48 protein-coding genes and 1 tRNA gene are annotated in these 54,609 nt (G+C 59.6%); 4 read left to right on the forward strand and 45 right to left on the reverse strand.

Annotated elements, in window-relative coordinates; genetic code table 11:
- Positions 1-203 precede the first annotated feature (203 nt).
- From gabT to ACQRBV_RS08175, 10 genes are all read right to left on the reverse strand, one after another.
- Positions 204-1,481: a 4-aminobutyrate--2-oxoglutarate transaminase gene (gene gabT / locus ACQRBV_RS08130; RefSeq protein ID WP_411985702.1), complete on the reverse strand. Its 1,278-nt coding sequence runs from the start codon at positions 1,479-1,481 to the stop codon at positions 204-206.
- 179 nt (positions 1,482-1,660) lie between these two features.
- On the reverse strand, positions 1,661-3,103 hold the full coding sequence (gene gabD, locus ACQRBV_RS08135) for an NADP-dependent succinate-semialdehyde dehydrogenase (RefSeq protein WP_060755529.1): 1,443 nt from the start codon (positions 3,101-3,103) through the stop codon (positions 1,661-1,663).
- Between the two features lie 296 nt (positions 3,104-3,399).
- Positions 3,400-3,714, reverse strand: a complete 315-nt coding sequence (locus ACQRBV_RS08140) for a RebB family R body protein (RefSeq protein WP_060755528.1) — start codon at positions 3,712-3,714, stop codon at positions 3,400-3,402.
- A 50-nt stretch (positions 3,715-3,764) separates the two neighbouring features.
- Positions 3,765-4,079 (reverse strand): RebB family R body protein, encoded by a 315-nt coding sequence (locus tag ACQRBV_RS08145; RefSeq protein ID WP_060755527.1) that lies wholly within the window; start codon positions 4,077-4,079, stop codon positions 3,765-3,767.
- 82 nt (positions 4,080-4,161) lie between these two features.
- On the reverse strand, positions 4,162-4,494 hold the full coding sequence (locus ACQRBV_RS08150) for a hypothetical protein (RefSeq protein WP_104995181.1): 333 nt from the start codon (positions 4,492-4,494) through the stop codon (positions 4,162-4,164).
- A gap of 40 nt (positions 4,495-4,534) precedes the next feature.
- Positions 4,535-5,161 (reverse strand): hypothetical protein, encoded by a 627-nt coding sequence (locus tag ACQRBV_RS08155; protein WP_060755525.1) that lies wholly within the window; start codon positions 5,159-5,161, stop codon positions 4,535-4,537.
- A gap of 71 nt (positions 5,162-5,232) precedes the next feature.
- Positions 5,233-5,805 carry a hypothetical protein gene (locus tag ACQRBV_RS08160; protein WP_244701420.1) on the reverse strand — a complete coding sequence of 191 codons (573 nt, stop codon included), beginning with the start codon at positions 5,803-5,805 and terminating at the stop codon, positions 5,233-5,235.
- A gap of 18 nt (positions 5,806-5,823) precedes the next feature.
- Positions 5,824-6,051 carry a RebB family R body protein gene (locus tag ACQRBV_RS08165; protein WP_003187543.1) on the reverse strand — a complete coding sequence of 76 codons (228 nt, stop codon included), beginning with the start codon at positions 6,049-6,051 and terminating at the stop codon, positions 5,824-5,826.
- A 95-nt stretch (positions 6,052-6,146) separates the two neighbouring features.
- Positions 6,147-6,689, reverse strand: a complete 543-nt coding sequence (locus ACQRBV_RS08170) for an RNA polymerase sigma factor (RefSeq protein ID WP_060755523.1) — start codon at positions 6,687-6,689, stop codon at positions 6,147-6,149.
- Between the two features lie 87 nt (positions 6,690-6,776).
- Entirely contained in the window at positions 6,777-7,493 is a 717-nt protein-coding gene (locus tag ACQRBV_RS08175; RefSeq protein WP_060755522.1) for a Crp/Fnr family transcriptional regulator, read from the reverse strand.
- A 207-nt stretch (positions 7,494-7,700) separates the two neighbouring features.
- Here ACQRBV_RS08175 and ACQRBV_RS08180 point away from each other — a divergent pair.
- From ACQRBV_RS08180 to ACQRBV_RS08190, 3 genes are all read left to right on the forward strand, one after another.
- Positions 7,701-7,777: transfer RNA gene (locus ACQRBV_RS08180), tRNA-Arg, on the forward strand.
- Positions 7,778-8,236: 459 nt separating this feature from the next.
- The gene (locus ACQRBV_RS08185; protein ID WP_411985703.1) at positions 8,237-8,488 is read left to right on the forward strand and encodes a hypothetical protein; all 252 of its coding nucleotides are present in this window, start codon (positions 8,237-8,239) and stop codon (positions 8,486-8,488) included.
- Positions 8,489-8,523: 35 nt separating this feature from the next.
- Positions 8,524-8,877 (forward strand): hypothetical protein, encoded by a 354-nt coding sequence (locus ACQRBV_RS08190; RefSeq protein WP_411985704.1) that lies wholly within the window; start codon positions 8,524-8,526, stop codon positions 8,875-8,877.
- 402 nt (positions 8,878-9,279) lie between these two features.
- Here the strand turns inward: ACQRBV_RS08190 and ACQRBV_RS08195 are convergent, their stop codons facing one another.
- From ACQRBV_RS08195 to ACQRBV_RS08250, 12 genes are all read right to left on the reverse strand, one after another.
- A complete protein-coding gene (locus tag ACQRBV_RS08195) occupies positions 9,280-9,903 on the reverse strand; it encodes a LysE family translocator (protein WP_411985705.1) in 624 nt (207 codons plus the stop codon).
- 51 nt (positions 9,904-9,954) lie between these two features.
- Complete coding sequence (locus tag ACQRBV_RS08200; protein ID WP_411985706.1) at positions 9,955-11,259, reverse strand: SidA/IucD/PvdA family monooxygenase; 1,305 nt, start codon at positions 11,257-11,259, stop codon at positions 9,955-9,957.
- A gap of 9 nt (positions 11,260-11,268) precedes the next feature.
- Positions 11,269-11,736, reverse strand: a complete 468-nt coding sequence (locus ACQRBV_RS08205) for a GNAT family N-acetyltransferase (RefSeq protein ID WP_104995163.1) — start codon at positions 11,734-11,736, stop codon at positions 11,269-11,271.
- On the reverse strand, positions 11,733-12,986 hold the full coding sequence (ectB, locus tag ACQRBV_RS08210) for a diaminobutyrate--2-oxoglutarate transaminase (protein ID WP_411985735.1): 1,254 nt from the start codon (positions 12,984-12,986) through the stop codon (positions 11,733-11,735). The genes ACQRBV_RS08205 and ectB overlap by 4 nt, the downstream gene beginning before the upstream one ends.
- Positions 12,987-13,330: 344 nt before the next feature.
- Entirely contained in the window at positions 13,331-13,897 is a 567-nt protein-coding gene (locus ACQRBV_RS08215) for a hypothetical protein (protein ID WP_411985707.1), read from the reverse strand.
- Positions 13,894-14,466 carry an RNA polymerase sigma factor gene (locus ACQRBV_RS08220; protein WP_411985708.1) on the reverse strand — a complete coding sequence of 191 codons (573 nt, stop codon included), beginning with the start codon at positions 14,464-14,466 and terminating at the stop codon, positions 13,894-13,896. The genes ACQRBV_RS08215 and ACQRBV_RS08220 overlap by 4 nt, the downstream gene beginning before the upstream one ends.
- Positions 14,467-14,689: 223 nt before the next feature.
- On the reverse strand, positions 14,690-16,330 hold the full coding sequence (locus ACQRBV_RS08225) for a vWA domain-containing protein (RefSeq protein WP_411985709.1): 1,641 nt from the start codon (positions 16,328-16,330) through the stop codon (positions 14,690-14,692).
- A gap of 131 nt (positions 16,331-16,461) precedes the next feature.
- Positions 16,462-17,112 (reverse strand): DUF799 domain-containing protein, encoded by a 651-nt coding sequence (locus ACQRBV_RS08230; RefSeq protein WP_411985710.1) that lies wholly within the window; start codon positions 17,110-17,112, stop codon positions 16,462-16,464.
- Positions 17,109-17,471, reverse strand: a complete 363-nt coding sequence (locus ACQRBV_RS08235; RefSeq protein ID WP_198762843.1) for a DUF4810 domain-containing protein — start codon at positions 17,469-17,471, stop codon at positions 17,109-17,111. The genes ACQRBV_RS08230 and ACQRBV_RS08235 overlap by 4 nt, the downstream gene beginning before the upstream one ends.
- A gap of 29 nt (positions 17,472-17,500) precedes the next feature.
- Entirely contained in the window at positions 17,501-18,181 is a 681-nt protein-coding gene (locus ACQRBV_RS08240; RefSeq protein ID WP_198762844.1) for a CsgG/HfaB family protein, read from the reverse strand.
- Between the two features lie 211 nt (positions 18,182-18,392).
- On the reverse strand, positions 18,393-19,085 hold the full coding sequence (locus ACQRBV_RS08245) for a hypothetical protein (RefSeq protein ID WP_411985711.1): 693 nt from the start codon (positions 19,083-19,085) through the stop codon (positions 18,393-18,395).
- Positions 19,086-19,128: 43 nt separating this feature from the next.
- Positions 19,129-19,680, reverse strand: a complete 552-nt coding sequence (locus ACQRBV_RS08250) for a hypothetical protein (RefSeq protein ID WP_090367617.1) — start codon at positions 19,678-19,680, stop codon at positions 19,129-19,131.
- Between the two features lie 498 nt (positions 19,681-20,178).
- Here ACQRBV_RS08250 and ACQRBV_RS08255 point away from each other — a divergent pair, with 498 nt between their 5' ends.
- A complete protein-coding gene (locus ACQRBV_RS08255; protein ID WP_411985712.1) occupies positions 20,179-20,436 on the forward strand; it encodes a hypothetical protein in 258 nt (85 codons plus the stop codon).
- A 127-nt stretch (positions 20,437-20,563) separates the two neighbouring features.
- Here ACQRBV_RS08255 and ACQRBV_RS08260 read toward each other — a convergent pair whose 3' ends face one another.
- From ACQRBV_RS08260 to ACQRBV_RS08370, 23 genes are all read right to left on the reverse strand, one after another.
- Positions 20,564-20,977: a hypothetical protein gene (locus ACQRBV_RS08260; RefSeq protein ID WP_411985713.1), complete on the reverse strand. Its 414-nt coding sequence runs from the start codon at positions 20,975-20,977 to the stop codon at positions 20,564-20,566.
- A 337-nt stretch (positions 20,978-21,314) separates the two neighbouring features.
- On the reverse strand, positions 21,315-21,659 hold the full coding sequence (locus ACQRBV_RS08265; RefSeq protein WP_411985714.1) for a hypothetical protein: 345 nt from the start codon (positions 21,657-21,659) through the stop codon (positions 21,315-21,317).
- A gap of 745 nt (positions 21,660-22,404) precedes the next feature.
- Entirely contained in the window at positions 22,405-22,887 is a 483-nt protein-coding gene (locus tag ACQRBV_RS08270; RefSeq protein WP_411985715.1) for an SMI1/KNR4 family protein, read from the reverse strand.
- A complete protein-coding gene (locus ACQRBV_RS08275) occupies positions 22,888-23,034 on the reverse strand; it encodes an HNH endonuclease (RefSeq protein ID WP_411985736.1) in 147 nt (48 codons plus the stop codon). It lies immediately after the preceding gene.
- Positions 23,035-23,158: 124 nt separating this feature from the next.
- On the reverse strand, positions 23,159-23,782 hold the full coding sequence (locus ACQRBV_RS08280) for a hypothetical protein (protein ID WP_411985716.1): 624 nt from the start codon (positions 23,780-23,782) through the stop codon (positions 23,159-23,161).
- Between the two features lie 281 nt (positions 23,783-24,063).
- Positions 24,064-24,489: a hypothetical protein gene (locus ACQRBV_RS08285; protein WP_411985717.1), complete on the reverse strand. Its 426-nt coding sequence runs from the start codon at positions 24,487-24,489 to the stop codon at positions 24,064-24,066.
- Positions 24,476-33,718, reverse strand: a complete 9,243-nt coding sequence (locus tag ACQRBV_RS08290) for a DUF637 domain-containing protein (protein ID WP_411985718.1) — start codon at positions 33,716-33,718, stop codon at positions 24,476-24,478. The genes ACQRBV_RS08285 and ACQRBV_RS08290 overlap by 14 nt, the downstream gene beginning before the upstream one ends.
- A gap of 30 nt (positions 33,719-33,748) precedes the next feature.
- Positions 33,749-35,467, reverse strand: coding sequence for a ShlB/FhaC/HecB family hemolysin secretion/activation protein (locus tag ACQRBV_RS08295; RefSeq protein ID WP_411985719.1), 1,719 nt, complete (start codon positions 35,465-35,467; stop codon positions 33,749-33,751).
- Between the two features lie 440 nt (positions 35,468-35,907).
- Positions 35,908-36,396, reverse strand: coding sequence for a poly-beta-1,6-N-acetyl-D-glucosamine biosynthesis protein PgaD (pgaD, locus tag ACQRBV_RS08300; RefSeq protein ID WP_060755505.1), 489 nt, complete (start codon positions 36,394-36,396; stop codon positions 35,908-35,910).
- A gap of 2 nt (positions 36,397-36,398) precedes the next feature.
- Positions 36,399-37,739 (reverse strand): poly-beta-1,6-N-acetyl-D-glucosamine synthase, encoded by a 1,341-nt coding sequence (gene pgaC / locus ACQRBV_RS08305; RefSeq protein WP_411985720.1) that lies wholly within the window; start codon positions 37,737-37,739, stop codon positions 36,399-36,401.
- A 2-nt stretch (positions 37,740-37,741) separates the two neighbouring features.
- The gene (gene pgaB / locus ACQRBV_RS08310) at positions 37,742-39,739 is read right to left on the reverse strand and encodes a poly-beta-1,6-N-acetyl-D-glucosamine N-deacetylase PgaB (protein ID WP_411985721.1); all 1,998 of its coding nucleotides are present in this window, start codon (positions 39,737-39,739) and stop codon (positions 37,742-37,744) included.
- 12 nt (positions 39,740-39,751) lie between these two features.
- Positions 39,752-42,232, reverse strand: coding sequence for a poly-beta-1,6 N-acetyl-D-glucosamine export porin PgaA (gene pgaA / locus ACQRBV_RS08315; RefSeq protein WP_411985722.1), 2,481 nt, complete (start codon positions 42,230-42,232; stop codon positions 39,752-39,754).
- A 286-nt stretch (positions 42,233-42,518) separates the two neighbouring features.
- On the reverse strand, positions 42,519-44,015 hold the full coding sequence (locus ACQRBV_RS08320) for a YdgA family protein (RefSeq protein WP_161547590.1): 1,497 nt from the start codon (positions 44,013-44,015) through the stop codon (positions 42,519-42,521).
- 148 nt (positions 44,016-44,163) lie between these two features.
- Positions 44,164-44,796, reverse strand: a complete 633-nt coding sequence (locus tag ACQRBV_RS08325) for a hypothetical protein (RefSeq protein ID WP_060755500.1) — start codon at positions 44,794-44,796, stop codon at positions 44,164-44,166.
- A 95-nt stretch (positions 44,797-44,891) separates the two neighbouring features.
- Positions 44,892-46,334 (reverse strand): efflux transporter outer membrane subunit, encoded by a 1,443-nt coding sequence (locus tag ACQRBV_RS08330; protein WP_198762854.1) that lies wholly within the window; start codon positions 46,332-46,334, stop codon positions 44,892-44,894.
- Positions 46,331-47,221, reverse strand: a complete 891-nt coding sequence (locus ACQRBV_RS08335; RefSeq protein WP_060755498.1) for an efflux RND transporter periplasmic adaptor subunit — start codon at positions 47,219-47,221, stop codon at positions 46,331-46,333. The genes ACQRBV_RS08330 and ACQRBV_RS08335 overlap by 4 nt, the downstream gene beginning before the upstream one ends.
- On the reverse strand, positions 47,218-47,427 hold the full coding sequence (locus ACQRBV_RS08340; protein ID WP_060755497.1) for a DUF1656 domain-containing protein: 210 nt from the start codon (positions 47,425-47,427) through the stop codon (positions 47,218-47,220). Before ACQRBV_RS08340 ends, ACQRBV_RS08335 begins: the two co-directional genes overlap by 4 nt.
- Positions 47,424-49,502 carry an FUSC family protein gene (locus ACQRBV_RS08345; protein ID WP_411985723.1) on the reverse strand — a complete coding sequence of 693 codons (2,079 nt, stop codon included), beginning with the start codon at positions 49,500-49,502 and terminating at the stop codon, positions 47,424-47,426. Before ACQRBV_RS08345 ends, ACQRBV_RS08340 begins: the two co-directional genes overlap by 4 nt.
- Entirely contained in the window at positions 49,499-49,909 is a 411-nt protein-coding gene (locus tag ACQRBV_RS08350; RefSeq protein WP_060755495.1) for a MarR family winged helix-turn-helix transcriptional regulator, read from the reverse strand. The genes ACQRBV_RS08345 and ACQRBV_RS08350 overlap by 4 nt, the downstream gene beginning before the upstream one ends.
- 256 nt (positions 49,910-50,165) lie before the next feature.
- Entirely contained in the window at positions 50,166-50,420 is a 255-nt protein-coding gene (locus ACQRBV_RS08355; protein WP_161547582.1) for a DUF2789 domain-containing protein, read from the reverse strand.
- A gap of 9 nt (positions 50,421-50,429) precedes the next feature.
- A complete protein-coding gene (cysC, locus tag ACQRBV_RS08360) occupies positions 50,430-51,041 on the reverse strand; it encodes an adenylyl-sulfate kinase (RefSeq protein WP_161547579.1) in 612 nt (203 codons plus the stop codon).
- Complete coding sequence (locus ACQRBV_RS08365) at positions 51,025-52,539, reverse strand: TolC family protein (protein ID WP_090367642.1); 1,515 nt, start codon at positions 52,537-52,539, stop codon at positions 51,025-51,027. Before ACQRBV_RS08365 ends, cysC begins: the two co-directional genes overlap by 17 nt.
- 41 nt (positions 52,540-52,580) lie before the next feature.
- Positions 52,581-54,609, reverse strand: a 2,029-nt coding sequence (locus ACQRBV_RS08370; RefSeq protein WP_427877916.1) for an Ig-like domain-containing protein, incomplete at its 5' end; no start/stop codon positions are given.

Raw genomic sequence — 54,609 nt, forward strand, 5'->3', positions numbered from 1 at the left:
ATGGCGGTGTGTCAGGTTCAGAAACCGTGGCTGACACACCGCCATCGGGAGCAAGCCCCCTCCCACAGTGACCGCGTTAATCCTTAACTGACTGATATTAGGGCAAGCCCCCCTCCCACATTTCAACTCGGGCGTCTGTTAGGTAACCGGCATAAAAAAACCCGCCGAAGCGGGTTTTTTCCGTCAAACAGTTCAGCGTCCGCTTACAGCTCGGAGAAGCACTCTTCGATGATTGCCAAGCCTTTGTCCAACTGCTCGTCTGGCGAGGTCAGCGGCACCAGTACGCGCAACACGTTGCCGTAGGTACCGCAGGACAGCAGGATCAAGCCCTTGTCACGCGCCTTGGCCACTACGGAAGCCACAGCGGCGGCGTTCGGCTTGTGGCTGTCGCCATCTTCGAACAGCTCGACCGCAATCATCGCGCCCAGGGCACGCACGTCGCCAATCACCGGGTACTTGGCTTGAATCACCTTCAGGCCAGTCACCAGGCGCTCGCCCACGGCCTTGCAGCGGTCCAGCAGGTGCTCTTCTTCGAACACATCCATCACGGCCAGGGCCGCGGCGCAAGCGATCGGGCTACCGGCATAGGTGCCGCCCAGGCCACCCGGAGCGATGGCGTCCATGTATTCGGCCTTGCCGCACACACCGGCCAACGGGAAGCCGCCGGCGATGGATTTGGCGAAGGTGGTCAGGTCGGCAGCGACGCCCATCTGCTCCATGGCGAAGAAAGTGCCCGTACGCCCGGCACCGGTTTGCACTTCATCGGCGATCAGCAGGATGCCGTGCTTGTCGCACAGTTCGCGCAGGCGTTTCATGAAGGCTTTCGGCGCGACATAGAAGCCGCCCTCGCCCTGCACCGGCTCAATGATGATGGCCGCGATATCACGGGGCTCAGCGTCGTTCTTGAAGATGCGTTCGATGCTGGCGATCGAATCATCGATGCTCACACCGTGCAGCTCATTGGGGTACAGCGCACGGAAGATGCCGCCTGGCATCAGGCCCATGCCGGCCGAGTAAGGCACCACTTTGCCGGTCAGGCCCAGGGTCATCATGGTGCGGCCGTGGTAAGCGCCGGTGAACGCGATCACGCCGGCACGGCCGGTGGCGGCACGGGCGATTTTCACGGCGTTCTCGACGGCTTCGGAACCGGTGGTGACCAGCAGGGTTTTCTTGGCGAAATCACCTGGCACCTTGGCGTTCACTTTCTCGCACAGTTCCACGTAAGGCTCGTAGGCCAGAACCTGGAAGCAGGTGTGGGTCAGCTTGTTCAGTTGCTCGGTCACGGCCGCGATGATTTTCGGGTGCACGTGGCCGGTGTTCAGCACGGCGATACCGCCGGCGAAGTCGATGAACTCGCGACCTTCAACGTCGGTGACGCTGGCGTTTTTCGCGGATTCGGCGAAGATCGGGTGAATCTGGCCGACACCGCGGGGTACAGCGGCTTCGCGGCGTTTCATCAGGGATGCGTTGGTCTTGCTCATAAAGTCCTCATTCGCCACTCATCGGGTGGCGTGGTCCAAGGCATACGTGGCGGGAGGCAACTACGGCAGCATGCGATGATCGACTGCCACAGCTTTCCCGGCCACTACGAATAACGGGGTGAAACACGCAAAGGGTCAGCGCTCTCGTGCCCTCTGCGTTTACCGCATGCTCCTGCCGGTCAGATGCCCAGGCAGAGGTATTTGATTTCCAGGTAATCCTCGATCCCGTACTTGGAACCTTCACGGCCCAGGCCCGAAGCCTTGATGCCGCCGAACGGTGCCACTTCGTTGGAGATCAACCCGGTGTTGACGCCCACCATGCCGTATTCCAGGGCCTCGGCCACACGGAACACACGGCCCAGGTCGCGGGCATAGAAGTAGGAGGCCAGGCCGAACTCGGTGTCGTTGGACATGGCGATCACTTCGGCTTCGTCCTTGAAGCGGAACAGCGGCGCCAGCGGGCCGAAGGTCTCTTCCTTGGCGACGGCGGCGTCTTTCGGCACATCGACCAGGATGGTCGGCTCGAAGAAGTTGCCTTCCATCACCTTGCCACCGGCCAGCAGCTTGGCGCCTTTGCCGAGGGCATCGGCAATGTGCTCTTGGACCTTGGCCACGGCTTTTTCGTCAATCAGCGGACCGGTGGTGGTGCCCTCTTCGAGACCGTTGCCGATCTTGAGCTTGGTCACCGCTACTTTTAGTTTTTCCGCGAACGCGTCGTACACCGAATCCTGGATGTACAGGCGGTTGGCACAGACGCAGGTCTGGCCGTTGTTGCGGTACTTGGAGATGATCGCGCCTTCGACGGCCTTATCCAGGTCGGCGTCGTCGAACACGATGAACGGTGCGTTGCCGCCCAACTCCAGGGAGACTTTCTTGATGTCTTTGGCGCATTCGGCCATCAACTGGCGACCGATTTCGGTGGAGCCGGTGAAGGACAATTTACGCACGATCGGGTTGCTGGTCAGCTCGCCGCCGATATCGCCGGCGCTGCCGGTCACCACGCTCAGCACGCCTTTGGGGATACCGGCACGGTGCGCCAGCTCAACCAGGGCCAGGGCCGAGAACGGGGTTTGCGAAGCGGGCTTGATCACCATGGTGCAGCCGGCGGCCAGGGCCGGACCGGCTTTACGGGTGATCATGGCGGCTGGGAAGTTCCAAGGGGTGATGGCAGCGGTCACGCCGATCGGCTGCTTGATCACGATCAGGCGCTTGTCGGGCTGGTGGCCAGGAATCACGTCACCGTAGATGCGCTTGGCTTCTTCGGCGAACCACTCGATAAAGGACGCGGCGTAGGCGATTTCGCCCTTGGCTTCGGCCAGCGGCTTGCCTTGTTCGAGGGTCATCAGGCGGCCGAGGTCGTCCTGGTTTTCGATCAGCAGCTCGAACCAACGGCGCAGCTTGTTGGCGCGCTCCTTGGCCGTCAGCGCACGCCAGGCCGGCAGGGCCTTGTCGGCGGCTTCGATGGCGCGGCGGGTTTCCGCAGCGCCCATCTTCGGCACGGTGCCGAGGATCTCGCCCGTGGCCGGGTTGTTGACCTTGATGGTTTGACCGTTGTCCGCATCGACCCAAGCGCCATCGATAAAGGCTTGCTGGCGGAACAACTGGGTATCTTTGAGCTGCATGTCGGCTTTCCTTAACAGCACCGCGCGCACGCGGAGCGAATTAGAGTTGTTGAAAGGCGCCTTGTGGGCTGCCGTCAGGGAAATCAGCCCCAGCGCGCACGATGATCAGAAAGCGCACGGGAGACAGAGCGTTTGAAATCTCAAACGAATCCTAGGATCAATGGGGGGGCAGGGCAATAGTCTGTTCGAAAAAAAGAACGAAAACCGCGCATTTGCCGCACCTTTCGGATCAAGCGTGCAAACGACAACACCCCCGGCGCCTGTTGGGCGACGAGGGTGCCTGGAGCGGTTGCGGATTAAGGCTGGAACGATTTGAGGATGGTCAACAGGCTGGTCAGGTTGTCGGCCACGCCGCCCTGGGCGACTTTCTCGGTGGCGGCAGCGCCTGCGGTGGTGTCGACGCTGTAGATCTGCATCACGCCCTGGTTGGTGGCGGCCTGGGCCAGGGTGTTTTGCTGCTGCTGGGCCGAGACCGAGTTCTGGAACAGGATTGCCGTGGCCTGACCCATCGATTGGTAGATCGTGCTCATAGACATCGCCGGTGCCTCGGCAACGACCTTGACGTTGGTCTGGGTAACGGCATCGGTGATTTGCGGGCTGACAGTACTCATGGGTGAAACTCCTTTGTTAAGAAAGAACAACATCCGTTATCGCTCAGTGCTTAAGACTGGAAAGACTTGAGCACGGTCAACAGGCTGGTGAGGTTATCCGACACGCCGCCCTGGGCGACTTTCTCGGTAGCCGCCGCACCCGCCGTGGTGTCGACGCTGTAGATCTGCATCACGCCCTGGTTGGTGGCGGCCTGAGCCAGGGTGTTTTGCTGCTGCTGCGCGGACACGGCGTTCTGGAACAGAATCGCCGTGGCCTGCGCCATCGATTGATAAATGGTGCTCATCGCCATCGCCGGCGACTCGGCCACTACCTTGACGTTGGTCTGGGTGACCGCGTCGGTAATTTGTTCGTTAACAAATGCCATGATTAACTTCCTTATTGAGTACACGGTGCATTCCGTGTTCATGAATGAACGTTGCGAAACAGGCGCTGTGAAGTGTGCGGTTTCAGGAACCGGCAGCCTTGGCCAGGGCGGCCTCGATCTGCGCAATCAACTTCTGGATCTCGGCGTTCACTTCACGCTTGAGCTGCGCCCGACCGGCGCTGTCCTCAGGCGTGCTGTTCAACGCTTGGCGTACCGCCTCTTCACTCTGCTCGGCGGCCTTGCGGATCGCCTGTTCGTTGACTCTCGATTGCTCAAGCACCTGGGTGGCGCGCTTGAGGGTTTCATCGACGATGGCCTGGGGTGTTCCGGAGAACATCTGCGGGTTGCGCAGCATCGCTTCCAGCCGTTGACGGTCATCGCTCGATAGCACTGAAGGGATGGATGGGTGGGCCATATCGGTCTCCTTGGGCAATGTAGGGCTGGCGGCAGGCCCGCTAAAGCCGCACCTCCTGACCGTCTTCCCAGAAGCCCGCAAAGTAGAACCGCGGCGACGAATCACAGAACGTCGCGAGTTCCGCGGGCGTAATCGCCGAAGGCCGCCGATTGAAAATGGCAGGCGGTGGCGGCACCAGGTTAGCCGCGTTGTAGAGGTTGCCCACCTCATAAGCGTTGGCCGCGAATTGTGAGCAAAAGGAACTGCTGCCAATGGCTACCGACTCATTAATTCGATCCTGCAGCGAAGTGTCGGACTCCCAAGCTTTGAACGCCGAAAGCATCGCGTTCCACATGCTGTAGCGACCGTCAATTTCGCCACCGAGCTTGTCGAAATAGAACTGTTTGGCCGCTACCGCCGCCGCAAACCCCAACTCAGTGTCACGGCAGGAAAACACCATGGCGGTGCGAGGTGGTTTTTCCAGGCTCACGTCAGTCAAGGCCAAGCCACTGCCAACGCTTTCGATCACCATCGTCTTGCTCACCGCAATCGCCGGGTGGACCACATTCAGATACGTCGTGTCCTGGGAGAACACTTTGGCTTTGACCAGCTGACCGGCCTTGATAAAGGCCCGTGTCGTACTGTCGTCTTCTTGCTTCACCGAAAAGATAAGATCTCCAACGTCCATGATGTCGCTCCTCACTCAAGAAAAGTTGCTGTTGCACCGTTCCTGCAGAACGCTGGAACGCTGTGCTCGGTTCAGGCCGCTGGCGCTGCCCGGTTGGCCAAGGTGTCGGCGTACTTGGCGATGCTCTGGTCGATCTTGTCGATGGCCACGCTGGCAGCCTCGGCCTCCATCGCACCGGCTGCGGCAGCCACGGCGGCGGCCGCGCCCACCAGCAGGTCGGTGGCCAATGCGCCCAAGGCATCCTCGGCGGCGGCCGGCAGGTTGTCCTTGACGATGTTCTCGGTCATTTGCTGCAACAGCACAGCCTGGGCCGCCAAGGCGATCTTGCTGACCCCATCGAAATAGCCCGCCGCCGATTGCGCGACCAACCCCGCCGCCTGGCTGATCATCATGTCGGCCGGCACGGCGATCTGCGCCGGGGCGTAGGCGAAATTCTGCGCATTGGTGAACTGCACCGCCTGGACGATCTGGCTGTTGAGCGCGGCGGTGCTGTCAGATGAGGGCGTGCTCGCCTGGTTGAGCAAATGCTCGTTCATGCGCGCCATGATCGAGCGCGTGGGTGACGCTGCCGGGGCGGCCGCCGGGGGTTGCGCGGCGGATGTTTCAGGCGCGGGGCTGGGCTTTTTTCTGCTGAACCATGACATGGCAAGTCTCCCCAGGGTTTAACCCTTCTCGCCAATCTGCATGATCAACGCAACGGCCTTGGAGATCACCGCGTTGGAAATCTGGTTCATCGCCTGCTGGCTGTTGACGGCGTTCTGCAACGACAAGCCCGCCGCACTGCTAGCCACCTGATACAACGACGCAATGGCCTGCGCCGGCGCCTCCGCGACCACCTTGACGTTGGTTTGGGTCACCGCGTCGGTGATCTGGCTGTTGACCTCTGTCATACATCTCTCCTTGATGGAATTCACCCGATCGGGGTGGGGGTGGCGTGACGCGCTCCTAAACTAGAACGCCTCACGCCGATGTCTGTGAACGGTATTCAGCGCAAAGCGCTGCGCAGCAATTGCACCCGCTTGCGCACCAACGGCAGCTTGACCTGCAGTTCAGCGGCGATCTGGGGATAAGGCAGGTCATCGACAAAGCGCATCTCGAACAACCGCTGCTGTGCGACAGGCAAGCGCGCCACATGCGCCGTCACTTGCTCCAGGCGCTCATAACGCTCCACCCACTCCAGCACTGAGGCGCAGGGGGCGGCGAGCGCGGCCAGGTGATCGTGCTCAAGATCGACCGAGTCATCGAACAGTTGCCCCTCACGCTTGCCACGCCGCAGGCTGTCGAGAAACACATGGTCGAGCACGAGAAACAGAAACCCCTGAGGGTCGCGAATACGCTCGGGCGAGCGCCGAAAAAAAAGCAGGGCCTTGATCGCCGTTGCCGACAACCACTCCTGGCCCTGATCCCGGTTACCCTTGGCACGCCGCAGCGCACGCCGCTTCAACTCGCCCTGGACGGCGCGCCAACTCGCTTCAAACAAGCGGTCATCCGCCACCCATTGATCCTTGAACGGAACAGTCATCCCCATCGCAAGCACTCCTGTGCATCCTTGATGAAGGGCCAGTGTGCGAGGCACAACCAAGCGTGCGCTGTTACCTGGGGAACACCGCGAAGGCTAATTCAAGGCAGATGCCTTGCGCCGCAAATGCTCCAGGTCGTTGATCACCATCCGCTCCAGGCTGCCGCTGATCAGGCCACTGCGGCGCCACAACTGCAGTTGCACATTGAGCTTGGGGCGACTGGTATTGAGCATGGCCGCCAACACCCCTTGGTTGGCGGGCAATGACACGCTGGGCATGGCGAGGGCCAGGTCGATCTCGTCCATATTGGCCAAAAGAAACCGCGCCAGCCGCGACTCCAGCCGATGCAGGCAGACCAATTCGAGCAGTTCGATGGCATGCAGCAGGCGCACCATCATCAGCATCAACAGGCGCCGCAGAAACACCGGTTCCTCAAACAGCGGAGCAAAATGTCGACGCCCCAGTTGCAGCAAGCGCGTCGGGCCGCCGGCAAAGGTCGAAGACTCACGACCATGGTCATTGATCAACGCCGTCTCGCCCACGACCTGCCCGGCGCCCATGCTGCCGATGATCTGCTCGCGGCCATCCGGCCCGTGTACCACCGAATAGATCCGGCCCTCCACCACCAACGCAATAAATTCGAGAGCGTCATCCTTGAAATAAAGCAGCTCACGATCAACCAGCGTGCGCTCCACCATATGGGTGGCGACGTAGCACAAGAGCGGCTCCGGCAGCCCTCGGAATAAATCGGAGCGGGCGAGCAAGGTCAGTCTCAGCGGGAGATCGAGCATCACGGTTCCTTTGGAATGCATGCGTTCACCTGGCCAGGGGGAGGGAATTGCGGCGCCACAGCGGTGCTGGAGCCACAAGAGCAAAGCAAACAAAGGGACGTACGGTAGGAGGAGTTGTGAAAGATAATGGCAAATAGCCGCTTTTGGCCCTGACACTGCCTACGATCGCCAGTGAAAACACCGGCATGGACGCATCTGGCCGACATGGGTATGATGTCGCCCGCACAAGCATCCGTAGCTCAGCTGGATAGAGTACTGCCCTCCGAAGGCAGGGGTCGTGGGTTCGAATCCCGCCGGGTGCACCATATAGCAGTCTCGGACTGTCTCAGACAGTCTACGAAACATCCCAATAAGCCCGCCCCGTGCGGGCTTTTTTGTTTCTGGCTATACGTCCCTGTCTATCACTGTAACTTCCCGCCTGTGTGCCCACGTGTTTGCTTTCAAATTCCTATAACTGGAGGCATACAGGAAGTGAGGCGCACTGAAATCAAACGCCGCCCCTATCAGACACCACGCTTGCAGACCTGACACTCATCACCATGGTTGACGCCATGCAGGTATTCACTATCAGCAACAGATACAGCCACCTTTACCGAAGCTGTAACGATGGTCCTTTTTCTTCAAGATCTTTTCAATTTCAACTATTGAAATTTCAGTAACTTTCAATGCCTCCCACTAACTCGATCCCGTGGGTTTCATGCCCCGTGTCCTCAAGATATCCTCAGGGTCCCCAGGACTTTTTTACAACCTGCCCGAGACCACACATGAGTAACCTTCAGACGCTGATAGAAAATGCCAAGTCGGGCTTATCTGTTCAGGAAAAAATCTCTGATGAAGATTGGCAAGCAATCGCTAAGCAATGCGGAGCCTCTGAAATTGCAGACATCGAACAGCGTATTGCTAGGTTACGAGCCGAGTTGGAAACGGTTGAGGAGTGGGACGGAGATACCCAAGATGACATACATCTTGCGATTTCCAGGTTCACACAATTACTAAGGTCCGCGAAAGCACGGTAGCGATGCTCGTGGCGATAGAACCACAAGGATTCAACATGAATAAGTTCCTCATAGGCTTCACTTACCACGAGCCCGAACGCTGGGAGTTGTTTCAAAAAGGCATCATTGAAGACTGCGAGTCGTCCACCGGCGTTTACGTCACGGCCCCCACGTTGGGGGAGGCAATAGCGTGGTCAGAATACATTGCTGAGGAACTCCTGCGGGCATCCAACTCGGACCCGTCCCTTGACTGGAAGTCATTGGGTTATGACTGCTGGGTAGTGGAGGAGCCCAGCAACTCTGATTGGAGTCATTGCCTCGCCTTTTTCCAATCTGTCGAGACAGGCGTTTTTCCAGATCTTGAGAAGATGGGGGCGAGCGCTTACGGGAAGTGGGTCGAGGGTCGTTGAGGTTCGCACACTTAAGCCTGCGAGCGCCGGTGAAGCGATCTTCACAGCCCATTTCTTTTGGGACGAACAGCGTTGGATACGTAGTGCGGGGAATTACCAGGGTGCGCCCGCGGTCCTTCATCATCGTGGCTAAATCGAATGCCCTCAACGAAAATGAAAGGAAACAGTACGCTGCACCGTGTATGCCCACGTGTATGCCTAACCGAAACACTACCGGCCAGCCCCTTATAAACCGGCACCAAAAGCCTCCAGTTCAAACGACGCCGGGGCACCAGATATGCATGAAAAAGCCCCAGGTCGAAAGACCTGGGGCTTTTTTGTGGGTGCTCAGCACGCCCATCGAAAATCCTGGAAGTGCGCCCCCACGTCCCTGAGTACTTCGTTCCACTGCATGACAAAGCCTCATCGACTGGCAATCAGTACAGGGATGGCGTTGTTCAGTGAGAACGCGACAAGGAAGACCGCCAGCCCGACGTCGATCTGCCGCGTGTACTTGAGGAACAGTGCCTTGATCGGGCCTTGGCCGAACAGCAGCGCCACCAGTGAGTACCAGATGATTTCCAGGCTCGAACACAGCATGACGACCAGGACTTTATCCAGGTCCGAACGCGGTGAAGAGAGAAAGCCTGCATAGATACTGATCATGAAGGCGATGGTTTTCATATTGCTGATGTTGGTGATGACGCCCACCCGATAAGCCTTGGCAAAACGGGTCACCCCCGGCGCCGGGCTGTCGGCGGTGCCGGTGTTTTTCGCCAGCACACTTTTGATGATGCTGTAGGCGATGTACAGCAGGTACGCCGAACCGCACAGCGTGGCCACTTTGGAAAACGCCGGATACTGATGCAGCAACGCCGCCAGGCCAAGCAGGGAAACGGTCGAGAAGAACACGCCTACGGTACAGATGCCCAAGGTTGCGCCGATGCCGGTGGAGACGGACCCCAGCGACGAAAACCGGCTGACGATGATGAAGTTGGGGCCGGGGCTGATCACCGCCAGGATGTAGATCAATGCCGCTGTAAACATGAGAACTCCTTGTAAGAAGCAGCAGCCGGCAACGGCTGCTGCCGGGTTGGATCAAGCCAGCGCTTGTGCCGGTGCCTCGGTCAACGCCAGCTTCTCCTCCAGGGCCGCCAGGATGTGCTCGACCCGCAGGGAGATCAGGCTGAACGAGCCGGCATCCCCCAGGCCGTGGGAGCTTTCGCACAGCCCGTTGAGATACACGGCGGGCAAGTCGTCCAGTGCGGTCAGGCTGTAATCGCGGTTGACCACCAGCGCACCCTGGGTGTCGGTGCGAAACCGTCGGTGATAAGGCGCCAGCAGCGGTGGGTAGAGCTCGCCGTTTTCCTTGGCGGCGATGTCCTTGAAGCCGGTGGCGAGCACCACGGCGTCCAGTGCCAGGGTCGAGTGCGTGAGCTGGTTGACCTCCTTGAGCGCCAGTTCTACCTGCCCGGAGGCGCTTATGGACGCCTGCTCGATGGCAACATTGTTGAGAATGTGGATGCGCTGTTTGCCCTGCAGTTTTTCTTCATGGATGCGCACATACAGCGCATTGATCACATCCTCATCGGCCGAGCTGTAGTTCGTCCCGCGCAGCTGCTTGTCCACCCGTGCCTTGGCCTCGGGTGGCAGGTTGAAGTAGTAATCGATGAACTCCGGAAAATACACCTTGTCGCTGAACGGGCTGGTGTCCTTGAGGCGGAAACTGAAGCTGCGGTGCAACGAATAGATATCCTTGTCCGGAAACCTGGCGGTCAGGTCGAGCACAATTTCCACCGCGCTCTGGCTGGAGCCCACCACGCCGATGCGTTGCGCAGTCGGCGGCAAAGCATGAATACGCTCCAGGTAATGGTTAAGGTGGAACACCTGCGGGCCAGGCAGGCCATCGAACACCGCCGGAATGTTCGCCGTGCGCCCAGTGCCCAGCACCAGGCTGCGCCCGTAGATGACCCGCTGATCATTGTAGGTGACCTTCCATACGGGCTCGCCTTTGACGTTCAGCGGCTCGACGCGCCGGGCGAACGCCGATGATTCGACACTACCCAGAAAATGCCCGGCCACCCACTTGATGTATTCGGCGTACTCGCGCCGCAGCGGATAGGTCAGCGGCAAGTTGAGGTAGTCGAACAGGCGGCCGGTTTCTTTCAGGTAATTGACGAAGCCATAGCGGCTGCGTGGGTTGCGGGGTGTCACCAGATCCCGCAGAGGGTTGTTCTGGATATCCGAGCCGCTGAGCAACATCTCATCCTGCCAGTCCGGAGCCTGTTTGGCGTCCAGGAAGCGGTAGGTCAAGGGTGAGGTGGCTTCTTCGAGCGCGATGGCCAGCGCCAGGTTGGAGGGGCCGAAGCCGATCCCGACGATATCGTAAATAGTCTCTGACATGGAAAGCTCCTATCCTTGGGCGCGGGCGAGTGGAAGATGGTAATAGTGGTAGGCCGTGTTCTCGATAAAACCAAAGCGCGTATATAAGTTTCTGGCCCGTGGATTATCTTCGGCGCCTTCAATAAACAACTGTTTGGCATGAGTGCTCAGCGCAAAGTTGCGCGCCGCCGTCAACAAGGCCAACCCAACTCCCGCACTGCGCTTGGAAGCTTCTACATATAAGTCATTCAATATCCAGAGACGCTCCAGCGTGACACTGGAAAAACTCGGGAAGAGTTGGGTAAAACCGATCACTTCGTTATTTATCTCGGCCACGATAATGATCGACTCGCCCAAAAAGAACCGTTGCTGGATAAAGGCCAGTGACCGCGACAAGTCGGGGGCCTCACCATAGAACTCACGGTATTTGTCCAGCAGCGGCGCGATGGCCTGCGCGTCATCCAGGGACGCATGTCGGGTAACAATCGCTTGGCTCATGGCGCGGTTACCTCGGCGAAAGCTTGCTCCAGTATCTGCAGGCCCTGGGTAATCTGCGCCGGGGTGATGGTCAGCGCCGGGAGGAATTTGAGCACCTGATCGTCAATGCCCGACGTTTCAATGATCAAACCTCGCAGGTAGGCCTTGGCCGCGATTCGTTGCGCCAGGCTCTTGTCTTCAAACTCGAGCCCCCTGAAGAAACCACGCCCCTTGAGACGGTTGGGCGCCTTGGCGGCGAAGTGTTGGGAAAGCGCCGCCAGCGACGCTTGCAGGAAGTCGGCCTTGGCTTTCAACGCTTGGGTAAAACCGGTGTCACGCCAGTAGTGCTCGATCACCGCCTTGCCCGTGACGAAGGCCAGGTTGTTGCCCCGGAACGTACCGTTGTGCTCGCCCGGCTCCCAAACGTCCAGATGCGGCGCGAGCAACACCAGGGCCATGGGCAAGCCGTAGCCACTGATGGATTTCGACAAGGTCACGATATCCGGCGTGACCCCCAGGGCTTCAAAGCTGAAAAAGTCACCGGTACGGCCGCAACCGGCCTGGATGTCATCGATGATCAGCAGGATGTCGTGGGCCTGTGCGATGCGCTGTACAGCCTGCACCCATGCGGCCGAGGCACTGTTCACTCCGCCCTCGCCCTGCACGGTTTCCAGCACGATCGCCGCCGGCTTGTCGATGCCACTGCCGCTGCGCAACATGTTGGCCAGGTAGTGCGAAGTGTCCACGCTGTCGCCGAAATACTGGTCGTACGGCATGAACGTCACGTTGCTCAGGGTGACCCCGGCCCCGGCACGCTTGCGTGGGTTACTGGTCAAGGCGAGGCTGCCCAGGGACATGCCATGGAACGCGTTGGTGAACGCCACGACGTTCTGGCGCCCGGTGTACTTGCGCGCCAGCTTGATGGCCGCCTCCACCGCGTTGGTGCCGGTTGGCCCAGGAAACTGCACCTTGTAACGCACGTTGCGCGGCGCCAGGATGTGCTCCTCGAACGCGGTCAGGAAGGCCTTTTTGGCCGTGGTCTTGAAGTCCAGGCCATGGGTGATGCCATTGTCGGCGATGTACTCCAGCAGCGCAGCCTTTAACACCTTGTTGTTATGCCCGTAGTTCAGGGCACCGGCTCCACTGAAAAAATCGATGAATACCTGACCCTGTTCACTGGTCAGGGTCGAGCCTTCAGCGGTATGGAAAGTGTCGGTAAAGTCCCGGCAATAAGAGCGTACGTTGGATTCTTTACGCTCGAAAATATCCAGGGGTTGTTGAATCTCAGAGACCACCGTGTTTGCCAGCGAGTCATTTAGCGTAGCCGTCATGTAAGGCACCGTTTATCAATCCAATTGAATGGACTTTCAACAGGTAGAGCGATTTCCCAGTGGCCATGTAGCGAATGCTGAGAAGACTTTAATCCCTTGAAGTCCGCATGCAACTTTTCATCCTATGAAACATGACCCGCTCTGTTGGCCAGCAGGAACAATGACGTCTTTCGCTGATTAAACTAGCAGCAATTGTAAGCGCCGCGACTAATTATAAATTCATATGCTTATGACCCGTTGCCCAGAGGCTGGCGATGGCAGCGGAAGATGCCATCGCCACGGTCTCATCGAGACTGCAATGCCTTTAGCTGCTCCTCGATATCTTGCGAGGGAAAGCGTTGCTTCAACTCGGCCAGTTTTGCCGTCGCAGCCGCTTCGTCCCCTGCCGCACGCAAGCGCAATACTTCCAGCAGCCCCTGCTCCAGCGACTGCGGCGCGGTTCGTTTGACCAGTTTGCCTTGGGGTAACGCCTCATTGCGCTGCGGGGCGCTGTAAGACTCGGCCTGGGGCGGCGCACTCATGGGCGCAGGCGCAGACAGCGCCGCCGGCGCCGCCAGGCGTCCCTGCGGGCCCTGTGGCCCCTGTGTATCGAGGTCGAGCTCGGTGGTACGCATCACCACGCCGAGCATCAATGCCACGCCGGCAACCGTGGCGAACGCCATTTGCCAACGCGGCTGACGGCAGGCACGGCTCCAGCGCTGCCACAGGCTGAGCTTGGGTGCAGGCACCTCGCGGCGCGCGGTAGCAAGGATGAAGGCATCCAGCGACGCAGGCGGCTCGCCAATGCTGTGTTGACGCACATGCTGGATCAGCAGGTCGTCGGAATCCGGGGTCTGTCGGGAGTCGGTCATACAGGTATCTCCTCGGCCAGCAGGCGGCGCAGTTTCTGCTGGGCGTAACGCAGGCGGCTTTTTACGGTTTCCAGCGGGGCGCCGGTGAGGGCGGCAATTTGCGGCACTTCAAGGTCGCCGTGCAGGCGCAGCAGGAAGACTTCGCGCTGGTCTTCGGGCAGGTCTTGCAACGCGGCGTCGAGGCGCGCCTGGTCGCGGCTCAGGCTCAGTTGCTGCTCGGGGCCGGCGCTGTCGTCGGCCTGGGCGTGCAGCTGTTCATCGTAACTGTCGTGTAAAGGGTTGTGGATGCCATGCTTGCGCCAATGGTCGATCAGGCGATTACGGGCGATCTGAAACAACCACGTACGAAAACTTGCCCGGCCCTGGGGTTGGGTGGTGCTGCGGATCAGGCTGAGCCAGGTGTCCTGATAGATTTCTTCGGCCAGTTCAGCCTTGTTGCTCAGGGACACGAGGAACCGGTACAGGCCCTGACGGTGCCGCGCATAGAGCCCTTCAAAGGCGGCGGCATCACCGGAGCGGTAACGGGCCAGCAGCGATTCGTCGCTGGGTGAGTCGTGTGGAACGGCCATGGGGTGGGCGAACTCCTTTCTGTCAATCGAAGCTGATCTAACGGTGGGAGGGGGGTAGTGAGCGGGCTTGCCCCGCGCTGGGTGGCGCAGCCGCCCCAAACCCAGGCACCTCGGTTTTTCTGAAACACCACGGCGTTCCGTTGGGGCGGCTTCGCCACCCAGCGCGGGCAAGCCCGCTCACTACAGGTTAGGGCATGCCTCTCAGATTTGGGCGGGGTCGAGATCAGGGTTTGAGGTTCTGGGCCAACTCCACCAGTTGCACGAACTCATTGCGCAGGCCGAACGGGTCATCGCCGCGAGCCGAGCGGGCCAGTTTGGCGGTGTCCTGCAAACTCATGCTGCCAGTGTAGCGGCCATCGCCCTTGAGCTGTTGGGCGAAGGCAGCCACGGCAGCCGAGAAGCGCAGGTCGTCGCTGGCCGGGGTGGGCTGGTTGGCGATAGGACGTTCGATCAACTGGCTGTTGCCGCCCGCAGCGGGCTTGTAGCGCACCCGTAACATCGCCAGCTCGGCGGACTGACCGTCGGCCGCAGGCGCAGCGGCGTATCGCAACGGCTCCAGCCAGCCCTTCTCGCCCTTGGGGACAATTTCGTACAGCGCGGTCACCGTGTGCCCTGCGCCAATTTCACCGGCATCGACCTTGTCGTTGTTGAAATCCTCACGGTTGAGGGTGCGGTTTTCATAGCCCAGCAGGCGGTATTCACTGACCTGGGCGGGGTTGAATTCCACCTGCAATTTCACATCCCGTGCTACCACGGCCAGGGTCGAACTGAGTTGTTCGACCAACACTTTGCGCGCCTCGCGCAGGTTGTCGATGTAGGCGTAGTTACCGTCGCCCGCGTCGGCCAGTTGCTCCATCAGGTGTTCGTTGTAGTTGTCTACACCGAAGCCGAGGGTGGTGAGGGATACGCCGCTTTTGCGCTGCTCGACCGCCATCTGCTTGAGGCTGTCGAAGTCGCTGACGCCCACGTTGAAGTCGCCGTCGGTGGCCAGCAGGATGCGGTTGATGCCCTTGTGGATAAAACCTTCGCGAGCCATCTGGTAGGCCATTTCAATACCGGAAGCACCGGCCGTGGAGCCGCCGGCGGTGAGCTGATCGATGGCGTTGCGGATCTTCACCTTGTCACGGCCCGACGTCGGCTGGAGCACCACGCGGGATTCACCGGCGTAGACCACCAGCGATACGCGGTCTTGCTCGCGCAACTGATCCACCAGCAATTTCAGCGTGCTTTTCACCAGTGGCAAGCCTTCGCGGCGGTCCATGGAGCCGGACACATCCACCAGGAACACCAGGTTGGCGGGCGCCAGTTCCGCCACGGCTTTATCGGAAGCCTTGATGCCAATGCGCAGCAGCTGGGTATGCGGGTTCCACGGCGTGGCGGCGACTTCGGTGGTCACACCAAAGGGCGAGCCGTCGGTGGGCAGTGCGTAGCTGTAAGGGAAGTAATTGAGCATTTCCTCCAATCGCACGGCGCCTTCGGGCGGCAGGCGGCCTTGGTTGAGGAAGCGTCGTACGTTGGCGTAGCTGCCGGTATCGACATCCACACTGAAGGTGGAGACCGGGGTTTCGGCGACGCGATGCACCGGGTTCTGCGGCAGGTTTTCGTAGTGCTCGCGGGGTTCGCTGCGATAATCCACCGCCGCTGATTCCGGCATCTGCAAGCGCGCAGTCATCGGTGCGGGCGTTATCGCGGCTTTCGCCAAAGCCCCTTGGGGCGCCACGCTTTGCAACTCGGAAATGGGCGCCGATTCATCCGGCGTGGCCACTTGCGTGGACGACGGCCCCCCACACCCGGCCAGCGCCACCAGCACGGTAACGGCAAAGCCTTGGGCGGTAGGACGCAACAAGAGCAGAGGATGGGACATGGGCTGAACCTCGTGAGTGAATGATCCGTTCACAAGGTCAGACGCAAGGTGCGTAAGGTTCGGGTTAAACCCCATTTACCTGGCACCCGAAAGCAGTGTGGGAGGGAGCGAGCCCCTCCCACTATTGAGCGTCAGTCCGTACCGTATTTCGGGTTACGCGGGCCGTACAAAATCCCCGTGCGTTGCCCTGCCGACAGCAACCGCGCACTGGTAATACCGGCAATCGGATGCGCCGCATCGGTAGAGCTGTTGACTACCTGCTTGACCGCCGCCGTGATCAACATGCCCACCAGGCCGCCACCGTTGTTGTTGCCTTCCTCGCTGGACGCTCTAGCGGTACCGGTCCACAAGGTAGTGCCGGTGCGCAGGTCGACCAGTTTGGCGGAGGCCGTCACGGAGGTGTCGCTGGAGATCAGCATGTACTTGGTGCCGTACTCGCTGACGGTGATATACAGCGCCGCATCCGCACCAAAGATGTCGTGCAGCTTGGTCGGCGGCACGCCCTGGATGTCGTTGGCGGTGGTCAGACCGTTCTGGCGGAAGGTTTCATCCACCAGGGCAATCGGCAGCACGTAGTAGCCGGCTTCAGCCAATGGGTACGTCACCTGGGAAACCAGGCTGTAGGACGCCTGCACTTCCGGCGACTCATTGATCGGCGGCAGCACCAGGATCGACTTTGGTCGCGCCTGCTTGTACGCCGTGTAATCAACGGTCTTGGGCGCTGCGCAACCGCCGAGCAAGGCCAGGGCCAGCAAGGCGCCAGTGAGTTTTAACAGGCTCATTTAGCGGCGACTCCAGTCTTGGCGTTTTTCAGCAGGAAGTCCATGTACGAAGCGGACTCGGGGAACAGGGCCTTCTCGGTACGAAACTCCTGCACCATCTGGTCATCCTTACCCATGCTCATATACAGCATGCCCAGGTGCGCGTGGTAGCCCGGCGGCGCTTTGCGGCCACTGGCGTTGATCTTCTGCAGATCGCGCTCCAGCGCCTCAACCTGCGCCTCCTTGGGTTCACCCTTGAAGTACTCGTAAACCTGCGGCTGGTAGCTTTCCCATTGATACAGAGGCTGGGGCGCCGTGTGGCACCCCGCGACCGTCGCGATTGCTGTCAGCATCAGCGCCAACTTCACTGCCTTGCTCATCCGTGTACTGCTCCTTGGGGTGTTGCTGATCAGTTGCGTGGGTTCCAGGCGCCGGCGTTGATACCGTCGACAAGGCGGTTGATGGCTTCGCGCATGGCCAGGTCCAGGACCTTGCCATTGAGGGTGGAGTCGTAGCTGGCGGTGCCGCCGAAGCCGATCACTTCACGGTTGGACAGCGCGTACTCACCGGCGCCCTGGGTGGAATACACCACTTCGGAGGTGTTGATGTTGACGATATTCAGCGCGACTTTGGCGTAGGCCACTTGGGTCTTGCCACGGCCAAGGATACCGAACAGCTGGCGGTCGCCGGTCTCTTTGCGACCGAACTCGGTCACGTCGCCGGTCACCACATAGTCAGCGCCCTTGAGCTTCTGCACGGTGCCTTTGATCTTGGCTTCCTGGGAGATTTCGCCCATGTTGTCGCGGTCCAGCACGCTGAAGCGATTGGTCTGCTGCAAGTGAGTGATCAGGATGGTCTTGGCCTGGCCGCCGAGACGGTCAACGCCATCAGAGAAGATGCCGCGCATGTAGCTGGAGCGGTTATCGAACTTGCCCACGGCAATCGGCACACGCACGCCCGAATAAGCGACGTTGGCGCTGGCGACTTGCTCAACCGGCATCGCGCGGTTGCTCTCGGTGGCGCAACCGGCCACGGTCAACAGCGCTGCGGCGGTGAAGCCCGACAGCAGGATTTTGGACAGTGTCTTCACGTGTTGCTCCTAAAGTGAGAAATCAGCAGCGTGCAGGCTGCGGCAATTTCGGGGAGGCAAACACGTGCATCTGTATTCATCCCTGAATTTGTCGTACCGCGACGGCTGCGGCATTTTACGGGGTTAATAGCCGTTCTCAAGTTGTTTCAACCCTACAAAGGCCCAAATGCGGAGGGGTTTGCCCCCGATGGCAGCAAGCCTTTGCGCGGACTCACTTGAGTTCCTTCACCAGATACTGCCCGGAAATCTGCGTAATCCCAGTCAGCGCCCGGCGCACGGCTTCCGGGTCGGTGCGATAGGTCAGCGGGGTGTAGCCATAGACATTCTGGCCATTGAACGGGGTGATGGCCTCACTGGTGCGCCAGATCATCTTGTCACCGCGATCCATCTGCGCCACCACGTTGAGGGTGGGGTAAATCACGCTGCTGAAACCCTGGGTGAGGCGAAAGCCCCACTCGGCCACGGTCAGCTGGATCTGTGCATCGGCAGGCTCATCGTCGCCTACGACCTTGAGGGTAGAAGTCTTGCCCAACGCATCGATAAAGCCTTGCTTGAGCAATACACCTAAATCGATTTTTTCGGCATCCATCACCGTCAGGATTGCCACCGGTGTCGGCATCTCGGCCAGTTGCCCAAGCTTCATGCCCGCCGCAAACCCGGCGCCGCTCAATGCGGCGGTGCCTACCTTGGACGCCCCACTGGCCATGCCAACACCCGCGCCAAGCCCGGCGCCCAACGCCGCGCCCCAGGCTTGTTCGCGGCCGAAATACACCATGTTCTTTTCCCACTTCACGGGCAGGACTTTCACGGTCTTGATCTGCGCGCGGTCTTCGGGGGTCATGGGATGGCTGACGCAGCCGCCGAGGATGAAAGCGGTGAGCAATATGAGCAAGAGGTGTTTCATATCAGTCCTTGAATGTTTGCGCAGTAGAGGCGGCTGCATCGGTTTATTTTGGAATGATGATCGGAATAAACATCGGCGCAGGTGCAGGCGGCGGACTAATCTGGCCTTCACTCTTTACCACCGTGATGCCTTTGCTTTTCAGGGTTTCGAACAACCGCTCGGTCCCAGCTGCATCGTCGTACCCGCCATCATCAATCGTTACGCTCAGGCCCAGCAGCCGCTGGCCTTCCGTCAACTGCAATTGCCGGGCACGGAAGAAGGACCAGATAGAGATCTTTTTGAGGGCCGACAATTTTACGTTCGCCAGTTCTTCATACTTCATGGTTTTGCCGTTCCAGCCCATCACGAACAAATCATTGGACGTCAGCGCAAAAGTGCAGAAGTAGTAAGTGCCTGTATTCGAGTTGGGCGTAGTGATGATCAGCGAGCAACGGCCATGCTGAATAATCGGGTCGCTGATATCCGGAAAGCTTTTGACCAGATCGGAAGGGTACTGCGCGCGGTCGTAGTAAACCGTCGCTCTATCGTAAGGAGTGGTGTTACAGCCGGTAAGTGACAGTGCTATGCCCAGCAAAACCCATACAGCAAAACGCATTGAATACTCCCTATCGCAGCCTATTTCATTCGAAACGGCGCGTTGTCCATGCAGATGATGGGTTTAGGTTCAGACTTAAAAGCCAGCAACGACCCGCCAACCAAATAATATCACAAGGCCACTACCAAAGAAAAATAGGGCTCAGACAGCCATGCGAAAAAAACTTGGTCGACTCCTTATTTCACAAAATAAAGATGATGCCGGGAAGCGCCGAGCGCAAGGCTTGCGCGGGTTTGGGTGAGGGGCTTATAGTCCGGCCGTCGCCCAACAGGGCGATCGGATTTGGCGATCCGTTGACCGTATGCGAAAGCTTTCTGCTTGCTTGCAGGGGCTTCCGTACCCGCATTGCTGCTTTATGGCAGCTGTGCGCGGGAGACCTTCGGGTCTGCCGGAACTCGGTCCCGGTTCGCCAACCTGCGTACAGCTGTCACCCATTCGTTTGGCGACGACAGGTGACAGCCTCACATACTGACCGAGGTTGTACCCATGAATCGATACATGCCCCTAACCGGCCACGATTGCACCGTCCCAGCTCTACTGATCGACACCCAGGCACCCCTCGACGTCCTTCACGACGCCGCCGTGCACCGCATTCGGGCTGTCACCCAATTGCTGGAAAACCTGGCCTTCCGCGAACAACTCAGCAGCGATGCCGTAGTACTTTCAGACTTCGCCCACTTGCTGGCCATTCCGCTACGCGACGGGTGTGATTTGCTGGATGTCATCAGTCGTAGGCTTAATGCTGATCCATCCTGAGTGAAAATCGGGCGGCCGCAGTGTCGCCCGCTTTGGCTTTGTGCGCGGATGGAAAGGCATTTAAAAGAGCAACTCTGCTGACCTTCAAAAAAACGTAAAACCGTGGTCCCACCCTTATATTTATCTATCAAGTATCTTTTGACGGAATTATCGAAGAAGCCGAGAGAAAAACTTCAATAATTTTTCGATCTGCATCATTCTTCGCAAAACGCTTAAGCACAGGGATAAGATGATAAAACAATAACTCCATCCTGCTAGGATCTTTGGGCAATGCATCGTTAATACATGCAACCATTAACTTAATTGACATGATTGACGCGAACACTTCATACCCTCTAGCGCTAGAGAACGGAATCTTCTTGAAATAATAGTCCGCTAAACGTTTCTGCTCTGGTCTTTTCCAAGATCTATGAGGAAGAAGCAATAAAGCCTCACCCCAATTATCTGAAGAAAGAGGGTACCGGCTCAATATCCAAGCTGCCGCCTGATCAGAAGTCATTTTCGCCAGCTCTTTACGGAGTGGGATTAATCTAGAATCCATACCAAGCTATCTCCTTGAACTAAATGATTTTTCCGGCAACCCAGAGTTAGCCTTTAGGGTAGCAGGAGGAAAATAGGGGGCAGACCACTATTCTTCTCTAATTGTATAAGAGTTTACAGCTTATCCGCCCATCACCAGGCCAACAAAATCGAATAATTACAAAAAATAAATGACATTTTAAAAGAGCAATTCTTCTGACCTCAAAAGACATAAAGCCGTTGTCTGCCCCCTATTCCTTCCCTCTATTCTTCTATTCTTTTCCCTTTGATATGATTTCGCCATGGCATAAGCAGCCCCTCAAGCAAGACTCGATCAATAACACCATCATCAATGGCGCCTACAAAAGTAGTACCCAACTGAAACTCAAAAGAAATATTTTCTCTTTCAGATAATTTTTTACGGCAAAGATTAATTCTTCTACTTCATCCAGATTTCTCGAGTCCATATCAATAGAAAGTTTGTTTGGTTGCAGTGCTGAATAAATCTCTAGCGCTCCACCCACTACTTTCGCGCCACCTTCATCTATCGCGTCAATGAAGGTTGGTGGCGCAATACTCCATATTCTTGATGCGGCGACCTCCTTCACCAGCTGCTGCACATTAGATCTAATAGAGTGATCTAAATCCTGAGCCACGTAGAAAATCAACTTTTGCTTCTCATGGTCTAGAGGTACGGAATGCATTATTCAGCTCCTTTTTTCGGAGGGTATGTCGGGAGCGCCGACCCTGGACCGCCCGGATTATATCTAAACCCTCCTGGCATATGCGCATCCAAATGCCGTGTATCAGGCAGTGGCACAGTAAGTGGCGAACCTTGAACATGGTGCATAGGAATTCTCTCGCCCTTTAGCCCTGCATCTTCAGGAAAACCTTAACCCATGCATCGTCGACTTTTGGGGTCCGTCCTTTAGCAATCGCGGCCCGATTTTCAGTACTTAAGATTTGACCATACCCGAGGTCATCCCAGTTATCACGCAGTGCTCTCCAGTCTGCAGCATTTGAAAAATAGAGGTCAGACCACTATTCTTCTATTCTTTTAGCCCACACTTTTTGGGCGTCCTGATACACCCTGCGAAACTCTTTTACCTAATGCCTGCTCAATCTCGGCCGCAAACTTTTGATCGCCCAAAAAACGTAATTACCGTTTGTAGAAAATCGAATTTGCTCTATCAACCCAAGGGAAAGCCGATACTTGAATAAAAACCGGTAGGATTCGGCTCGCTGCACGGTGCTGCTACCTAGCTCCCTGTAGACCGCATGTGGGCTTAAAAGCTTGATGGCTCACCCTGTGCATTTGCCCTGTAGCTAGTCCAGCGATAGTCGACCGGATGAGCAATCATGCCCCTCTAACTGAAAAAAGGGGACAGACTTAGACGAACAAATCCTTAGAATTAAATAAATCGCCCCGTTCTGCCTTCGGAATTTTTATTATTCGGGCGGCCGCTCAAATAATTTTTCTAAAAACTTTGAAAATGAGGAAGCAACAAATGATAATTCGGAATCGCTACCTGGCACAGCCTCATGATGCCACATCATCACGGCAGGATCATCAGAAAGCCGATTTTCACGGTAGTCAAAACAAAGCGCGTCTCCGTTCCCTAATACCGAGAAAATAATTAAACCTTGAACAAAACCCTCTGGCGGATGACGGTACTTCATCTCCATTGTCTCGAATGAGCCTTCGAGTTCACCGAAAGGTAAAAACATACCAGCGCTGCTCGTAACGTCCTCGCCGAGAAGACGATTATAGAAATTGAAAACAGGTTTATTTAAAATAAATGCGCCATTAAACCCCAATGAAACTTCTTTGTATTTTTCAGGAAAAACTATACCCGCCAATATTTCAAAAGCTTCTATATCAGCAGAATCACCTTGACCATAATAAGAATCAAAACTTACTCCAGCAATCATTTATTGCCCCTTACTCATCGATTCCCACCCGACGTGACGCGCACCATTATGAAAAGCCTCGGGGACCAGCTGCATCCTACCGGTATCCTGATGGTGATGCCAAGTATGGGAAAATAGGGTCAGACCACTATTCTTCTCTAATTGGATAAGAGCTTACAGCTTAGCCGCCCATCACTAGGCCAACAAAATCGAATAAACACAAAAAATAAATCACATTTTAAAAGAGCAACTCTGCCTACCATCAAAAAAACGTATAACTGTGGGCTACCTCCTACCTTCGACAAATAACAAACTTATCTTCAAACAAATACCCTGCACCACCCACTTTCCAAAATTCAAAATATGAACGAAAGTCAAATCTAAGATTTATCAAAGGTTGCCCCATGTACCATGCCAAATAATAATCAGCGGCAACCCCGTAAAGCGCTTCAAACAGTGCATACTCTTGTTCTGTTTTTAGCAACCTGCAATCCCTGACATGATCTCCTAAAAGCTCAAGCACCCAGTTACCAGGAAAATCTAAGTTATCAAAAGACTTAAATTGATCTTTTTTCTCGTAAACCAATTTCGCACGATGGCATATTTCATACAATTCATGATCCCCAAGATCTTTACAAAAATTTGCCTGATCTTGCAACCAAGCCTTCCCTCTTCGCATCAATTCTAATTCGCTGGACTCTATCGTTGGACGAAGATAAAAATTATCTTCAAGCGTACCAGCTTGAATCACCTCGTTTATGCGAAACACCAAACCTTCAGCGTAAGGAAAATAGCTTAACGCTTTAGCAATCTCAGTTGGAGAAGAATGCACTTTGAGCAACGCCAAAAAATGCGATTTATCAAAATAACTTTTACCTTCACAAAAAGCACACCAATCCTTTAAAAGGATAGTCATCATTTCCCTCCTCTCGGTAGATCTGGCAAAAGAAAAGGATCGATTTTCCATCGATCGCGCAATTCCGTTACGACCATATTAAGTTCGTCTAGGGACTTACGACAAATAGGGGACAGACCACTATTCTTCATGAACTCTAAAAAAGCAAAGCCGTGGTCCGCCCACTATTTTTTCTTTCACCACCACCATCTAGAAGCAAAAATAAACGCTGTTGCAATTTATATTCAATTTAATAAAAACGCCCTCGCTTAAGCCCTATGATCTGCTCCCAGCGTTTCCTATTAATTTTTTTTCTTCACATGAATATAATTAACAAACCTGCTCTCAGCATCATAGTAAACAGTCACCACTTGCTCCCTCACCATGAACTCACATCCAGGGTTTGTAGGAGCCCTTCCTGGGATTTTTATGGAAGGCACGTCGCGTGAGGGAGCACCAAAATGAACCGTTGCGTCTTCAATAGTTTCAAGATCCGCACACGCTTTTTTAGTTTCAGAGGAAGCTGGATAATATTCCCCAACCGCCTGATAATAAACTCTGTACCCTACAATAACGCCATCATCGCCCGCCTGAAAATAAACACCACACTCCGGCAATTTTAAAAACTCATCACTTTCAACTTTCGAGTACTCAACTATCGAAAAACTCTTTCTAAAATCTTCGAGAGCCTCGATTAATGGCGTATTTATGTATTCATTTGGATTCATACTTAATACCTATTTCGTCAAATAATTTTTTATTTGAATCGTGAAGTTCTTTCCGAGTATTTTCAATCTTACTAGCTGACCAACCTTCGCTTTTCCATACGGGCACCCACGTGTCGATATCGGCCTCAGCTGCCTTATACAGATTGGAACCATCTAATCTGACTTTCTCGGGATTGTTTCGCCCACCAAAAGTTCGCGAGTCTGTCATATGGCTACAGGTTTTGACTATGACACAATTGGTATTATTGCGAAGGGCTTTCAACTCAACGTCTGTCAGCTCAATACCCATCTGACGTAATGACTCTTTAACAGCCGCAAACGAAGGGATATGGTCCGGGGTGAGACCATCACCGACGCTACGAGGAGCCGTAGATCCATACGTACCCACTTCGCCCTCAGCTACTTTGTCGGCTGTGCTGACGCCTCCTTTTTTCGAGAAGAAGTCAGGAGGCAACGCACACGGCCCGGTATTGTGCACCCACGTTTTCAAATCCCCAACGTAGAACGTGTGTCCCACGTCTACCGTTAGGTTGAAGGTCTCGCCCATTGGCAAGTAAAGCTCCAGCGACTCCACCTCAGACGAGGTGTTGTTCGTCTCGCCATCCGCCAGAGACTGCAGCAGATCGCCCGGTTTCAGATCGATGACAGGAATAAAGTCGCGTTTAGCCGGAACATAGAACGGGTGACCCGGCGTGACTAACAGGGTTTCGCCCTTAGCTTCACCGTCTGCCCTAACGCTTTTCAGTTTAAGGCGGTAAATCGGTTGGTCGGAGCGCTGATGGGTCGCCAGAATCTTCGCGGCGAAAGGTTTGCCGCCCCTTTCCGGCTTGCTCCAGACCACGTCCCCGACCCTAAGCGATTCAATGGCGCGGTCGCCGTTCGGAGTTGAGACTTTAGTACCTGCCGCGAAGCAGCAAGGCTCTTTGTATTTCGTCAGCACGACTTCATTGCTTCTGGCAGCAAGTAAGTCATCGGTTCTAATGTAGCTGCCTAAATCACCAGTAAGGGCAGTCGGTTGATAGGCGTTGATGGATGTGGTCGGTGTACGAGCGCCTGAGCGCTCAAACTGTAAAGTAGTGTCAAAACTATTGGGGCTCAGACCATAGGTTGGGATGTCATCCGCCAATCGAGTCGTCAGCCCCGCAGCGGCTTCACTTCTCGCCGCTAGAGCTCCGTCGGCCCTGATAAATGCTGAGGCTTCGCTAGCCTTGGAAATTTGCCCAAATCTGGCTGCAGAAGAACCTGGGGCGGCCATGGTTGCAGCGTCAGTGACTAATTCTGAAACTTGCGCAGCTGATTCATAGCTGTTGCCTTGAAACTTCGAAACGAGTGCCCTACCCGTTTGCCGGGTAGTCATTTGACCAACCGGGTCTAGAGACGGATCTGCGACCGGTCCCAGGAAATCGTTGGCGACGCCCAGTGCGTTTCCGCCTAAAAGCTCACCACCGAGCTTGGCAGTGGAAGCAACTAGCCCCCAGGCACTGCGACCGATACCAGCCACCCCGCCTTTGAAGCTTTCCAGGTAGTCCGTCGGCTTATCGCTGTAGTTCAAGTTGGACTGATAGAAATCCACTGTCCCTTGGCTGTTGTGCCCTTCAGGGTCGCCTAGGTAGTCGATATTTCTAGTGCTGTCTTTGTAGGCAGATGGGCGGGTGTCCTTGAAATCGAGAATCAACGCTGCCGTCTCGTTGCCACTGTACCCACGCTGGCTTCCGTCTGCGGACGCGTCGGTTCGGGCGTAGTTATCCGCAATGGGCGCCAAAGCGATACCTAAGTGCTGCATGGTCGCTGTATCGATATTGCTTACATCATCTGCCGGGATTGATTTGCTCCAGCCTTCATCGGTGTAATACGCCAGCGCAACCGCCATGCGCCGCGAGGCCTCTTCCTGGCTGATATTCAGGTCCGCTGCCATTTTTGGCGCTTGTTCTTTGATCAGGTCTGCGGCTCGTGGGTGCAGTTGCTCGTTGTAGCGCTCAACATTGCCCGCCACCCAAGCGGCGTCATTCGGATTGCCGTTTACCAGAGACCCGGCCGCAATACCGATGATTTGCGCGGTTGCGACTTTGAATTGATCATCCTTTGCAAAACGATCATCCAGGTATTTACCCAAGTTCTCGGTCGCAATTGCTGTCAGCCCTTCAGCCGCACCAGCGGCAATGGCGCCGGTCTTGAAGTCACCGCCTCGAGCAGCTGAAAGTGCACCGCCCAGGATGGCGTGCATCAGGACCTTCTCCGCTGAGCCGGGGCTCAGATTAAGGTCGTTCGCCAGATTGCCAAGGCCCTTGTTGCCGGCAGCAGCGGCAAGGTCGAAACCTTGCGACACCAAGGCGGAGCCTAGATTGTCCTTCAGACTGCCGCCGTTGATGGCAGTGGAAATGCCACTTTCGATGACGGCATGGGTGCCACCGCGTAGGACTGCATCCTGCGCTTTCGGCCAACTGAGCCAATCACTGGAATAGCCCGGGTTCTGCACCGGCCCTGCCGTTGTGACTTTCGCGCCCGCTCCGTCGGCAGGGCTTGCGCCCTTGAACCAATTACTGTCTGCGTAGTTCAACGCCCCGGTTGCCAGCCCAGCGATGGCGGCGTTTTTCAGACTGCTGCTGCTGAAGGTGTCCTTGAGCGCAATGCCGATGTTGCCTTTGTTGTTGATTGTACTCACGGCACCGGTACTGGCTAGAGAGGTCAGTGCGGCGGTGGCCATCATGTTACCTAGCCCAGCACTTGTGGCTGCTACCGCCGCCGACGTACTGGTCGCCGCAACCGCAGCAGTGCCGGCGGCCATGGTTGAACCGGCCGATGCTCCTGCGCCCACCAGTGCACTCGCACCACCTGCCGTGACAATGGTGACGATAATGATGACCGCCAACATGGCCCCCTGGCCCATACCAGAGTTGCTGTATTTAAAGGAGTCATGCAGCTCTTTTATCTGGCGCCAATCCACGTCGCCGCGCTTCTCGGCGTCCTTGAGCCAGGCCAATTGCGGGTCGGCCTTGACCATGGTGTCGATGGTCTGGCTGACGGTTTGCTGGTCGACTTGTTTAACGTCAATCTTCAGACCGTTAACGGCTTCGATGACAGTCTGCCCCTTGGCAACCAGTTCACTCTGACGCAAGGTTTCATCGGTTTTGCCTTTGCCCTTCATCGAGAACCAAGCCATGTTGCTCTTGCTCTTGGTATGGCTCTCGTCGTGATAATCCTTCACGCCTTCAAACGCCACGGCGCCGCCGCTTTTCAGAATCAGGTCGTTACCGCTATTGAGCTTTGTGACTTGGTAACGCTGGTCGCCATTGCTGACCAGCGTCAGGTTACCTACGGTTTTGATTTCGGTACCGACGTTGGTGGTCTGGGTGACTTCATCGCGCTTGGCTTTTTTCGCGCCCCAGCCGCCGCTCTCTTTCATGTCATACAACGTATGCGTGCTGTTCTGCGCCGCCAGCAGGTTCAACTTATCCCCGCTATACAGATAAGCCTCATTCCCCGCGCTGATCCTGCTCGCCACGATCGTGGTGTCACGCCCAGCCTGGCTGACAAAATCCCCACCCGCCGTCAGTACGCTCGCCACTTGAGTGGTCTGGTCGTCCGAGGTCTTGATGCGTTTTTTGCCGTCCTTTTCCTTGCCTTCGACGTTATGCATGTCGCTGACCGACGCAACGTTGAAGTCGCGGCCGGCAGCGATGTTGAGGTCTTTGCCGGCGGTGGCGGTACTGCCGATGATGTTGACGTCTTGCCCGGCCTGCATATTCAGGTTGCCGCCCGCCGTGACGCTGGCGGCGAGGTTTTTGACGTCGGTGGTGATGCTGGATTTATGCCCGCCGTCGCTGAATGCGTGCTTCACGCGAGTGTCGCTGGCGGCGACTAGGTTGAGGTCACGGCCGGCGGTGAGGTTGGCGTCGTTGCCTGCTACCAGCGCGCCTCGGTTGGTGAGGTCGCGGCCGGCATCGATGGCGAGGTTTTCGCGGGCGACGATGGTGCCGGCGCTGGTGTCGGTGAGGGTGCGCATACCGGCGCCGTCACGCACCTGGATGGCGGTGTTGTCGTTGGTGACGTCGCCTTTGAGCGCCGTGAGGCTGACTTGTTTGCCGCGTATTTCGCCGGCCATGGCGTTGCGGATGCTGTCCTGGGCCAGCAGGCTCAGGTTGTTGCCGGCCTCGACCAGGCCGCCGGTGTAAATGCTGCCGCTGCTGACGGCGGAGAGGTTGTTGCTGGCGCGCAGGGTGCCGACGTTGATCAGGTCGCCGCCGGTGACGAGGTTGAGGTCGCGGCCCTGGATCAGGCTGTTGCCGCGCACGTTGCGTGAGTCGGCCTGGGCCAGGTACAGCACGGGCACGAGGACTGTCTGGCCGTCGACCACGCGGTTTTCCATCCACACGATGTCGTGGGTCAGGGCACCAACTTGCTGGCTGGTCAGAGACACGCCGAGACTCAGGCGCAGGGCGTCTTTGCTGGCGAGGCCGTTGTCCATCAGGTAGCGGAACTGGTCGGCGTCGCTGGCCAGGCCGCCAGCGAGGAAGCGTTGGCCGGTTTGTGCGAGGACGGCGTCGCGGATCAGGCGGGTTTCGTATTGGCCGTCACCCAGTCGGCGCCAGGCGTTGTCAGCGTTGTAGCCGAGCTTGCCGAGCATGTAGTCGGAGCTGAAGAAACCGGACGCCGAGGTGAACTCGGGGTTGGTCTCGATCAGGTAGTGGCTGGTAGGGTCGGCGCTCTTGACGAACAGGCCGTACTCGCCCTTGGGCAGTTGGAAGTGGGGCGAGGTGGTGGGGTCGACCGCCGCGAACGCGGTGCCGGTGTAATCCACGGGCACGAAGCCGCCGCCGGGGGCGGCACCGACAACCGGCAATACCGTGCCGGGTGCCTGGGCGCTGGCGTCGTTGGCGTGCTTACTCAGGTTGATGTTGATACCGCCGACGGGGATACCCGTCTGGTCGTCTCCGAGGGTGCCGGTCAACTGGGCCAGGGTGTTGTTATGCAGCGTGCCGTTTTGCAAGGTGCGGGCGACATTGAGGTTGACGCTGCCGCCGGCTTGCAGGGTGGCGTCGTAGCCGGGGCCGCCGTTGTTGGTCCAGGTGGTGACGTCACTTGCGTAGGCGAACGGCAGGCTGTTGGGTGAGCGGCTTTTGAGTTCTTCGAAGCGCGCCTTATCGAAATTCCCGGCCGCCGTGGCCGCATTGAACGCGGGCACGTCGACATATTGCATGCGTTCAAACAAATCGTCGGAGACGTGACCTGGCGTGCCGATGACAAGCTTGCGCTGGCCCGTGCGCGTCGCGGCGCCCTGGTTGAGCAGGTCACCGGCGGTGATGCTCAGGTCGCCATTGGCGGCCATCAGGCTGTAGCGGTTCTGCACAGTGTCGCCTTGCAGCAGCATGTTTTTGCCAGCCACCAGGCGCGCCGCTACCGAGTCCTTGGTCGCCGCCTCAAGGTACGTTTCGTAGATGGTGATCTCGCCACGTTCCCAGTTGTCGCTCTCGCCGCAGTGCTGGCCACAGATCCAACTCAAGCTGCCGGTGGTCAGCGTTTGCCCGAGTTCGAATTCATCTTTGGCGTTTTCGATAAAGCCCGCATTGATGCCGATGGAGCCTTCGCTTTCCACGGTGCCGGAACGGTTGCTGAACAGCACGGCACGCCCGCCATCGCGGGCGGCGAAGCTCAGGTTGCCTTTGCTGTAGACATCGCCATAGCTGTTGCTGAAGCCATTGCTGCGCAAGGTCATGTCGCCGCCGCTGAACAGCAGCGTGTTGGCGGCATTGGTGATGCCGTTGACTGCGGTGAGGTTCACTGCGCCCTGGGCACCGAGGGTGCCGCGGTTGTTGATTTGCGCGGCGGCGATATCCAGTTGCTGGCGGGCGGTGAGGAAACCGAGGTTGTCCAGGCTGCCGCCCAGGCTCAGGCGCGCATGGGTGGCCGCCAGGCGGCCGCCGTTTTGACTGAGGTTGTTGGCGGCGACGGTGAGTGTTTGCAGGGCCGATACGCGGCCGCTGTTGGTGATATCGCCGGTGGTGATGCTCAAGTCGCCGTCGCTGAGCAGTTCACCGCCGTTGTCCAGGCTCGCCACGTTGAGGATCAAGCCCTTGGCGCTGGCCATGCGATCGCCGGCCTTGAGGGCCAGCGCTTGGTCGCTCTTGTAGGTGAGTACTTCGTTGAGTTGCACACGACCCAAGCCATCGACTTTACCGAACGCCCAATCGGCGCCGCCCATGCCCTGAATATTGCCCTGGCTGCCGGAGAGGCTCGCGGTGTTGAGGTGGAACAGGCCGGTACCGGCGTGTTGCAGCATCCCGTTCTGGTTGTTGACGCTGGCTGCGTCAAGGCTGAAGGCCTGGCTGCCGAATTCGAGGGTGCCGTTCTGGTTGTTCAACGCACCGCTGAGGTTGACGCTGCTGCTGACGCCGCCCAGCGCACGCAGTTGCCCGTTGGCGCTGTTATCCAGGTTGCCGCCAGTGAAGGTCAGGCCCTGGTTGGCTTCGATCAGGCCGCCCTGGTTGGTGAGGATGTCACGTGAGGTCAGGCTGATCTGGTTGCCGCTGAGCTGGCCATTGGCGCTGTTATCGAGCGTGGCGCCGCTGACGGTCACTTGTTCTTTGCCGAACAGCTTGCCGCCACGGTTGGTGAGGGCTTCGACGGTCAGTTGCAGATTGCCGACCAGGCTCGCCATCAGGCCGCCGCTGCTGTTATCGGCAGTGTTGGCGTTGACGCTCAGGCTGTCGCCCTGCACGGTGCCGCCCTGGTTTTGCAGGCGGGTGGTGCTCAGTACGGTGGGGGCGCCGCTGCTGAGGATCAGGCCCTTGCGGTTGCTCAGGTCCTGGCCGCTGTAGCTCACGCCTTCGGCACCGGCCAGCAGTTGGCCGTTGTCGTTGTTCAGCTGCTGTGCGGCGATGTCCAGGCGCTTGCCACGCAGGGTGCCGCCGGCGTTGTTGAGGGTGGTGAGTTGCTTGACCAGCACGCTGCGTTCGCCCGCGTCGATCTGGCCGCCCACGTTGGTGAGCAGGTCGCTGACCTTGAGCACCACGTCGCCGCCATCGCTGACCAGCGCGCCTTTGGCGCTGTTGTTGAGGGTCTGTGCGGTCACGTCAACGGTCTGGCCCAACAGGATGCCGGCACTGTTGTCGAAGCGCTCGCCTTGCAATTGCAGCAGGCCTTCGCTCTGAATACGGCCTTGGGCGTTGAGCAATTGGCCCGGGCCTTTGAGCAGCAGGCTGACGCCTTGGGCGCCACCGGCCAGCAGGCCGGCGTTGCGGTTGTCGAGGCCGGAGGCGCGCACGTCGAGGTGGTCGCCCAACACGCGTCCGGCGCGGTTGTCGATGTCGCCACCGGCCACGTCGAGCAGCAGTTGTTTGCCGACGATCACACCGCTCTGGTTATCCAGGTTCGCCGCGTGCAATTCAATATCGCCCTGCCCGGCCTGCAGGCGACCCTGGGCATTGCTGAGCTGTTGCGCGGCGGTAAGGGTGAGTTTGCCGGTGTCGGCGCTCAGTACGCCGCCTGCGTTGCTGCTGAGGCTGCCGGCGGTGACGTTGAGGTCGGTGCTGGCCTGGGCGAAACCCTGGTTGTTATTGAAGACGTTGGTAACGTTCAGGTTGAGCGCGCCGCCGTCTGCCTGGATCAAACCCTTGAGGCTGTTGTCGAGGGCGTTGGCCTTGACGGTGGTGGTTTTGGCCACCAGCACGCCGCTCTGGTTGTTCAGGTTGCCGGCGTTGACGGTCAAGTCGTTGGCGATGACTTGCCCGCCGCTGTTGTTCAGGTCGGCACTGGACAGCACCAGGCTGCCGCCGGCCATTTCGATACGGCCTTGGCGGTTATCCAGGGACGCGCTGTTGAGCGTGGCGGCCTGGCCTTCACCGAAGCGAATCAACCCACTGAGGTTGACGATGGCCGGCGAGTTGATCACCAGGCTCTGCTCGCCGAACAGGCGTGCGCCGGCACCCTGGTTGGTGAGTGTGGCGCTGCTGACGTCGACGGTCTTGGCCTGGATGATCGCGCCCTGGTTGGTCAGCGCTTGCGCGGCAGCGATCGCCAGGGCCCGGCTGGCCAGCAGGTTGCCGCTGGTGGTGACGGTTTGTGCATTGATGACCAGATCGCCGGTGGCGTTGCGGCTGTTGTCGGCGGCGACACCGGCTTCGATGATGCCGGGGTTGGTGACGCTGGCCGCGTTGATTTCGATGCGCTGGCCGGCGGCGATGCTCTTGCGGTTGACCAGCGCCTGGGCGCTGGAGACCTGCACGTTGCCGTTGGCGTAGACCTTGTCGGTGAGGTCGACAGTCTGCGCGGATACCTTGACGTTGCCGGTGGCCGCCGCCTGCGCCATGCTCAGGCGCCCATTGGCATCGAGCTGGATATCGCCGCCACTGGCCGCCAGGGTGCCGTCGAGCTTCACGCCCACACCGGCTTCGGTGCCCACCAGTTTGATCGCGCCGGCATACATGCCGCCCAGGGCCGAGGAGTCAATCGCCAGCTCGGGTTTGGCGCTGCCGTCGTCGGCACGTGCGGTGGCTTTCAGGCTTTGGGCGTCGACGTCGTTGCGCCCGGCAACCACGGCCAGCTCGCGGGCGTTGACCTGTGCGTTGATCTTGGCCGAACGGGTGATGATCTCGAAGCGGTCGACGTTGCTGGCGTTCAAGCCTTGGCCATCGATGGTGACGGTGCCGCCGTCGACTTGGTAACGCTGCAGTTGGCCGTTTGCGTCGATCACCGGTTTACCGGTGGTCAGCGTGACATTCGGGGTGTTGATAAAACCGCAGCCGCTGCAGGTGACGCCATAGGGGTTGGCGACGATGACTTTGGCCGACTGCCCCGCCACTTCGGTGTAGCCGCGCAACTGGCTCGGGCTGCCGCCGTTGACTTCGTTGAGGATGACGTTCGCCGCGCCGCCCTTGAGGTTCGGGTTGCCGACAATGATTCCGCCCAACTGGGTGTTGGTCATCGCACCATTGGCGTTGTTGAGAATCACGCCGTTGGGGCCGACGTTGTAGTCCTTGAACTGGTTATGGGACAAGCCTGCGCCGTTAGGCGTGGCGATGTTCACCACCGGTACGCCATTGCCCGCCTGGCCAACCGTAGTCCCTGGCGCACTGACCACGATGCCTTCGGCCTGGGCCAGCAGCGGCTGCCAGAACAGCGCGTTGGCCAGGATCAGCGCCAGCCCGCGCTTGGGCAGGCCGAAGAACGAATCCCGGCGTTTCAGGGCAGCGGAAGGTTGGCGGGCCAGAAAGGCAAATTGGCGAACATCCATTGTCAAATTCTCGATGTAACGGGCGTTGAATTACAGGAAGAAATCCATGCGGAAGTAGATCGGCGCTTCGCGCTCGGTCAATACAGCGGGTCTTTCCAACGAATGGGCAAAGGTGACGCTGGTGCTGACGTGTTTGCCGCGAGCGAACAGTTCCAGGGAGTTGCTGGATACGCGGCCATGGTTATCGCCGTTGTAGCGGTCGTTGGTAATCACGCCCTGGTCGTAACCAACGCTGGCGCCATACTCAGCGAACGCTGGGCGCAGCCAGTCCAGCGTGACCGGGCGGGCCCAGCGCACTTCATTACGCCAGTAGCCACCGCTGTCGCCGGTGAGCAATTGGTCTTTGAAGCCGCGCACCGACGATGAACCGCCGAGGCTCATGCGCTGCGGCGAGAACAGGATGTCTTCGCTGCGTTGGCCGGTGGCCAGGCTGCTGAAGCTGAACGACTCGCCCCACAGGCTGAATGGCTGCAGGTAGCTGACCGTGGCGGTGTATTTGCGATAGCGCGAGTTCGGCTGGCGCCGGCCAAGCGAGTCGCGCTCATCCTGGGCCTGAGCATCCAACAGGCCGATGCCGTTCTGCATGCCCAGGTCAAGGTTGACGAAAGCGCTGCCGATACGTCGCCCGTGGTTGACGCCCAGTTGCAACTCGCTGAGACGGTTGCTGCTGGACTCGGTGCGCACATCGAGGATGTAGTTGTTGGTGCGCAGGTGGGCCAGGCCGACGTTGACCGAGGTCTTGCTCACGTCATCGCGGTGGATCACCCGCTCAGCGCGCAGTTGGTGGTTCTGGTTGTCGCCGTCCTGCTTGAATTTGAAGCCATCGGTGGTGCCGTAGGTGCGGTAATCGCTCTCGCTGTAGGTGTAACTGAAATTCCACCAGCCCCACGGCACGTTGTAATAAAGCATGCTGTTTTTCGAGGTTTTCTGGTGGTCGCTGATGGCGTCGTGGCCGCCGCGCAGCACCAGTTGGTCGGCCAGGCCCAGCGGGCTGTCCCACTCCAGGCCCGCGCCCCATTGCTGTTCACCGGTGCTGCGTTGCCCGTCGTTATTGCGCGACAGGCTGGCGCGCCAGGGCTTTTGCGGGATGTTTTTGACCACCACGTCGCTGCCGCCGATCTGCTGGCCGGGGGTCAGTTCCATTTGCGCCTGTTTCGACGGCAGACGGTTGAGCTGGTCCACCAATTGCTCGACTTCGCGCAGGTTCAGCGCTTGACCGACCTTGCCGGGAAACGCCATGGCCAGTTCGCGGTCGGTGACGTTGCTGCCGGCTGCGCTTCGCACCGCTTCGAGTTTGCCTTCCACCACCAACACCTGGAGGTGGCCGCTGGAGAGGTCCTGCTGCGGCAGGTAGGCGCGACTGGTGACACGGCCTTTGGCGATGTAATAGTCAGTGATGACCTTGAGCAGTTCATTGAGCTGCGAGACGCCCAGGCATTGGCCGACATAGGGTTTGAGCAGCAGCGTGCGGTCGCTGGCGGACAGGCTGTCGGCGCCCTTGAGTTCGATGTCTTTGATCGGGAAGCAGCGGGTGTCCGCAGGCGTGGCCGGGGCCTGGGGCTTGGCCTCTTTGCCGGGCAGGTCCTTGAGTTCTTCAAGGCGTCGCTGCTGCTCTTCGAGCAGGCGATTCTGCCGGTCACGGATCAAGTCTTGATCGCCCGGCGTGGGGGCGGCGGTGGCGCTGTTCAGGCTCAAGTAGGCGAGCAAGACAGTGCACAGTAAATACCGAGTCCGTGGTAACAAAGACATGTTCGATCCATCGAAAAATCAAGGGGCGGCAAATTAACATCGAACTTCCAGCGTTCAAAGACACTGGGCTAGTTGCACATTCGCCCGCGTTAAACTCACAACCCATTGATTAATAACAATTAAAACCCATCAAAAAACAAACATGCCGATACCGTGAAGGATTATTCCGACAGATGGCTGATTTTTTGATGGCGATAAGGCGAAGAACCGATTAGTTGCCATTATTAGGCCACTAAGCTCTTGGCGCGTTAGGTTAGTGCGAGGGTTTGGGGAAAAGTTCGCGGGTATAGTGTGAATTGGATCCCATTTATCGGATTCATCCACCGACTGCCCCCACCGCTTTTTTGTAGGAGCGAGCTTGCTCGCGAGAAACTCACAGGCACCGCGCCCCTTCAGAAAGCACGCGTTATCGTTGACATTTTTCGCGAGCAAGCTCGCTCCTACATATTACCGGCGCCTTGGTCTTTTGGCTGGCCGGGCACCAGGGTCAGTGGCGGGCGTTCCACGTCCCGGGACACATGGGGCTTCACTTCCCCCACGCCACCCTCTTCGTCGTTGTGGATCACCAGCACACCCGGCTTGCGCAACTGCTCCAGGTCGCCTTCACCCAACTTGAAACTCTCAATCAGAAGCTTGTCGCTCAGGGCATTCGCCTCGGCGCGGCGCTGGGCGAACTTGCGGCCCTTGCGTTGTTGGTAACGCGCCCAACTGATCAGGATCAGCGCGTTGAACACCGCAATCCACAGGTACACCTGCAAGGTATTGAGTGCGGCGAAGATCGGCGCTTCCAGGCGTGGGCCGCCATGGGTTTCCAGCATGGCGCTCATGCCGCGCGCCAGCAGCCAGATCAGACCGGCCCAAGCCGCCAGGGTCAGCAGCACATCGATGAACCACATCACGGCGTTTTGCCGGGTTCTGACCAGTTTCATGCTCACGCCTCCTCTGGGCTGGGTTTGATACCGCGATCCGGGCTGACCCAGCGTGCGCGTTTCTGGTGTTGCTTGAACAACACCTTGGGAAAGCTGACCAGCGTGGTCAACAAGCTGACCAGCCAGAACACCATCGGGTACCACACGGTCCAGAACAGGGTCTTCCACAGGTCTTTTTCATAACGCCGGTCAATCAGGATGCTCACCACAAACTGCAACAGGCACACCATCGCCAGCACCAGGCCGGTAAACGCCGGGGGCACCAGCGAGTCCACGGCAATCGCCGGTGGCAGCACGATGAATTTACCCACGGCCCAGAAAATCACCGAGAGCAGGAAGGTGAAGGCCCAACCGGTGGACAGGCAGTATTCGAACAGCAGCGGCCACAGGTAACGATGGCGCCATTGCCAGATGCCACGGATGTTCTTGAACAGCACTTCGGCGCCGCCCTGGGCCCAACGCAGGCGCTGCTTCCACAGGCCGCCGACGGTTTCAGGCATCAGGATCCAGCAGAGGGCACGAGGCTCGTAGAAGATGGCCCAGTGGTCGAGCTGCAGCTTCCAACTGACATCGATGTCCTCGGTGATCATGTCGGTGCTCCAGTAGTCGATGCGGTCCAGCGCCTTTTTACGGAACGCCACCACCACCCCCGACACGGTGAAGATCCGGCCGAACACGCGCTGGGTACGCTTGATCAAACCGATGATCGAAGAGAACTCGCCCACCTGCACCCGACCAATCAAGGTGGAGCGTGTGCGGATGCGCGGGTTGCCGGTCACGGCGCCCAGGCGCGGGTTGTCGAGCATTGGCGCAACCATGTAGGCGGCGGCGTTTTTGTCGAGCAACGCATCGCCGTCGATGCACACCAGGTATTCACTGCGGGCGGCCACGGCGCCCATGCGCAGGGCCACGGCCTTGCCTTGGTTCTGCGCCAGGTGCAGCACGCGCAGGCGCGGGTTTTCCAGGGCGAGGGCATCAAGCACGGCGGCGGTGTTGTCGCTAGAGCCGTCGTTGACCGCGATCACTTCGATATTCGGGTACAGCTGGTCCAGCGCCGCGTAAATGGTCTCGGCAGCGTTATCGCCCTCGTTGTAGCAAGGGACGATGATCGAAATCATCGGGTTGCCGACCAGGGTCGGCGCCGGGGTGTCTTCCTCCCAGGCCCAGTGGCGCTCCCAATGCAGCCAGAAGTACAAGCCGCCGGCAATCCACAGCCCCGACATGAACAACGGGTAGAAAAACACGAAGTCCATCAGGAACTGCCCGGTGGCCAGGAAGATCAAGCCCAGGGGCACGCCCAATACCAGTGCCAGGACGAATAAAGCCAGGATTCTGTCGAACATGATCAAGGATTCCACTGGTTGGAAAGGGCCGGACGCACGGTTTTCAGGTCCGGTGAGTTTTCCAGGAAGTTGTCCGGGTAATAGCCGAAGCTCTTGACCCCCTGGCGTTTGAGTACCCCCATCCATTCAGCCATTTGCGCACCGTTGATGTCGGTCGCTTCTTTCGTGCGCCAGTCTTTGGCTTGCAGCTCGAACACCGTGCGTTCAAGCGCGCCGGGGCGGGCTTTGACCGTGGCAACCAGTTTCTCCAGCCAGGCATTGGAGTTTTTCTGCGTTTGGCCTTCCATCAACGGCATGGCCATCGGCGCGGTCCAGTCATAGGTCTGGAGGAAGTCGTCGAGGTTCTGCGCAAACCAGGCTTCGCTTGGCGGGTTAAGCATCGGCTCGGCGAAGATATTGCGCGCGGTCAGCACCTGCGGCCCGCCAATGGCGCGGACCTTGGCCGTCAGTTCATTGGTGAAGTCGATCAGGTAGCGGCTCTTGAAGCGGGTCCAGCGTTGCATCACCGCAGGGTCGGCGCGCAGGGCCGCGATGCTGCCGGGCAGGCCGTTGGCGGCATAGGTCTTGAGCGCAGCGGGGCTGGCGTCTTCGAAATCTGACAGCACCGCATCATCGTGGTACAGCACGCCGTCGATGGCACTGTTGCGCGCCAGGTCCTCATAGAGCTCACCGATGACCTTGCGCACCTGGGGATCAAACGGCGACAGGCGCTTGTATTGATCCGGGTCGAGACCGACCTTGCCGGTCTGCGGATCCCAACGCGTTACGCGGGGCAACTTGGGGTCGAGGGCGAAGCTCAGCACCGGCATCCACGCATAGACGCTGGCATGGGCGCGGGTATGCAACTGCCAGGACACGCGGTTGAACAAGTCGGCACGGACCGGCAGGTGACGGTTGGGGAAGTACAGCGAACGCACCAGGCCGTCACCCTTGGGGTCGGCGAAGGCTTGCAGGAAGACGGTGCCCGCACCCATGTCCACCACGCGCTGCACCAACTGGTCGAGGTTGCGCGCTTGTTGGGCCGGGTCCGGGTCATACACGTTATCCAGGTCCACGTGCAGCACGCGCAACGGCGCCGGGGTTTGTACCGCGACGATGCTGTTGGCGAAGTGTTCGCCATCCGGGTCGGAGGCGACGAGGAAGCGCGGGCTGTTCATCAGTTTGCCGAGGTCATCGATGCCGTCGTCCAGGGTCAGCGCCATCTGGTAACCCTGCTCTGCGACGAGCGCCAATGTAGTGCCCTTGGCCGCACCGTACGGCCACACCCAGACCCGTGGCGCCTTGCCGGTGACGGTCTGGATTTTTTTCGAGATGGCGGCGATATCGGCACGCATCCGCGCATCGAACTGCGCCTGGGTTTCATAGCGGCCCGTGGCCGGGTCAAAGCGCAGGCTGGTCGCGGCCGGCTCCAGGTTGCCCTGAGGGTTGGCCAATATGCCGGTGTGGCTGGCGTCAGTGTGTGCGGCAATCTCCACCAGCCCGGACTGGGACACTTCCCGGATCTGCTGCCAGGTGAGGAATTCCCCGCGCGGCCGTGGCATCCCGGCGAAATCCACCGGCTGATTCATCGGCGTATCAATCCAGTAGCCTACCGGCGCCAGCAACGCCGGCCAGTGGTAGGCGCGCAGGATCGGCATCACCCGCGTGTAAAAGCTGGAATAACCATCATCGAAACTGAGCATGACGGCCTTGGGCGGCAATTCTGGGCCGCCCCGGCGCGCCGCCAGGATCTGGTCGACGGAAACCGCCTGATAGCCGTTCTCGCGCAACCACGCCAACTGCTCGATCAAACGCTCGGTACGCACCGCCACCACGGCCTGGTCGGGGTCGCGGTCGTTAACGTCGTGGTAGGCAATGCCCAGGAAGTGGTTTTTCGGCCACGGCGTTTCGTTGGGCGCTATCGGCCGTTCGGCGGGCGGGGTGTAAGGCGCGGGTTGCTGGGCGCAGGCGCCGGCCAGCATTACACCCAGGATCAACAAGCAATGGCGGAGGACGGTCATGGTCGGCTCTTTCTAGAATCGGTAAGTGAGGTCGACGAGCAGACGCAGATCGCGTTCTCGGTCGCCGTCGTAAGGGCGGCTGATCAGGCTCAGGTTGGCGCCGACCTCCAGCACATCGTTCCAGAGCAGGCGCTGGCCGTAGCCGATCAAACCGATACCGCCGGTGGAATAATCGCGCTGGCTGTAGGTACCGACACCGACCTGGAATTGCTGGCTCCACTGGGTTTCATAGCGGTGGTAGAGCACATGATTGACCGTGACCGTGGGCAACACGGTGAAGTCCGACTTGGGGTTGAAGTACACCGTGTCGCTCTTGGTGTTATGGCTGGCGCCGACTTCCAGGCCCAGGTCGACTTGCACATGGGGCGAGCTGTAGAGGCCCTCGCGGCCCGTGAGCAAGGCTTCGAGACGGTCGTTGCCGTCACTGAAATGGGACGGGCTCACAGCCAGCTTCCACTCACGGCTTTCGTTGGCACGCCAGCGGATGAAACCGCTGCCGCCATTGGCGGTGATGTCGGCATTCAACGCCCGCAGCGGCGTCGTGGCCAGGAGGTAGCCAAGGCTGCCGCCGTATTGCCAGTTGTCGTTGATGTCGCGAGCAATCGACACGCTCGCGCCTTGTTTGGAACCAAAGCCGTAGGAGTGGTTGGACACCTCGGCTTGCAGGGTCATGTCGCGGGTACGCCGCTCCACGCCGACACGTTGCCAACGGTGCTGGCCGGTGCCTTCGCTGAAGTCGGCAGTGGCGTAGCCGGCCCCTGCGAACAGGCGCCAATCTTCATCGATGGGCGGCGTGTAGATCACGCTTTCAATACCCCAGTCGCGGCTGCCGCTCACGGCGCCAACGTCGCCATTATTGCCGCCGCCGTAGCTTTTGCCGGTGTAGGCTTCCACGCGCAGCTCGGCCATGTGGTGCACATTACGCAGACGGTCAAGGCGCTGTACCTGGCGGTTGTCCGGGTTGCGCGCCAGCACGTCGTCGGTCAGCGCATCCATTTGCCGCCACTCTTGCAGGTCCATGGCGGTATAGGCCTGGGACACTTCCAAGCCGATATCTCGCGGCGCCTGGGCTTCGGTTTCCTTGAGCGCCGCCTCGGCGCGGCGCGGCCAATCGCGGGCACGGTACATATTGGCTTGGGCCAGCTGCAGGCTGACGTTGCCGGGGGCTTTTTGCACCAGTGCTTCAAGGCCGGCTTCGCTGTCCGGCAGGTTGCCGGTGAAGGTGCTGGCCTGGGCGGCCAGTTGTTGCGCGTCCATCCAGTTGTCGTTGGGGTTGCCGATGGGCAAGCCTTTGAGTTCCTGGCGGGGGTTCTGGCTCTTGGCCAGGTTGTTGGCGACGTCGCGGGCCTCCAGGGCTTTGTCACTTTCCACCAGGGCGTAGAACAGCGCGGTGCTGTCTTCGACACGGTCGGCCGGGTCGGCATCCGGCGCAGCCAGTGCCTGGCGGTACAGCGGCTCGGCTTTTTCCGGCTGGCGCTGGTCGAGGTAAGCGGCGGCGACCCAACGGATGGCGTACGTCGGCAATTGCACGCCCTCGCCTTGCAGGGTTTGGTACTCGCGGATCACCTCGGCGGTGCGTGCCCGCGCCTTGAGGGCTCCCAGGCGGTCGATGCGCCAGCCCACCACATCGTCATGGGCACTGGCGTCCGGCGTCCAACGGGCCAGCAGTTGGTCGTAATCGTTGAGGGCACGGTCGGCGATCACATAACGCTCTTTCTCGCTGCGCGTGGCGAACTCGGCCATCCGCACGCGCTCGGCGGCGAGATCACCTTCCAGGCGGCGCTGGGTCACCGCATCCAGCACCCCCGGATGCTTGGCCGACAGACGCAACGCCGGTTCCGGCAAGCGGGCCCTTTGCAGGGCAACCATGTATTCGCGGATCACCTCAGGCTTGTCGCCGGCGAGCACGAATGCCTTGTCGAACTCATTCAGGGCATCGTAGTTCAGGCCGGCGCGGGTCAGCGCGTAGCCCAAGGCCATGCGCCGGTTGGCGTCATCCGGCTTGGCGGCCACCAGCGCACGGGTGCGCAACAGCGCTTCGTTGGTCTGGCCGGCGTCGGCCTGGGTCAGGGCCTGGCCCAGTTTCAGGTCGACATTATTCGGCTCGCGCAGCAGCGCCTGCTGGTAGACCGCCAGGGCCTGCGGCCACTGCTTCTGGTTGCGATAAGTACGGGCCACCGTGGCCAGTGCCTGGGTCGTCAGGTTGCGATGTTTGCCTTGGGCTTCGTACACCTTCAGCACTTCGGCGTCTTGCCCGGCCCAGCCGGCGATGACCAGGTGATCGCTGATCTGCCCCGGCGTCTGTCGCTCGACGGGCAGTTGGCGCAGTTGGGTCAGGGCGGGCGTGAAGTTGCCGTTACGCGCTTGGATGATCAGCGCATCGTAGGCCGGATCGGCCAATGCGCAGGCGGGGATGAGCAACTGGCTGCACAAAGCGGCGCCGATAAGCAGACGTAGACGGCCTGGCGCACTGAGAGGGAGGTTTCGCAGCATGTCGTGAGCTTCCTTACACACGGAAAGCTACAACGATAGGTGGTCCTGAGCGGTTTGCATCAGGGTGTCGGCGTCTAGTGACCCGACCTAGCTTTCCTGTAGGAACTATCCATCAGAAATGTAAGGAAAAGACCTGGCAGGAACAATTGTTCAGAATTAGCCGTGCAGGTGGGAGGGGGCTTGCTCCCGATAGCGGTCCTCCAGTCACCAATGCACTGGCTGAGCTACCGCTATCGGGAGCAAGCCCCCTCCCACATTTTTTTGACCGTGCTCGCAACCTGTAAGGTTATTGAGCGCGGTTGACGGTGCCGAATTTAGCCATGACAAAGCCGATGAATTGCTCGACGGTCATCTTCTGGCCGTTGAAGGTCACTTCATTGTTGGCGTAATGCAGCTTGGAGACTACGTCGCTACCGACCAGGGTCGCCAACTGAGACCCAACGGCCACGCCACTGACCGTTTCGGCCGTCATCTGCGATTGCTGTTCGATGGTTTGCGGGTCAGTGACACCGCCCACCTGGGCCTGCAACGCCGCCACGTCCGCCACCATCGGCTTGGAGAGGGTCAGGTTGGCATCCAGCAAGGCCACCATCTGCTTGCCCAGTTCAACCGGCGGCAGCTCCATGGAGGCCGGTTTGGCCAGGTCCACGACCAGGTTGAATTTGCTTTCGCCGTGGGTGGTTTTCAGTGACAGGTTTTCCACCGCCAGTTGTGGCTTGGCGGCCAGCACCTGGTTGACGTTGGTTTCAGCCAGGGTCTGTTCGGCTTCGGTCAATTGCAGTTCAGGCACTGGCTGGCCGGCAGCGGCGGCGGCTTGCACCGGCTGCATCTTGTCCTGGTAGAGCTTGGTCAGCACCAGCATCGCCGGGATATCGACGTTCTTCATACTCAGGGCCATGGCTGCCGAACCAACAGGTTTGCCCTGGTAACCGATCTCGTCGATTTTGTAGTCGACACGGCCGGCCAGGTTGTTGTCCTTGGTTTCGCTGGTGTCTTTCTGCTCGAAGCCCTTGAGGGTCAGCACGGCTTTCTGCGGGCCGAAGGTGACTTTGGTGTCGGTCAACTCAACCGTGTTTTGCCCGGTGTAGAAGCCGAAGGTGGACTTTTGCAGGTTGCTGGCCACGGTCAGGCCGGCCAGCTCGGCTTCGAACGGCTCGCCATTGCCGTCGATGGCGCTGACCTTGAGGCTGTTCATGTAGCCGTTGGCCTTGACCTTCTGGCCTTCGGCGGTGCTGTCGAAGTCCAGGTTGGCACCGGAGAAACTCACCGAGGACTTGTCGTCCTTGATCTCCAGTGGCAGCAACTCGAGGTTACCGCTGACCGAACGGCTGTAGCCGATATTGGCCACGCCTTTGAGCGGCGACACGTCTTTGCTGGCAGCGAACCATTTTTCAGTGGTGGCGTTCTTTTCCAGAGCGTAGTGACTGGTCGCCATGACCGGCAGCCACTTCAGCGTGACCAGGCGCGAGAACGGCAGGGGGCCGTGTTCGATATGGTCAACGAACAGCAACTCGGGGTTCGGGTTGTCCTGGCCGAATACCGTGCCCTGCCCCTTGAGGCGGTAGTGCGCGGTGCTGCTGAACACGCCGCGCTCCAGCGACACCAGCTCCAGGCTCACGTTGCCGTCGACGCCGGCCATGGCGGTCTGCAGTTCCTTGTTGGCGTTCTGGATCGCGGTTTGCAGCACCGGCTCCAATTGCTTACCGGTGTACCAGGCACCGCCTGCACTGACGGCACCGATCGCGACAACAAGACCCAAGAAAACAACGGCTGGCTTATTCATGAAGTGACCTGATCAAATCCTGTGAGAAGTGGGCTGTCTTCCTTGAACCCCGCAGGGGTTGGCTCAAGCCCGCCGAAAACGGGGGAAGATTAGCACTGGCGGCCGCGCACGGCCCAGTTTTCTCAGAGCGATCAAGTCCGCACTTGGTTCAGGAGTACTCCATATCGATCTCATCGAGTTGGTGATCAAAGCTCTTCAGGCGCGCCGTCCAGGTGTAGACCAGCACCTCGAATTCACGGTGGATCACAGCATTTCCCGGGGTGTCGACCTTGGGATCACAGAAGTCCAACTGGTAGCGCTCGCGGGCCATCTGGTTGGCCACGTCCGATAGTTCCCGGGCGTTCTTCAGCCAATGCCTGCCGTCGGCGACCTGCCGGTCGAGGACCACGCACTGTTTTTTCAGGGCTTCGAGGCTTTTTTCCAGGGGCGTGCCGGTGAGTTCGCCCATGACTTCCTGGAAGGTGCGCCCAGGCTGCCAGTAGCTGCCCCAGAAATAGCGGTCGAACACGGTTTCGACGCGGCGCAGGGCGACTTTGGTGTCCCAGATCGCCACGCGGGTCTTACCCTGTTCGAGCAGTTTTCGCTTCACCCGTTGGCCTTGGTACGACGCCCAGGCCACCACGCCGATGGACAACGTGCCGATCACCAGGCAGGCGCTGTCGAGGAACACCATGGCCTTGTCGAGTTGATGCGCGAGCATGACACCGTAGAAATAGGCAGCCGATAACAGCACCAGCGCGAAGAGCACGCACCAGAAAGCGGGAGCATAAGGGTTTTTCATTATTGGAATCCCCATGAGCAAACGCGAGCAGTGAGCCGCGGACGCCCCTGGTTGGAAAACCACGGGGGCCCGCCTGTCAAAGCATAGCTATTTGCTCAGGGTTTGCTGGCTGGCGCCGCTTGCGTTCGTCCGCTTTCCCAACCACCGCCCAAGGCCAGGAACAGGTCGATCTGGCTCATGGCAACCTGAGTGTTCGCCGCCGCCAGTTGTGCCCGCACGTCGGTGTAGGTACGGGTGGCTTGCAGGTCCGCGAGGAACGATGCACGACCGGCCTGGAAGAAGCGGTGTGTCTGCTCCGAAGCCACCTTGGCCGACGCGCCGGCATCGGCCAACGCGTCGCGGCGTTGCAACTGCGCCGTGTATTGCGCCAGGCCGGTCTGGGTTTCGCGGATGGCGTTAAGCACCACACCGTCAAAGTGCGCAAGAGCGCCCTGGGTGGCGGCTTCGGCCTCGTGAATGCGCGCCCGCGCGCCGTTGGTCGGTACCGTCCAACTGATCAGCGGGCCAAAGCCCCAGCGGTTGGTGGGCGCCGTGCCCAGGTCATCCAGAATACCCACGGTGCCCACGGTGGCACCGATGCTGATGTCCGGGTACAGCGCGCCGGTGGCCACGCCGATCCGTGCGGTGGCGGCGGCCAATTGGCGTTCGGCCTGGCGGACATCCGGGCGACGCTTGAGCAGCGCGGCGCCGTCGCCCACCGGGAGCAACTGGGCGATGTGCGGCAGCTCGGCGCACGTGGCGGTGCCGGCCGGCAATTGATCCACCGGCTTGGCCAGCAACATCGACAAGCGGAACAAGCCCGCCTGCCGCGCTGCGGTATAGCGCGGCATGTCGGCGCGCAGGGATTTGTATTGGGTCTGCGAACGGGTCACCTGGGTTTCATCGCCACGCCCGGCGTCGCGCAGGCGCTGGGTCAGCTGGGTACTTTGGCCCTGCAGGTCGAGAGATTCGTTGGCAATCGCCAGCTCTTCGTTGGCGGCACAGACCTGGGTGTAGGAACGCACCACGTCGGCCACCAGGGTAATGCGTGCGATATCGGCGGCGGCTTGGGCCGCGTCGGCGCTGGCTTGGGCGCTTTCGATGCCGCGTTGCAGAGTGCCGAACAGATCAAACTGATACGAGGTGGTGATACCGACGCTGCCGATGTTCGACACCGGGACTTTTTCCGGGAGCAGAAACGCCTCGCCGGACTCCTGCAAGCGCTGTGCCTCGGCCTTGACCCCGGCATTCCAGCCACCGGCGGATTCAGCCTCCTGGGTCTGGTAGCGAGCACGCTGCAGGTTGGCGGCAGCCACCCGCAAGTCGGTGTTGGAGGCCATGGCCTGGCGCACCAGCTCATCCAGGCGCGGGTCTTTGTAGAGTTTCCACCAGTCGGCCGGCACCGGCGCCGACACCACGTTGTGCCCCTCTCCCGCGAGCGGTCCTTGCAGGTCGCTACGGTTGACGGCCGATTGTTCCGGCAGCTTGTAATCCGGGCCTACCGCTTGGCAGGCCGACAGCAGCACCCCCAACGCAGCGGTTGCCAGAAGCTGCTTCATGGCTTGGCTCCGTCTTGAGGTTTGTCACCGATGATCGACACCGTGGCCGTACGCCCGGCGATCATGCGGAAATCCGCCGGTACGTCATCAAAGGCAATCCGCACCGGAATTCGCTGGGCCAGGCGCACCCAGCTGAACGCCGGGTTGACGTTGGGCAGCAGGTTGGAGCCGCTGCTGCGGTCGCGGTCCTCGATCCCGGCAACAATGCTCTGCACGTGCCCGCGCAGACGGGCGTTGTCGCCAATCACGCGGATATCCACGCCCATGCCGACGTGGATGCCATCGAGCTTGGTCTCTTCGAAATAGCCATCGATGTGGAAGGAATTGCTGTCCACCACCGACAGCACCGGGCGCCCGGCGGTCACGAACTCCTGGGTACGTGGTGCCCGGTCGTTGACGTAGCCGTCGACCGGGCTGCGGATCACCGAGCGGTCGAGGTTGAGCTGGGCCGCGTCCACGGTCACTTGAGCTTCGGCCAGGGCCGATTGGGCGCGGGCGACGCGGGACTGGCTTTCCTCCAGTTGCTCGCTCGGCACCAGGTTGCCCAGGCCGCGGTTACGTTTGTACTCGCGCTGGGCCTGGGCCAGGGTTTCCTGGCGGTCGGCCACGGCCGCCTGGGCCTGGCGCAGAGCCAGCTTGAAACGGTCCTGGTCGACAGCGAACAGCACCTGGCCCTTGGTCACCAGTTGGTTGTCGCGCACGTCGACTTGCTGGATCAGCCCGGACACGTCCGGAGCGATCTGCACGATGTCGGCACGGATATGCCCGTCACGCGTCCAGGGTGCAAACATGTAGTACATGACCATGCGCCACACAACGACGACCGCAAACGATACGATCAACAGCGTCAGGACTACACGGCCGATGGTCAAAAAAGGTTTTTTCATGTCATCAGGTATCGACTGAGTGAGTCCACGGCGCCCAGCAACAGCGCGTAGAGCCCCACATTGAACAATGCCCGGTGCCAGACCAGGCGATAAAAGTGGACACGGTTCAACAGCCCGTGCACCACCAGGAACAACCCATAGGTAATGCCCATCAGCACCAGTAGCGTGGGCAGGAACACCCCGCTGATATCCAGATCACCGATCATAAAGGCGCTCCATCAGGCAACGGCGCTTGCATTTCGCTGCCCCCAATAAATTCCACGCCGGGCAGCAACGACAGGCGCAAGCCGGCCAGTGCATGCAGCAGATGCAAGCGGGTGTCGTCTTCATCCTGCAGGCCCTGGCCGTTGAGGGCGCGGCGCGTGCGGTCCAGGGTCATCAGCAGACCGCCGGGCGCGGGCAAGCGTTCACCGGCCTTCAGGCAGGCCTTGAAGTAACCGCCCACGCCTTCCACCACCTGGTTGAGCAACACCCGGGGTACGCCATAGACACGCGGCGCGTAGGCCAACAGGTCGAGCAGGTTGAGGGCCACGCGCAAATCGCGCAGAGCGGTGCCGGTGTCCTGGTTGATCAGGGCCAGGCGCGGCAAGTGCTGCATCAGGCGGTCGAGCATTTGCACGGCCATGTGCCGGTGTTCGGCCAGGGTCGCAGGCTCGGTCAGGCTGACGATGTCGCGCCAGCTGAAACGGGTCAGGCGCTTGGCCGCCAGTTCGGCGCCGAAGGGCCGTGCGATCAGCGTCCACACAAAGGCGAACAGCAGGCCCACGGGCCCGGCCAGGTTGACGTTGGCGAAGTTGAGGAAGTCCGCATCATAGGCGCCCTGGATGCTGATGAACGACGAGGTGTTCACCAGCGTCAACAACATGCCCAGGTAGAAACGCGGCTGCACCGTGAGCGTGCCGATGCAGATGAATGGCACGGCAAACGCCAGCACCAGCATCGGGAAATCGTGCAGGTTGGGCAGTACCAGAAACAGATAGAGGCTGGCGAACAGCACCGACATCGCGGTCCAGAAAAAGAACCGGTAGATCTGCGGCGCCGGGTCGTCCATCGAGGCGAAAAAGCTGCACGCCACGGCGGCCAGAATCACCGCGCTGCCGCCGTCGGTCCAGCCCAGCAAGATCCACAGCACCGAAGCGACAATGATCGCGCTGACGGTGGAGAACGCCGAGTAGAACATCAGGCCACGGTCGAGAAACGGCGTGAGCCGGCCCAGGCGCCAGTGGCGGTACACGGCGCGCCAGGACTCCTGGCTTTCGCACTGGATGGCGGCTTGCAGGCTGCGGCAGTCCTGCCACAGGTCGACCCACTCGGCCAAACGATACAGGGCGTTGGAGAACAACAACGAGTGCCGGTCATCCAGCGCGTCACCCTGGGGTTGCTGAGCGTCGATCTGATCACGCAGGGCGCGCCAGCTTTCCATGGGCGCGCTTTGCTGGGTGGTTTCCAGCCATTGGCGGGCCGATTCAAGCACAGGCGTAAGGCGCTCGAGAAACTCCGGGGCGCGATGTTCGATGGCATACAGCGCGTCATCCAGGGCATCCACCACCGGCAGCAGGTGGATCATGCGCCCACGCAGCTCCTTGGTGTTACGCACCGTCTGCGGCCGCGCGCCTTCGTGGGGCAGCTGGCCGATCATCAATTCAAGGGTGTTGAAGGTGGCAACCATACCGCTGCGCAAAGTACTGATCTGTTCGGGATCCACGTTGCGTGTCAGAAAACGCTGGCTATAGACCTGGGCGTCGGCAAACCACTTGGCCACCGAACCATCGAACACCGGCATCAGGCGACGCGGCCAGAACATCGCGCCCACCACCGCCGCCACGGCGATACCGAGGAAGATTTCTTCGGTACGCGCCTCAGCCACGTCCCACACCGCCAGCGGGTTATCCACGACCGGCAAGGCGATCAGCGGCAAGGTGTAGCCGGCGAGCATCAACGCATAGTTATTCGCGGTACGCAGGTGCATGGACAGGAACAGCAAAATGCCCGTCCAGAGCGCAATCACCACCACCAGCACATAGGGCGACTGCACGAACATCGGCACAAAAAACACGGCCGCCGCGGCCCCCATCAAGGTGCCGATGGCGCGGTACAAGGCTTTGGAGCTGGTGGGGCCGACAAACGGGCTGGAGACGATATACACCGTGGCCATCGCCCAATACGGACGCGGCATTTGCATGAGCATGGCGATATACAGCGCGATCATCGATGCCGCGAACGTACGTACCCCGTAGAACCAATCGCGGGCCGGCGGCATGCCGGTAAAAAATCCGTTCAAAGCGACGCCGCCTCAAAGGCCCGCAGCACTCGCAGCGCGGCTTCCAAGTCACTGTGGGGAATATCGGCCAGTACGTCATGGCGCAGGCGGACCAGTTGCGCTTCCACGGCTTCCACCAACTCACGGCCACGCTCGGTGAGGCTCAACGCCTTGGCGCGACGGTCGTGAATGTCCTCGGTGCGGCACACATAGCCGCCGCTGCACAGCTGGTCGAGCAGGCGCACCAGCGACGGGCTTTCCATACCGGAGGCCTGGGCGACTTTGACCTGATGCACACCGTCACCCAGGCGGCCGATCATCAACAGCGGCACGGCGCAGGCTTCGGAGATGCCATAGCTCACCAGCGTGGTCTGGCAGATTTTGCGCCAATTACGGGCGCCCACCACCATGCTGCTGCTGAGGTTCATCTGGAGTTGTTCGAGGGCTTGGGACACTGGATAGTTCGCATACTGTTAGTTTGCTAACTATCAATATGGTGGATCATTCGAACATCGTCAAGTTTTGATACAAATTTGCGGATGGGTGGCGGCCTGGATTATCGCTGCGCCGAAATAGCCATAACGCAGCAAAGACAGCTATCAACCTCAGAAAAAGTTCACTTACACGATTACAGGCCAGTTTTTTTCAACCCACATCAGATTTTTTCAACTTTTCACGTTTTTGCTAAGTTTTTTGCACCCCTCTTCCGCCGTGCAGCAGAAGATTCAATTCATCCACCACCTCGGCCCAATCCGCGTCATCCAGAATTTCGCTGCGCAGAAATTGCTTCTGGTTGTCGGTCCAGAAAAACGCATCTTCCAGTCTCTGGTCGCGCTTGAGCGGCGAATGCACCGCCACGAATTTCTCGATACTCACCGGGTCATCCGGTAGCCCAAGTTGTTTGAACAGTGACGGCAAGCTATGCACTGGCGATTCCATGGGAGCCTCCTAAAAAGACGATTCCCCAGAGTCTAGTTCAGGCGCAAGCCACGCCAACAGCCGCTCGACGCACTGTTGCGCCGACAGCACGCCGGTATCCAATACCAACGAGGCGTGCAACGGTTGTTCGTACGGCGAGCCAACCCCGGTAAACCCTGGCAACTCCCCACGCCGTGCACGGGCGTAATGCCCTTTGGGGTCACGCCCTTCGCACACCGCCAGCGAGGCGCTGCACCAGACTTCCCGGTAGTCGGCAGCCAGGCGTTCGGCAAACACCGCACGCAGTTCGGCCAGAGGCGCGATCATCGCAAGGATCACGATTTGCCCGTTGTCCACCAGCAGCGCCGCGAGTTCGCTGGCGCGGCGGATGTTTTCCAGACGGTCGCTGTCGGCAAAGCCCAGGTCTTGGTTGAGGCCACCGCGCAAGGCGTCGCCGTCGAGCACCAGGCTTTGTTTGCCTTGTTCGAACAGCGCCGCTTGCAGGCCCTGGGCCAGGGTGGACTTACCCGACGCCGGCAGGCCGGTGAGCAAGATCGCCACACCGCGATGCCCATTGCGCGCCTCGCGTTGACGGCGCGTGATGCTCGCCGTCGGCGCCACCAGGTTACTGGGCGACGGCACGCGGCACCGGCGTCGTGATGTTGCCCGCAGCCCAGGCTGACTCACGGCTGGCCAGTGCCGTAGCGATGGTTTGCACGCGGTCGGAGTCCAGCTGCTCAGGCAGCGGGTCAAGCCCGGCACTGGCGAAGATCTGGCCGTAGGCGTTGCGCAGGTCAGCGTAGGCCAGGTCGCGACGCAGGTCCGCCTGCAAGGTGTTGAGTTCGCCCTGGATCAGGTCAAGTTCGCCGAGCCCTGCGGCCTCATGTCGGTTGCGCAGCTGGGTGAGGATTTGCCCATCAATGTTGGCCAACTGTTCGTTGGTCTTGAACTGGCGTACCGCGTCCTGATAGTTGGCATTGGCCACGTAGATCTGCGCCAGCACCGCGATGGACATGGCCTGGCGTCGTGCGGTGGCGACTTCCTCACCGGCCTTGGCCACATCGATGGCGGCAGGTGCGGAGATCACGTTGAACAGATTCCAGGTGACCTTGGCGCCGTAGTCAGCCCAGCGGTTGTCGGTCAGGAACGAGTTGCTGTCGTAATGCCCCCCGGCTGAAAACTCCAGGCCCGGCAGCAGGCGCAGCATGGCTTTGCGGGTTTCGGCGGCGCTGATACGGGTCTGGTAGTCCTGCTCACGCAGTTCCGGGCGGTTGGCCAGGGCTTCCTGTTCCAGGCTGGCCAGGTTGACCTTCAACTGCGGCACGCTGTAGTCATCCGGTGTGGCCAGCTTGAGCTCGCTGCCCATGGGCAGGTTGATCAGCGTCGCCAGTTCGGTCTTGGCCAGCGACAACGCGCGGCGCTGCTCCTGCAACTGGCGCGTGGCTTCGATCAGCGAGCGCTGGTAACCCAGCGCCTGCACCGGGTCGCCGATACGCTGTTCGCTCATGCTCTGGCTGTTGGTCTGGGCCTGGTCGACCCGTGCCATCAGGCTGTCGATCTGGGTCAGCAAGCGTTCGGCCGCTACCGCGCGCCAATAGGCCGAGCGCACATCCTGCACGATGGTGTTGATCACCTTGCGCCGACGCTCCTGGATGATCAGGCGCTGGTCGCCCTGCTGCTTGGCGCTGATGTAGCTGACGCCAAAGTCGAGCACGTTCCACACCATGGTCAGGTCGGCTACGCGGCGGTCGCGGTCCTGGGACGTCGACGGCTCCAGGGATTGGGTGCCGGTGCGCACACTCTGGCTGCTGGAGGCGTTGGTGTTGTTGCGCCCGGCATAGCCTGCGGACAAGGCCATGCGTGGCAGCATGTCGAAGCTGGAGAGGTCGGATTGGCGTTTGGCCAGCGCCTCTTCCATCACCTTCAAGCGGCCTTCGAGGTTGTATTTAACCGCACGGGCCATGGCCTGGTGCAGGGTAAGCGGGCCATTCAGCGGCTCCTGGCCTTTGTACATGCCTTGCAGATCGCTACGGGCTCGCTGCTCACTGACACTGCGTTCAATCGGTTCACTGGTGACTGCACAACCGCTGATCGCCAACGCCAGCAGGCTGGCGCCGAACAACTTATGACTTGTTTTCATCCTTGGACTGCCCCTGTTACTGCGCCTGGAGTTAAGTATGTTCAAGCCTGCATTTCGCTGATGCCGACTTGTTGCAGTGCGTGCGCCAGGTCCGTCACCTGGCGCTGTTCTGTGTCTTTGAGCTGCTGCAATTGCTGGCCGAGGCTCGGCGCGCCAAACACGCCGCGCAGCCCCTGGGCCGGGTCGCCCTGGCCGTTGATCGGTTTGCTGTCGAACGCTTTGAGGGTGCTGTCATCGCCGTGGGTTTCATGGCTGAACAGGCTCGACAAGGTGCTTGAGCCGAATACCCCACCATCGCCGCCACCAAAACCCAGGAAACCGTTGGCACTGCCGTCGCCGGCACCATCGGTGCCGAACACCTGGGCGATATAGCTGGGTGCCAGCGCGCCGTTGTGGATAAAGATGCTGCCGACCGGGGGCAAGCCTGCACCCAGCTGACGTTGCTCGAACAACGGCGGGAAGCCGATAGGTGAGCCGAGGTTGCCCAGCGGCGCACCAAACACGCTCGGCTGCAACGGCGCGTTCGGTGCGCCTTGAGGCGGTGCCGGGTTGGTGACGCGGAACAGTGGGTCGCCAGTCAATGCCACGGTATTGATCGTGTAGTTATTGGAGTTGGCAAAACCACTGCCCACGTTGCCCGAAAGGTCACTCACCAGGCGGTTGTCGAGGGTAATGAAGTTGCTCGGATCGTTGAGATTGGCCGTTGGCGTCAGTGTCGCCGTCCAGGTCTTGCCGCCGTCGCTGGTCGCCAGGTTGGACAAGGCGCCGTTGGCCACACTCAGGTCATCCAGGCTGAAGCCACTGACTTTCTCGCTGAAGGTGAACGTCACGACAGTGGTCTGGCCGACGGTCAGGCTCGGGTTGGCAATACTGATGGTCGCAGTGGGGCGTTCGCCATCGATCGCGTAGTTATTGGAGATCGCAATACCGCTGCCGGCGTTACCGGCGGCGTCGTTGACCTGGCTGGCATCCAGCACGATCAGGTTGGTTGCGTCGGTGATAGCGGCCGTCGGCGTCAGGGTGGCGGTCCAGGTTTTGCCGCCGTCCTGGCTCGCCAGGTTGGACAGCACGCCATTGGCCACACTCAGCTGCGAGAGGTCGAAGCCCGTCACGGCTTCACTGAAGGCGATGGTCACCGTGGTGGTTTGCCCGATGCTCAGGGCGCTGTCGGCCACGGAAATAGTCGCGGTGGGACGCTGGGTGTCGATGGCGTAGTTGTTGGAATCGGTGGTGCCGCTGCCCGCGTTGCCTGAAGCGTTCTGCACGCCACTGTTGTCGAGGGTGATCAGGTTGCTGGTGTCGGTGATGTTGGCCGTTGGCGTCAACGTCGCCGTCCAGGTCATACCGCCATCACTGGATGCCAGGTTGCTCAGGGTGCCATTGGCCACGCTCAGATCGGCAGTGGTGAAACCGTTGACCGCCTCGGAGAAGGTGATGGTGACTTGAGCCGTTTCACCCTGCTTGAGTGCGCTGTGGTCGACCACGATGTTCGCCGTCGGCCGCACTGTATCAATGCTGAAATTGCCCGAAAGGGTGACACCTGTGCCGGCGTTGTTGGCCAGGTCGGTGACGCCCGTGTTGTTCAGGGTGATCAGGTTGGTGGTGTCATGAATGTTGCTGGTCGGGGTGAAGGTCGCGGTCCAGGTGATACCGCCGTCCACACTGCTCACCGCCGACAGTGTGCCGTTAGGGACGCTCAAGTCGTTGTTGTCAAAACCGCTGACCGCCTCACTGAACGTAATGGTCACCAACGAGGTTTGGCCAATGGCCAACGTCGGGTTGGCAAGCACAATGCTGGCGGTCGGCGCCTGGGTATCGACGCTGTAGGCATTCGACTGGGTGATACCCGCGCCACTGTTACCCGCAAGGTCATCGACTCCGGTGTTGTTCAGCGTGATGACGGCTGCAGCATGCGTCACACCAGCGACAGGTGTCAGGATGGCGGTCCAGGTGATACCCCCGTCGGCACTGCTCACGTTGCTCAACGTGCCATCGGCGACGGTCAGGTCGGCGTTGCTGAAACCGCTGACCGCCTCGCTGAACGTGATGGTCACCAACGACGTGGCGCCG

Origin of the sequence: Pseudomonas sp. R11F (genome assembly GCF_050312575.1) — a bacterium.
In the GTDB taxonomy this organism is placed as follows: domain Bacteria; phylum Pseudomonadota; class Gammaproteobacteria; order Pseudomonadales; family Pseudomonadaceae; genus Aquipseudomonas; species Aquipseudomonas palleroniana.

Bases quoted from the DNA above. Each gene is read 5' to 3' on its own strand.
- ACQRBV_RS08145 (WP_060755527.1), bottom strand. From the start codon at position 4,079: ATGGCATTTGTTAACGAACAAATTACCGACGCGGTCACCCAGACCAAC.
- ACQRBV_RS08285 (WP_411985717.1), bottom strand. From the start codon at position 24,489: ATGAATCCAAATGAATACATAAATACGCCATTAATCGAGGCTCTCGAA.
- pgaC (WP_411985720.1), bottom strand. From the start codon at position 37,739: ATGTTCGACAGAATCCTGGCTTTATTCGTCCTGGCACTGGTATTGGGC.
- ACQRBV_RS08140 (WP_060755528.1), bottom strand. From the start codon at position 3,714: ATGAGTACTGTCAGCCCGCAAATCACCGATGCCGTTACCCAGACCAAC.
- ACQRBV_RS08320 (WP_161547590.1), bottom strand. From the start codon at position 44,015: ATGAATAAGCCAGCCGTTGTTTTCTTGGGTCTTGTTGTCGCGATCGGT.
- ACQRBV_RS08190 (WP_411985704.1), top strand. From the start codon at position 8,524: ATGAATAAGTTCCTCATAGGCTTCACTTACCACGAGCCCGAACGCTGG.
- ACQRBV_RS08230 (WP_411985710.1), bottom strand. From the start codon at position 17,112: ATGAGCCTGTTAAAACTCACTGGCGCCTTGCTGGCCCTGGCCTTGCTC.
- ACQRBV_RS08340 (WP_060755497.1), bottom strand. From the start codon at position 47,427: ATGATCGGTGATCTGGATATCAGCGGGGTGTTCCTGCCCACGCTACTG.
- pgaD (WP_060755505.1), bottom strand. From the start codon at position 36,396: ATGAAACTGGTCAGAACCCGGCAAAACGCCGTGATGTGGTTCATCGAT.
- ACQRBV_RS08365 (WP_090367642.1), bottom strand. From the start codon at position 52,539: ATGAAAACAAGTCATAAGTTGTTCGGCGCCAGCCTGCTGGCGTTGGCG.
- ACQRBV_RS08155 (WP_060755525.1), bottom strand. From the start codon at position 5,161: ATGGACGTTGGAGATCTTATCTTTTCGGTGAAGCAAGAAGACGACAGT.
- ACQRBV_RS08185 (WP_411985703.1), top strand. From the start codon at position 8,237: ATGAGTAACCTTCAGACGCTGATAGAAAATGCCAAGTCGGGCTTATCT.
- pgaA (WP_411985722.1), bottom strand. From the start codon at position 42,232: ATGCTGCGAAACCTCCCTCTCAGTGCGCCAGGCCGTCTACGTCTGCTT.
- ACQRBV_RS08170 (WP_060755523.1), bottom strand. From the start codon at position 6,689: ATGGGGATGACTGTTCCGTTCAAGGATCAATGGGTGGCGGATGACCGC.
- ACQRBV_RS08280 (WP_411985716.1), bottom strand. From the start codon at position 23,782: ATGACTATCCTTTTAAAGGATTGGTGTGCTTTTTGTGAAGGTAAAAGT.
- ACQRBV_RS08295 (WP_411985719.1), bottom strand. From the start codon at position 35,467: ATGTCTTTGTTACCACGGACTCGGTATTTACTGTGCACTGTCTTGCTC.
- ACQRBV_RS08290 (WP_411985718.1), bottom strand. From the start codon at position 33,718: ATGGATGTTCGCCAATTTGCCTTTCTGGCCCGCCAACCTTCCGCTGCC.
- ACQRBV_RS08265 (WP_411985714.1), bottom strand. From the start codon at position 21,659: ATGCATTCCGTACCTCTAGACCATGAGAAGCAAAAGTTGATTTTCTAC.
- ACQRBV_RS08220 (WP_411985708.1), bottom strand. From the start codon at position 14,466: ATGGCCGTTCCACACGACTCACCCAGCGACGAATCGCTGCTGGCCCGT.
- ACQRBV_RS08235 (WP_198762843.1), bottom strand. From the start codon at position 17,471: ATGAGCAAGGCAGTGAAGTTGGCGCTGATGCTGACAGCAATCGCGACG.
- ACQRBV_RS08150 (WP_104995181.1), bottom strand. From the start codon at position 4,494: ATGGCCCACCCATCCATCCCTTCAGTGCTATCGAGCGATGACCGTCAA.
- ACQRBV_RS08330 (WP_198762854.1), bottom strand. From the start codon at position 46,334: ATGAAGCAGCTTCTGGCAACCGCTGCGTTGGGGGTGCTGCTGTCGGCC.
- ACQRBV_RS08245 (WP_411985711.1), bottom strand. From the start codon at position 19,085: ATGAAACACCTCTTGCTCATATTGCTCACCGCTTTCATCCTCGGCGGC.
- ACQRBV_RS08165 (WP_003187543.1), bottom strand. From the start codon at position 6,051: ATGACAGAGGTCAACAGCCAGATCACCGACGCGGTGACCCAAACCAAC.
- pgaB (WP_411985721.1), bottom strand. From the start codon at position 39,739: ATGACCGTCCTCCGCCATTGCTTGTTGATCCTGGGTGTAATGCTGGCC.
- ACQRBV_RS08195 (WP_411985705.1), bottom strand. From the start codon at position 9,903: ATGTTTACAGCGGCATTGATCTACATCCTGGCGGTGATCAGCCCCGGC.
- ACQRBV_RS08270 (WP_411985715.1), bottom strand. From the start codon at position 22,887: ATGATTGCTGGAGTAAGTTTTGATTCTTATTATGGTCAAGGTGATTCT.
- gabT (WP_411985702.1), bottom strand. From the start codon at position 1,481: ATGAGCAAGACCAACGCATCCCTGATGAAACGCCGCGAAGCCGCTGTA.
- ACQRBV_RS08335 (WP_060755498.1), bottom strand. From the start codon at position 47,221: ATGAAAAAACCTTTTTTGACCATCGGCCGTGTAGTCCTGACGCTGTTG.
- ACQRBV_RS08355 (WP_161547582.1), bottom strand. From the start codon at position 50,420: ATGGAATCGCCAGTGCATAGCTTGCCGTCACTGTTCAAACAACTTGGG.
- ACQRBV_RS08325 (WP_060755500.1), bottom strand. From the start codon at position 44,796: ATGAAAAACCCTTATGCTCCCGCTTTCTGGTGCGTGCTCTTCGCGCTG.
- ACQRBV_RS08160 (WP_244701420.1), bottom strand. From the start codon at position 5,805: ATGTCATGGTTCAGCAGAAAAAAGCCCAGCCCCGCGCCTGAAACATCC.
- ACQRBV_RS08225 (WP_411985709.1), bottom strand. From the start codon at position 16,330: ATGTCCCATCCTCTGCTCTTGTTGCGTCCTACCGCCCAAGGCTTTGCC.
- ACQRBV_RS08350 (WP_060755495.1), bottom strand. From the start codon at position 49,909: ATGAACCTCAGCAGCAGCATGGTGGTGGGCGCCCGTAATTGGCGCAAA.
- ACQRBV_RS08255 (WP_411985712.1), top strand. From the start codon at position 20,179: ATGCCCCTAACCGGCCACGATTGCACCGTCCCAGCTCTACTGATCGAC.
- ACQRBV_RS08175 (WP_060755522.1), bottom strand. From the start codon at position 7,493: ATGCATTCCAAAGGAACCGTGATGCTCGATCTCCCGCTGAGACTGACC.
- ACQRBV_RS08250 (WP_090367617.1), bottom strand. From the start codon at position 19,680: ATGCGTTTTGCTGTATGGGTTTTGCTGGGCATAGCACTGTCACTTACC.
- ACQRBV_RS08205 (WP_104995163.1), bottom strand. From the start codon at position 11,736: ATGAGCCAAGCGATTGTTACCCGACATGCGTCCCTGGATGACGCGCAG.
- gabD (WP_060755529.1), bottom strand. From the start codon at position 3,103: ATGCAGCTCAAAGATACCCAGTTGTTCCGCCAGCAAGCCTTTATCGAT.
- ACQRBV_RS08215 (WP_411985707.1), bottom strand. From the start codon at position 13,897: ATGACCGACTCCCGACAGACCCCGGATTCCGACGACCTGCTGATCCAG.
- ACQRBV_RS08200 (WP_411985706.1), bottom strand. From the start codon at position 11,259: ATGTCAGAGACTATTTACGATATCGTCGGGATCGGCTTCGGCCCCTCC.
- ACQRBV_RS08260 (WP_411985713.1), bottom strand. From the start codon at position 20,977: ATGGATTCTAGATTAATCCCACTCCGTAAAGAGCTGGCGAAAATGACT.